This is a genomic window from Aeromicrobium panaciterrae (genome assembly GCF_039537165.1).
Lineage (GTDB): Bacteria > Actinomycetota > Actinomycetes > Propionibacteriales > Nocardioidaceae > Aeromicrobium > Aeromicrobium panaciterrae.
Genome location: NZ_BAAAZZ010000002.1, coordinates 681,769 through 737,400 on the forward strand (window position 1 = coordinate 681,769; position 55,632 = coordinate 737,400).

Consider the following 55,632-nt stretch of genomic DNA (forward strand, 5'->3'; position numbering starts at 1 on the left):
TGTCGAGGATGCAGTTGGCGACGTCCTTGGGCACGCCCTGGGTCGTCATGCCGGTGACGAACGAGTCACGCAGTGCCGGGTCGCTGAAGTCGACGCCCTGGTCGTCGAGGGTGTCGGTCAGATCGCCGACCTCCTCCTCGGACATGTTGGTCGCGCACTTGGATCCGGCGGCGGCGGCGATGGTCTGCTGCTTCTTGGCGGACAGATCCATGTACTTCTCAAGGCTCCCTGCCTGCTTCTTGATGTCGGCGAGGGCGCAGTCGGTCATCGACTTGGAGAGTCCGAGGTCCTTGAGCTCGGCGCGCGCATCAGCCTCGGGATCGCCTCCCCCGCCACAGGCGGTCAGCGTGGCGGTCAGGAACAGGCCGATCACGGCCATCGCGGCAGTCTTCATGCCGGGAACCTAGCAGCCCCCGATGTCACGCGGCGAAGTGGCCAAACACTCTCGACGTCAAGATTCTTGACGCCTACCATGGAGGTATGGGTACGACCGAGGACGACGTCGATCGGCTCATCGCCGCGTGGCGGCGCGAGCGGCCCGACATGGACGTGTCGCCGATGCAGGTGCTCAGTCGTGTCACCCGACTGGCCCTGCACCTCGACCGCGCCCGCAAGCAGGCATTCGCCGACCACGATCTCGAGTCGTCAGAGTTCGACGTGCTGTCGGCGTTGCGACGCGCCGGCAAGCCCTATCAGCTCTCCCCCGGCCAGCTCGTCCAGGAGACGCTGGTGACCAGCGGCACGATGACCAACCGCGTCGACAGGCTGGTCGGCAAGGGCCTCGTCGAACGACTGCCCGACCCCGCTGACCGCCGTGGCGTTCAGGTCCGCCTGACCGGGTCCGGACGCGTGGCGGTCGATGGGGCGATCGACTCGCTGCTCGAGCACGAGCACGAGCTGCTGGCCGGGCTCACGGCGGACGAGGCCAAGGGCCTCGCGGACGCGCTGCGTACGCTCTCCCGCCCCTTCGACCACTGAGGCGCACCCGTAAACTCGTGCGGTGGCACATCTCCTCGGCGTCGAATCGGTTGGCGTGGACTTCCCGACCAAGACCGTCTTCGAGTCGGTGACGCTCGGCATCGACGAGGGTGACCGCATCGGCATCGTCGGCCGCAACGGCGACGGCAAGTCGACCCTGCTGGCGATCCTCGCCGGGCGCCTCGAGCCGCACTCCGGGCGGGTGACGCGTCGCGGCAGTGTGACGATCGGCGTGCTCGACCAGACCGACACCCTCGACCAGGAGCAGACGGTCGGCCACGCCGTCGTCGGAGACATCCCCGAGTACGAGTGGGCCGGCGATGCCAAGGTCCGCGACGTCATCGCGGGCCTCGTCGCCGACATCCCGTGGGACGCCACCGTCGGCACCCTCAGCGGCGGGCAGCGGCGCCGCATCGCGCTGGCCCGGCTGCTGATCGGCGACGACGACGTCCTGTTCCTCGACGAGCCGACCAACCACCTCGACGTCGAGGGCATCACCTGGCTCGCCGGGCACCTCAAGACACGTTGGCCGGGCAGTTCCGGCGGACTGCTGGTCGTGACGCACGACCGGTGGTTCCTCGACGAGGTCTGCAATGCGACGTGGGAGGTGCACGACGGGATCGTCGAGCCGTTCGAAGGCGGCTACGCGGCCTACATCCTTCAACGCGTCGAGCGCGATCGTCATGCATCAGCCACGGAGGCGAAGCGGCAGAACCTCATGCGCAAGGAGCTCGCCTGGCTGCGTCGCGGCGCCCCCGCTCGTACGTCCAAGCCGAAGTTCCGCATCGACGCCGCCAACGCGCTGATCGAGAACGAGCCGCCACCGCGCAACCCCATCGAGCTCAAGCAGATGGCGACCGCCCGGCTCGGCAAGGACGTCGTCGACCTGCACGACGTGTCGGTCTCGTATGGCGACCTCGAGGTGCTCCGTAACGTCGAGTGGCGCATCGGGCCCGGCGAACGTACCGGCATCCTCGGCGCCAACGGTGTCGGCAAGTCGACATTGCTCAACCTCGTCATCGGCAAGACGCAGCCGACGTCCGGTCGGGTCAAGCGCGGCAAGACGGTCCGGGTCGTGTCGCTGACCCAGGAGCTCAACGAGCTCAAGGAGGTCGCCGACGACCGGGTCAGCGACGTCATCGGGCGCCAGCGCACCGCGTACGTCTCCGGCGGCAAGGAGATGACCCCGTCGCAGCTGCTGGAGCGGCTCGGGTTCTCGAACGCCCAGATGGCGACGCCCGTACGCGACCTGTCCGGCGGGCAGAAGCGGCGCCTCCAGCTGCTGCTGATCCTGCTCGACGAGCCCAACGTGCTGGTGCTGGACGAGCCGACCAACGACCTCGACACCGACATGCTGGCGGCGATGGAGGACCTGCTCGACTCGTGGCCCGGAACGCTGCTGGTCGTCTCGCACGACCGCTACCTGCTGGAGCGGATCACCGATCAGCAGTACGCGATCCTCGACGGCCACTTCCGCCACCTGCCCGGCGGGGTCGACCAGTACCTCCGGCTGCGCAAGGAGCAGGATGACCGGCCCGCTGCTTCTTCGGTCGTTGCCGCGCCCTCGGGCCTGTCGAGCGCGGAGCTGCGCAACACCAAGAAGGAGATCGCGTCGATCGACCGCAAGATGGAGAAGCTGACGGCCCGCATCGACGCGCTCCACACCGAGATGGCCCAGCACGATCCCACCGACGTACCAGGCCTCACGGCGATGACTCGTGAAGTCGGCGAGCTCGAGGCCCAGGTGGCCGCGCACGAAGAACGCTGGCTCGAGCTCACCGAGCTCGTCGAGTCCTAAGCCCCCACCGCGATTTGTGACCTTCTAAGCGTCATACCTGGCGCGAAGCGCCTCCAAGGTCACAAATCGCGGGGATGCTAGGCGAGGCGGGCGCCGGGTACGGGTCCGTGCGACTGCACGACGTCGGCGCATGCGGCGGCGCTGGTGAGCGCGAAGGCGATGTCGAGGCTGTGCTGCTCGTCGGAGGCGAGGAACATCGCCGTCGGCCCTGAGCCGGACAGGATCGCGCCGAGCGCGCCGGCCTCGATGCCGACCTCGAGCGTGTCCTGCAGCTCGGGACGGAGCGACAGGGCGGCCTCGGTGAGGTCGTTGGAGAGTGCATCGCCGAGCGCGTCGGCGTCACCCGCTCGGAGCGCGGCGAGCAGTGCGTCGGGTACGTGGGGCTCGGGCACCCTGGCGCCTTCGTTGAGCCGGTCGAACTCGGCGTACACGGCGGCCGTCGACAGTCCTTCGGCCGCGACGGCGAACACCCAGTGGTAGGAACCACGAGCCAGCACGGGACTGATCGTCTCGCCATGGCCACCGCCGACAGCGTTGCCACCGTGCAGGAGGAACGGCACGTCGCTGCCGAGCTTGGCCGCGAGGAACTCGAGGTCCGGCCGGCCGAGCCCGGTGCCCCAAGCGTCGTTGCAGGCGACCAGTGCGGCGGCGGCGTCAGCGGAGCCACCAGCCATGCCCCCGGCGACCGGGATCACCTTGCGGATCGCGAGATCCACACCGCCGACGAATCCGGTGTGATCGCGCAGCAGCTTCGCCGCCTTCACCGCGAGGTTGTCGTCGTCCTCCGGGACGGTCGTCTGCTCGGCGCGTACGTCGAGCTCGGTGTGCATCGCCACGTTGATCTCGTCGTCGGCGCGGCTGACGGCGCGTACCTCGTCGTGCAACCCGACGGCCTGGTAGACGGTGGCGAGCGGGTGATAGCCGTCGTCGCGGACCGGTCCGACGCCCAGGCACAGGTTGATCTTGGCGGGGACCCGAACGGTGGCGATGCTCACCGGAACAACCTAGTGCGTGGTCCCAACGAAGGTCCGAGGTGCCGATCGATGGGTACGCTGCGGTCCACCGCAGATCAGTCCAGGAAGACGAGGATTGCGGTCGCCGGGACCGCGAAGACGATCACGAACGGGATCCAGCTCGCGATGCGTTCATTGCGTCGCCGCTTCTGCTGATCGAACCAGCTGCCCATCGTCCCTCTTCCGCCAAGCCTCCGACAGAGGGTAGACGGTCACCAGGGTCAGCCCGCGCGGCGGCTCATTTGGGCCTAGAACGTCTTGTCGGTGACGACGTCCAGGTTGTAGAACGTCGGCGGACCGTCGACCAGCTCCATCATCTTGGCTGCGAACTCAGTCGTCTCCGGGAGGCTCGAGTTCTCCATCGCCGACTCGAACGAGTCGAAGAAGACAATCGTCATGAACCGCGTCGGATCCTCGCGATCCTGCGTGGTGATGGACCGGCGTGCCGTGAACCGGCCCTTCGTCGCGGCCTCGAGCTCCCCGCTGGCCGCCTCGATCTCGTCCCGGCGAGAGGTGTGCCCCTCGATGATTTGTATGAATGTCATCGCCTGCTCCTTTGCAGAGACCCCCGTGAGCGGAACCGTACTCTCGGCAATATCGCTTGGACAGCCCTCGCGGTGAGCTAGAGATACATGCCGAGACGGGCGAACTCTTCGATGCCGAGCGACTCGCCCCGGGCTTGCGGGGAGATGCCGGCCTTGACCAGAGCTTCCTCCGCGAGCGCGCCGGAGCCGGCGAGCGATGAGAGCGCGGCACGCATGGTCTTGCGGCGTTGCGCGAAGGCGGCATCGATCACGGCGAACGTACGCAGGCGATGCGCCTCGTCGCCGGGCTCGGGGCGACGGCTCCACGCCACCAGCGACGACTCGACGTTGGGCATCGGCCAGAAGACGTTGCGGCCCACCGAACCGGACAGGCGCATGTCGGCATACCACGCGGCCTTGACCGACGGCACCCCGTACGTCTTGGAGCCCGGGCCGGCGGCGAGGCGGTGGGCGACCTCCGCCTGCACCATCACCAGGCCCGTCCGGATCGAGGAGAACCGCTCGAAAAACGTGAGCAGCACGGGCACCGACACGTTGTAGGGCAGGTTGGCCACCATCGCGGTCGGCGCCGGGCCGGGCAGCGAGGTGACCTTCATGGCGTCGGCGACGACGAGGTCGAAGCTGCCGACCTGGTCGGGCGCGTACGACGCGATGGTCGACGGCAGCTGACCTGCCAGGACCTCGTCGACCTCGACAGCCGTGACGTGCCGGGCGACCTCGAGCAGGCCGAGCGTCAATGAGCCGAGGCCCGGCCCGACCTCGACGACGACGTCGTCAGGGCCGACGCCGGACGTCTTGACGATGCGACGAACCGTGTTGGCATCGGTGACGAAGTTCTGCCCCCGCTGCTTGGTCGGACGGATCCCGCACGACTCCGCCAGCTCTCGGATGTCGTTCGAACCGAGGAGCCGTGGCGGCGTCAGCTGAACCTCGCGTCGGCGCAGCCCCACTGTCCCCAGCCCGAGCGGGCCTGCAGGATCTTGGCGTACTTGATCTGCACCTCACGGCTCTGCTGATGCGGGAGCCCGGGACCTCCGACGCTGTGCCACGTCGCGGCGCTGAACTGCAGTCCGCCGTAGTAGCCGTTTCCGGTGTTGATGTGCCAGTTGCCGCCCGACTCGCACTGGGCGATCTTGTCCCAGACGCTGTCGGGCGGAGTCGTGCTCGTGCCGTGCGACTCGACCTGTCCGACCGGCGCGACGAGCACGACCTTGTCGAGGACGATGCGGTCGCGGAGCTTGCCGTCGGCCATCACGAGGGTGACCTTTTCGCGGTTCTTGCCCTTCTTGCCCTTCGAGACGACGGAGACCTCCCCCACGTACGCCTTGGGGTCCTTGCGCACCTCGACCGGGAACTTCACGTCGACCTCTTCGGTCTTGGTGATCTTCTCGATGCGGATGACCTTGAGGCTCTGGGCGGGCTTCACGAAAGCGGCCTTGCCCGGGGCGACCTCGTCGTCCTTGTCGAGGGTGACATGGGCGGCCTCGAGCACCTTGGCCACGGTCGGCGCCTTGGTGGTGACGGTCGATGACGTGCCGTCGGCGACGACGGTGAGCGTCTTCTCGGTGCTGATCACGATCTCGGAGCCCTTGCGCGACAGCGGTGCGGAGTCCTTGTCGGAGACGTACGCGCCGGCGGGCGGCGTCACGCCCAGCTCGTCGAGCGCCTCGCCGACCGTGCGGTCGAAGAGGGTGTGCTTCGTGACGGTGCCGTCGACCGCGAGGGTGACCGGCTTGGCGTACGAGATGTCGATCGTGTCGCCGTCCTCCACCGCGGAGCTCGGCGCCGGGCTGAGCTTGTCGCCGGGGGCGATGGTGATCTCCTTGGCGGCGAGGACATCGGAGACGGTGTCACCGAACGTACGAACTGTGTCCTTCTGGCCGTCGATCGTGACGGTGACGGTCTTGCTGAACGCACCGTAGGCTGCGGTTCCGCCGCCGACAATGAGGACGATCGCAAGGTTGAGGGCGATCAGGGACGTCGACTTGCGCGGCCGACGATGGGCGTGGCGATGAGCGTGGGGCACTGCTTCCTCGTTTTTTCGGGGACGTAGCAGTCTCTCACCATAGCGAGGGCCGCCGCAGGATCAAACTCGATCTGGCCAGGTTCCGCCATACGCCCGGTCGGTGTTGGCGTTGATGTCGCGGCAGAGTTCTTCTTCCGAAATCCCTAGAACGCCAGCCATTAATCGCACCGTGAGCGGGATCAGGTAGGACGCGTTGGGCTGGCCGCGATGCGGAGATGGTGTGAGGAAGGGCGCATCAGTCTCCACCAGGATGCGGTCGCGGGGGGTGACGAGCAGCGCCTCGCGGAGGTTCTCGGCGTTCTTGAACGTCACGGTGCCGGCGAACGACAGGAACGCGCCCCGTTCAACGCACTCGGTGGCGAAGTCGGCGTCGCCGGAGAAGCAGTGCATCACGGTACGGTCGGGCACGCCCTCGTCGTCGAGGATCTCCAGCACGTCGGCGTGGGCATCGCGATCGTGGATCATCAACGCCTTCTCGTGACGCTTGGCCATCCGGATGTGCTCGCGGAAGGAGTGGTGCTGCGCCTCCTTGCCCTCGTCCCCGGTCCTGAAGTAGTCGAGGCCGGTCTCGCCGACCGCGCGTACGTGGTCGCCCGAGCCGGCCAGCGAGTCGATCTCCGCCAACGCGTCCTCGAGCTGGCCGGCCTGGGCCAGGCGCGGCGCCTCGTTGGGGTGCAGCGCGACCGCCGCAACCACCGAGTCGTACGCCGCCGCCGTCTCGACGGCCCAGCGCGCTCCCGGCAAGTCACACCCCACCTGGACGATGCGGGTGATGTTGACGGAGGCGGCCCGGTCGAGCGCCTCGTCGACGGTCATCCCCAGCAGGTCCCTCGGCGGCATGTCCATGTGGCAGTGGTTGTCCACCACGGGGAACGGCAGCCGGTCGGGCGTGTCCGGCCAGGCGGCTGGCTTGCTCACTCGGACGCAGTCTCGATGCGCGGGAACAGCGACGACGGCTTGGTGATCGTCGAGCCGGTCGGCAGCTGGCCCCAGGCCGCGACGCCGGCGATGCGCTGCTCCGACAGTGCGCCGAGTGCCGGCTCAGCTCCGAGCGAGTCCCACAGCACGGCCGCGGCCTTGGGGATCACCGGGTTGAGGACGACCGCGAGCACCCTGAGGCCCTCTGCGGCGGTGGCGAGGATCGTGGCGAGACGGTCACTCTGCGGATCGTCCTTGGCAACCTTCCACGGTGCCTGCTCGGTGATGTAGCCGTTGAGCTCGTCGACGATGCGCCACACGGCGGTCAGCGCGTCCTGCGGTGCGACGGCGTCGATCGCTGCGTCGGCGTCGGCCACGGCCGCCGCGACAAGGTCGATGACCTTCTGCTCGGCGGCGGTGGTCGTACCGGCGGCGGGCAGCGCGCCACCTGCGTACTTGCCGATCATCGCGGCGACGCGGGACGCAAGGTTGCCGAAGCCGTTGGCGAGCTCGGCGTGGTAGCGGGCGTGGATGTCCTCCCACGAGATCGAGCCGTCACTGCCGAACGTCAGCGCACTCGCGAAGTAGTAGCGGTAGGCGTCGGAGCCGAACGTGTCGACGATCTCGTCAGGGCGGATGCCGTTGGCCTTGGACTTCGACATCTTCTGGCCGCCGACCAGGATCCAACCGTGCGCGAACACCTGGTGCGGCACGGGCTGGCCGGCCGCCATCAGCATCGCCGGCCAGATCACGGCGTGGAAGCGGGCGATGTCCTTGCCGACGATGTGGATGTTGGCGGGCCAGAGCTCCTGGTAGCGCTCGTCGTCGACGCCATATCCGGCAGCTGTCACGTAGTTGAGCAGCGCCTCGATCCAGACGTACATCACGTGCTTGTCGTCCCATGGCACGTCGATGCCCCAGTCGAACGTCGAGCGCGAGATGGAGAGGTCGCGCAGGCCGCGGGAGACGAACGAGATCAGCTCGTTGCGTACCGACTCGGGCTGGATGAAGCCGGGGTTGGCGTCATAGAAGTCGAGCAGCTTCTGCTGGTAGTCGCTGAGCCGGAAGAAGTAGTTGTCCTCCGTCATGTGCTCGACCCGGCTGCCGTCGAGCTTGGAGACCTTGAAGCCCTCGTCGTCACCCTCGCCGTCCACCACGTCGTCATCGCCGACGAACTCCTCGGCGCCGACGCTGTAGTAGCCCGAGAAGCTGCCCTTGTAGACGGCGTCACGGTCGAACAGGTCCTGCCAGAACGCCTTCGAGCCGTCCTCGTGGCGCTGCTCGGTCGTACGGATGAAGTCGTCGTTGGCGATGTCGAGCGTCTTGAGGAGCGGCTTCCACTCCTCCTCGACGAGCTTGTCGACCCATTCCTGCGGGCTGACGCCGTTGGCGTCGGCCTTGCGGAGGACCTTCTGGCCGTGCTCGTCGGTGCCGGTCAGGTACCAGACGTTCTCGCCGCGCTGACGGTGCCAGCGCGTGATGATGTCACCCATGACGGTCGTGTAGCCGTGCCCGATGTGCGGGGCGTCGTTGACGTAGTAGATCGGGGTGGTGACGTAGAACGTGGAATCTGACACGCCCTCAATCCTAGTGTTATGTCTACATGGCGATTACGAGTGCGCAGCGTCGTAGACATCCTTCTTGCGGGCACCCGTCTCGCCCGCGACCTGTTCGACCGCGTCCTTGCGCGACAGCCCCTCGGCCTGGCGCTCGGCGACGAGCGCCTTGAGGTCGTCGGCGGTGTACGTACGCGCATCGGCGGGCGCCCCGCCGACCACGATCGTCACCTCGCCGCGGATGCCCTGCTCCTGTCTCGCAGCCCACTCGACGAGCTCGCCGAGTCCGCCACGTGCCACCTCCTCGTACGTCTTGGTGAGCTCGCGGCACACCGCCGCTGGTCTTGATGCGCCGAAGACCTCGGCCATGGCTCGCAGCGTCGCCTCCGTACGGTGTGGCGACTCGAAGAACACCATCGTCCGGCGTTCGGAGATCAGCTCGGTGAACGCCGTCGTACGTTCTCCCGCCTTGCGCGGCGGGAAGCCCTCGAAGCAGAACCGGTCGACCGGCAGGCCCGAGACTGCCAGCGCCGTGAGCACGGCGGACGGCCCCGGGATCGCGGTCACGGCGATGCCGGCCTCGATTGCGGCGACGACCAGCCGGTAGCCCGGGTCGGAGACGCTGGGCATGCCCGCGTCGGTCACCAGCACGACGGTCAGCCCGTCCCGGAGCATCGCGGCCAGCTCGGGCGTACGACGCTCCTCGTTGCCCTCGAAGTACGAGACGACGCGGCCCGTGATCTCGATGCCGAGCTCGGAGGTGAGCCGCTTGAGCCGACGGGTGTCCTCGGCAGCGACGACATCGGCAGTCGCCAGCGCCTCGCCGAGCCGGCTGCTCGCATCAGCAACCTGGCCGATGGGTGTCGCAGCGAGGATCAGCATGCGTCCATCCTCCCAGCCAGGAGCGGTGGATCCTCAACCGAATACGGCCACAACGCATCGATCGGTGCCCGTTCAACCGTATGGCAGCCGATTGGGTTGAGGATCCACCGCCTCTCTACGCAGCGATGATGCCCCGGATCGCTCGACCCGATCTGGCGAAAAGGCTGTGCCACTGGGCACCGAACACAGGTGCGACGCCGTCATAGCCGCGATTGACGAGCACGCGGTGAACCTGTTGGACGAGGGTACGCGGCGTGTGCAGCCGCGCCTGGACGACTTGTACGTACTCCCAGCCGTCCGCCCTCCACCGCGCATAGCGATCCATGTCGCTGGCGAATTGGGCGGGATCGTCCGCATGCTGGCGCCCTTCGTACTCGATCAACACCTTCCACCGGCGATAGACCAGGTCGCCGCAGCCCAGGAACACGCCGTGCTGGCCGAACACATCCAGGTTGAGCTCCGGCACGGGCAACCCGGAGAAGACCAGGATGCAGCGAGTCTCAGACTCCTTGAGCGACCTCGAACGTCGATCGATCCACCTGAGCGCCTCACGGGCGACCGCTGTCCCGGGTCTCCAGGAGTCTCGCTCGATGAAGGCAGCCAGCGATGCCTTCGTCATGTATTCGCGATGGAGCAGCCAGTCTCCCGCGGCGATCACGTCGATGAGCCGCATCGACACGGCGGCGCCGACGAACGCGGCCTCGACCGAGACGCGCCGGTCGTCCGACGGCGGCATGACCTCGGTCCGGTGCAGGAAGACGTCGTCGATGGCAAGGTGCAGGTCGCGTGCAACCGTGAAGTGCATCGGCTTGAAGCCACCCAGCTCGAGTCCCAGCTCCCAGAGCACCGTCGCATGGCTCAGCCGCGCATCGGCCGGCAACGCCTGGTGGGCGGCGGCAATCCATTGGCGTGGCGTCAGCTCGACACCGCGCAACCGATAGACCGAAGGGAGGACCAGCTCGAATCGCGGGTGCTGGAGCATCCGCGGGGTGATCCCGGCCTCGAGCGCCTCGGAGCGGGCGAAGGCTCGATGGCGGAGATGCGCAGGGACGGGGCTCGGGGTTCGCATCGAGCCAGTGCAATCTCGTCCGCCCGGTAGCGGCAACGACCATCCGCGGGACTGTGGACGTACGGCGCAGCTCCTCGCCATGTGGGCGGCGATGGGCGGTGGATCTTCAACCCAAAGACGACGGTTTCGGTTGTGTGGGCACCGATCGTTGCCGAGAGGTCCCTATCGGTTGAGGATCCACCGCTCTTGGGGCTCGCTTACGATCGACCCGTGCTCGTCTATCGCGTCTCCGATCGTGCGTGGGGATGGATCGGGCCCGTCGGAGTCGCGCTGCTCGCGTTCGTCCTGAGGGTGTGGAACGTCGGCTACCCCAACCGGCTGATGTTCGACGAGACCTACTACGCCAAGGACGCCTACTCGCTGCTGCAGCACGGCTACGTCCAGGACTTCGTGGAGAAGGCCAACGACAAGGTCGTGGCCGGCGACCTCGACGGGATCATGACGGGACAACCGTCACAGATCACCCACCCCGACGGCGGCAAGTGGCTCATCGCGATCGGCGAGCACTTCTTCGGGCTCGACTCGTTCGGCTGGCGCATCTCGGCCGTCGTCGTCGGAGCGCTGACGGTGCTGGTGCTGGCTCGCCTCGTGCGGCGACTCACCGGCTCGACGATCATCGGTTGCTTCGCCGGACTGCTCCTGTGCTTCGACGGTCTGCACTTCGTGATGTCACGCATTGCCCTGCTCGACGGGTTCCTCGCGTTCTGGCTGGTCAGCGCCGTGGCCTGCCTCGTAGCCGACCGCGACTGGGTGCGTGAGCGCATCCACGGCTACCGGGTGCTGCGCCCGTGGCAGCTGCTCGCCGGCGTCTGCTTCGGCATGGCATGCGGCACCAAGTGGAGCGGTGTGTACGTCCTCGCGGTGTTCGGCGTGCTCGTCGTCGTGTGGGAGGTGCTGGCTCGCCGCCAGCACTCGCACGAGCGTGGGCTGAAGCACCACTGGGTGCGTACGTCGTTGGCGGTCGGCCTGCCGGCGTTCGTGTCGATCGTCGGGGTCGCATTCGTCGTCTACCTCGCCACCTGGACGGGCTGGCTGATCCACCACGACCTGTATGAGCAGCGCTTCGGCCTCGGCTTCGGCGAGGAGCCCGGCTGGGGCTCGTACGTGACCGACCCGACCGGAGGCCCGTTCGGACCCACGCTCGATGCGTTCAGGTCGCTGTGGCACTACCACGTGATCACGTGGGACTTCCACACCGGCGACTACCTCGCGCACAAGACGCATCCCTACCAGTCCGACCCGCTCGGATGGCTCGTGATGGAGCGGCCGGTCGGCGTCGACGCCCAGAACAATCTGCCCGCCGAGTCGTGCGGTGCGGCGGCGACGTCGAGCTGCATGCGCGAGGTGCTGCTCCTCGGCAACCCCATCCTGTGGTGGACCGGCGCTCTCGCCCTGATCGCGTCGGTTGTCGCGTGGGTGACCACCAAGGACTGGCGCTGGGCCATCCCCGTCCTGGGCGTCGCGGCAACCTGGCTGCCGTGGTTCATCTCGTCGGGCCGGCCGATCTTCTCGTTCTACGCCGTCGTCACGATCCCGTTCACGATCATCGCGATCTCGCTGGTCGTCGACAGCCTGGCGAAGGCCGCCGAGAACGCCCGCCAGCGGTACGCGCTGTGGCTCGTCGCGGGTGTCCTGCTGACGGCAGTAATCGTGACGTTCTGGTACTTCCACCCGATCTACACCGACGACCTGATCAGCTACGACGGCTGGCGCGACCGCATGTGGTTCAACCGCTGGATCTAGCGCGTGGAACGATGGCGCAATGTCTTCCCCTTGGACCGCGCCTTCGTTCAAACCCGTGGACGGGCCGCTGACCGGACCCGATCGCCCCATCCTCGAGACCTTCCTGCAGTGGGAGCGCGTGACCCTGCTCAACATCTGTGCGGGCCTGACCGCCGAGCAGCTGGTGCTGCAGCCGGTCGCACCGTCCAACCTGTCGCTGCTGGGTCTCGTACGCCACATGGCGAAGGTCGAGCGCATCTGGTTCCGCATCCGGGCGGGGGCGACCGGCGTCGACCCGCTCTACGACCTGGCACTGGGCAAGGACCACGACTTCGAGCACCTCGATCCCGGCGAGGCACCTGAAGCGTTCGAGCAGATCCAGGAGGAGTGGCGCCTCGGCGACGAGGCGGTCGCCGGCCTGTCGTTCGACCACACCTTCCAAAACCATGGCGAGGACATGTCGCTGCGCATGATGTACGTGCACATGATCGGCGAGTACGCCCGCCACAACGGTCACGCCGACATCCTGCGTCAGGCGATCGACGGGGTCACTGGTCGCTGATCGCAGCTCCCCTGAGCGCGAGGCCGACGACCCACGCGATGTCGCCGGCCGCCTCGTGCGGCGGCTTCGACGGTCGGGTGATCGCCGACAGCACGAGGCGTACGACGACCTCGACGGCGACCTCGAGCTCGGGGTCGGTCAGAGGCACCGGGGGGTAGAGATCGAGGACCGACTGCTTGACGACCGCCACGGCCGCCTCGACGATCTCGCCCGATTCCGTGGTCAGGATCTGCAGGAAGTCTGCGTCCTGCTCCTCGGGCAACGACGTCACGATCGTGCGGACCAGCAGGCTCTGCTCCCCCATGAGCAGCGCACCTTCACAGGCGGCGCGGATCCCGTCGACGAGCGTCGTCTCCGCCCCCATACGTTGGCGCACGACGTCAAGGAATCGCCCCAGCTCGCGCATGGCAAGCTGCTCGGCGAGTCCGTGCTTGTTGCCGAACTCGTTGTAGACCGTCTGCCGGCTGACACCGGCCACATCGGCGATGCCCGCCATGGTGAGGCTCGACCAACCCGATCGCTCGATGACGTCCTGTGCGGCGTCGAGCAGTCGCTCTCGTACGGGCGCTCGCACCTCGACCGTCACTGAAGGACATCCTCGAGGCGGGCGTGCTCGGCGATCCATGTGCGTGCGGTGCGGATGTCGCGGGGGCGGGCCATCGCGACGGCGCCGCGTACGATTCCGTCCTCGAGCAGGTAGGCGGTGAAGTCGTGGTCGCTCAACGATCCGCGGACCACCAGCTCGTGGGTCGCGAGGGGCCAGCCGACGACCTGCAACGTGTGTCCGTACTGGTCAGACCAGCACCACGGGACCTCGTCGAACGCCAGGTCGCCTCCCGCCATGACCTTGCCGACAGCGGTGCCGTGGTTCTGGGCGCCCTGCCAGTGCTCGACGCGGTGGCGGCCGCCGAGCACCAGGTTGGGCTGGTTGGCGACATCGCCCGCGGCGAAGATTCCGGCGACCGATGTGTGGCCGAACTCGTCGACCACGATGCCGCCGCCGTCCTCGGGCGGGGCGATCGTGAGACCTGCCTGCTCGGCGAGATCGGTGCTGGGCTGCATGCCGACCGCGACCACGACGACGGGTCCGGACCACGAACGCCCGTCGTCGGCGCGTACGACAGTCTCGCCTTCATCCGTGATCGACTCGACCGTGACGCCGGTGTGGAGGTCGGTGCCCTCGGCCTTGTGCAGGTCGACGTACATCTGCGACAGCTCCGCCGGCAGCAGGTGCGGCAGCGGCAGCGGCGCCGTCTCGAGCAGGGTCACCTCGCAGCCCAGGCCACGGGCGCTGGCGGCGATCTCGGAACCGATCAGACCTGCGCCCACGACGATGAGGTGCTTGCCGGCTGCCATCTCGGCCTGCAGCTGCGGGACGTCGGCGACCGAGCGGAGCGTACGGATGCCGAGCGCGTCCCACGGGTTGCGGGCGCGACCCCCTGTCGCGAGCAGCAGCTGGTCGTACGTGAGCTCGTCGCCGTCAACAAGAGTCGCCGTGCCGTCGTTGATCGAGGTGACGGTCGTGCCGGTACGGAGGGTGATCTCCTGGGCGGAGTACCACTCGGCCTTCTTGATGCGGATCTCGTCCACGATCTTCTCTCCGCGGACGACCTCCTTGGAGACGGGCGGCCGGCGGTAGGGCAGCTCGGGCTCGTCGCCGATCAGGACGATCTCGCCCTCGTATCCCCCTGCACGAAGACCGCCGGCGGCGCTCACCCCGGCGACGCCCGCGCCCACGATCACCGTGCGGCTCGTCATGGTCAGACCAGCTCGACCATCGTGAAGTCAGCCTTGGCCGCGCCGCAGTCGGGGCAGCTCCAGTCGTCGGGGATGTCCTCCCACTTGGTGCCGGGCGGGATGTTCTCCTCTTCCCAACCCTCGGCCTCGTCGTAGATGAACCCGCACTGCTGGCATTCCCAACGCTTCATTTCTGTTCCTTCAGGTTGCGGGTCTCGGCGGCACTGCCTTCTTGGGCAGTTGCCCGTGTCTCGGCGGCGATGACATTGCCGTCCTGGTCGTTGTGCTCGAACTCCTCGATCGGCACGAAGTCGACCTGCTCACGCACGCCGCAGTCGGGGCACGTCCAGTCGGCGTCGACCTCGGCGAACGGAGTTCCGGCCGGCCAGCCCTCGCGAGGATCACCCTTGTCCTCGTCGTAGACGTACTCGCAGTTGGGGCAGATGAACTGGCTCACGCGGCCACCTTCTCCCCCGAGCCGGCGCCGTACTTCCTCGCGTACTTGGCTGCTGTCCGCGGGTGGACGTTGGCGAGGCTGAGGTCGCCCTCGTAGTGGCGCATGACGCGCTTGTCCATGACCGAGCGCCAGATCTGCGGCACCCAGGACAGGACGATCATGCCGGCATAACCCGTCGGCAGGACCGGCGCTTCCTTGAAGTCACGCAGGGCCTGGTAGCGGCGGGTGGGGTTGGCGTGGTGGTCGCTGTGGCGCTGCAGGTGGTAGAGCAGCACGTTCGTACCGATGTTGTTGCTGTTCCAGCTGTGGCTCGGGTTGACCCGCTCGTAGCGGCCGGACTCGAGCTTCTGGCGCTTCATGCCGTAGTGCTCGAGGTAGTTGACCGACTCGAGCAGCCAGATGCCGGTGATGGCTTGGAGCACGAGGTACGGCAGGATCTCCGGACCGAAGGCGATCGTCAGACCGCCCCACAGCACGACGGAGAACATCCAGGCGTTGAACAGGTCGTTCTTGAGCGACCAGTGGCTCTTCTTCTGGCGCTCGAAGCGCTTCTTCTCAAGGCCCCAGGCGCTCGTGAGGCTGCCCCACATGGTGCGCGGCATGAACTCCCACACCGTCTCACCGAGTCGGCCGCTGGCCGGGTCCTCCGGGGTGGCGACGCGTACGTGATGGCCGCGGTTGTGCTCGATGAAGAAGTGGCCGTAGAACGTCTGGGCGAGGGCGACGCGGGCGAACCAGCGCTCGTACTCCTCCTTCTTGTGGCCCAGCTCGTGCGCGGTGTTGATGCCGATGCCGGCGACCATGCCGAGGCCGAGGGCCAGGCCGATCTTCTGCACGACTGTCAGGGGATCATCGATCCCAGGGAGCGTGCCGCCACCCAGGAGGTAGGCGCCCCAGATGAGTCCGGCGATCTGCACGGGGATGAACGCGTACGTGACCCAGCGGTAGTAACGGTCCTCCTCCAGTGCCTCGATGACCTCGTCCGGAGGGTTGTCGGGGTCGATGCCGGCGAGCAGGTCGGCGATCGGGATCAGCACGAACACGAAGAACGGGCCGAAGTACCACGCGAGGTCAGAACCGGTCCATGCGTAGAGACCCCACATGCCGACCGGGATCAGGGGTACGAGTGCACCCACGATCCACAGATATCTCTTGCGGTCGCGCCACTGGATGTCGACGCCGTCGACGTGTGCCTGGATCGTCATGGTGGTCCTCCTTGCGCACCCTGGGAGTCCCCGTTTCGGGAGGTGCTTTACAAGAAGGTAACAAATGTAAAGTACGGTGGCAAGGCTTACAGGACCTTGCCCAGCGAGAGGATCGCCGGCGTCAGGATCACGATGAACAGCACCGGCATGATGCACGTCAGCATCGGGAACAGCAGCTTGACCGGCACCTTCATGGCTGTCTCTCGCGCGCGCTGGCGGCGCTTGTCGCGCATCTCGTCCGCCTGGATCCGTACGACGCGCGAGATCGGAACGCCGAATTCTTCGGCCTGCACGATGCTCTTGGTGAATCGCTTGAGATCCTCCACGTCGTTGCGACTCGCCAGCGCAAGGTAGGAGTCGCGACGCGACATGCCGAGACTCATGTCCTGCACGGTCCTGACGATCTCCTCCCCGAGCGGACCATGGTTGTTGGCTCCAACACGTGCGAGAGCAGACTCGAATCCCATTCCCGCCTCGATCGAGATGACGATCTGGTCGAGGATGTCGGGCAGGTCGTACGTCATCTTGGTCTGCCGTTCCACGGCGCGGCCGTGCACGATGATGTCGGGTGCGAAGTACGAGACGCCGATCGCGACGACGTAGATCAACCACGCCAGGGGAGATCCCACTGACGGCACGACGATCGCGCCGAACACCAGGATGATGGCGGGGGCCGCGACCTTGGCGAGGAGCACGACCGGAAGCCGGTCCGGATTGCGACCCGCGAGAGAGAGGTGGCGCTCCAGGCGGGCAATGCCACTCGGGGTTGAGACGAGCCGCAGGGCTCCGAGCGCAGCGTTGGTCGACGAGAGCTGACGCTTCTTGACCGCTGTCACACCCTTCTCGGGGCGTGCCTGCAGCTCACGGATCCGGGCCTTCATCTTCTTCTTGTTGGAGGGCTCGAGCTCCAGAGCGGGCACGAGGAGCGCCACGGCCAGCACCAGGCACAGCACGCCCAGAAGGAGTGGAAGCACCGCGATCACACCCTCACGTTGACGACGGCACGCATCCACAGTCCGCCGATCGTGAACAGGAAGAGCCCGAAGCCGAGAACGATGAACCCCGTTGCCCCGTCGAACAGGGGCGCCATGTATCCGGGGTTGACGACCGTCATGCCGCCACCGACCAGGACCGGCAGGATCATCAGGACGACCGCCGACATACGTCCCTCCGCGGACAGGGTCTGCACCTCACGCAGGATGCGGTTGCGCTCCCTGATCGTGTCTCCGACTCCGTCAAGCACTTCGTTGAGGTTGCCACCGGTGTCGCGTTGCACCGCAACAGCCTCGGCGACCCATCGGAAGTCCTGGCTGTCCATGCGATCGGCGGTCACGTTCATCGCCTCGACCAGGTCGCGACCAATCCGGTTCTCGTTCACGATCCGGGCGAACTCCTCTGAGGTGGGAGCCGGGGCCTCGCGCGATGCGGTGTCGAGCGCGCGCACAAGGCTGTGTCCTGCCCGGAGAGCCGACGCGATCATCTGCAGCGACTCGTCGAGCTGGTCGGCGAAGGCCTGCCGCCGCTTGCCACCACGCTTGCGCAGCACGACCTTGGCGATGACTGGTACGAGGACGGCGCACACGATCCCCACGAGGAGATGGCCGCTGGCTGCGCTGACGAGCACGAGCACCACCAGCGCGAACGACGAGACCATCACGACCAGCGAGCCTGGTGTCATGCGAACCGATGCCATCTCGATCTCGGCCGCAGGGAACGGGACCCAGCCACGAGTCTTGAGCACTGAGTCCACCAGGCTCACCAGCCCGTCGGCGACGGCTGTGAGCTGCGACCTCGGCGCCGTACCGGTGGGCCGACGTCGCGACAGCTCGAGCTTGCCCACACTGGGCGCGAACAAGGCGTAGGAGGTCAGCCCGAGCGCGGCGCACGTGGCGAAGAGACCCAGTACCAGCATCAGTGACTCCCACCGGCAAGGGCCGACATGAATGCCTCGGGCGAGTACGGGATTCCGTACTCCTCGAACTTGTCCATGAACCGTGGGCGGATTCCGGTGAACTTCGGCACCCCGAGGAAGCGACCTTCCACATCGGTGCCGGCGGCGAAGTCGAACAGGAAGATGTCCTGGAGCACGACGGTGTCCTGCTCCATGCCGAGCACCTCGGTGACGTGGGTGACGCGGCGCGTTCCGTCCCGCAACCTGGTCAGCTGGACGATCACGTCCACGGCCGACGCGATCTGCTCGCGTACGGCACGCAGCGGCAGGTCCATGCCCGCCATCAGCACCAGGGTCTCCAGGCGAGCCACGGAGTCTCTCGGTGAGTTGGCGTGGACCGTCGACAGCGAGCCGTCGTGACCGGTGTTCATCGCCTGGAGCATGTCGAGGCTCTCGCCACCTCGGACCTCGCCCACCACGATGCGGTCCGGACGCATGCGCAGCGAGTTGCGCACGAGGTCACGGATCGAGATCGCGCCCTGGCCCTCGATGTTCGGCGGCCTGCTCTCGAGGCTCACCACGTGATCCTGCTGGAGCTTCAGCTCGATGGCGTCCTCGATCGTCACGATCCGCTCGTCGGACGGGATGAACGACGAGAGCACGTTCAGCAGTGTCGTCTTGCCCGTACCCGTGCCGCCCGAGACGATGATGTTGAGTCGGGCCTGCACGCACGCGTTGAGCAGCTCGGCCATCGGCTCGGTGATCGACTTGAAACGCACGAGGTCCGACACCTGGAACGGGGTCGCGGAGAACTTGCGGATCGTCAGTGACGAGCCCCTGACCGCCAAGGGCGGGATGACCGCATTGACACGAGAGCCATCTGCCAGTCGCGCATCCACGAGCGGGGACGACTCGTCGATGCGTCGACCGACGTTGGCGACGATCCGCTCGATGACCCGACGCAGGTGCTCCTCGGAGGCGAAGCGCATTCCGCTGTCGATGAGGCGTCCGCCACGTTCGACATAGATCTTCTCGTGACCGTTCACCATGATCTCGGAGACGGTGTCGTCCTCCAGCAACCGCTGCAGCGGCCCGAGACCGAGCGCGTCGTCCTCAATGTCCTGGATCAGCCTGCTGCGCTCGTCTGCCGTGAGAAGCAGCTGCTCGGATGCGACGATGCGCGCGAGCTCCTCGCGCACGAAGTCCTGCAGCTGTTCCTCCGTCAGGCTGGCGTCGCTGATGCGCGAGCCGATCGTGTCGAACAGCGCCCCGATGGCTCGCGCCTTGACCGCGGCGAAGGCATCGACCTTCGCAGGCTCGACCTCCTCGACAGCGCGCTTCTGCACAGACCGTGGGCGCGCGTAGGCCTCCACCGGCTCGGTGTTGAGCCGGGCCGACTCCAGCCGCTCGCTGAGACTGCTCATGTCAGCGCCACGCCCTTGTGCGCGAACGCCGGCTTCGCGCTCTCGCCGTCACTCTCGAGTCGCTTGACGACGTTGTTCATGGCCTTGGCGGCGGGGCCGCCCTTCTTCGCCATCAGGACGGGCACTCCACGATTGGACGACAGCGACACCTCGACGGCTCGGGGTACGACGACGTTCACCGGCAGCCCGACGACCGCCTCGACGTCGCGAACCGTCAGACCGGAGTCACGATCGGCGAAGTTGAGCACCAGGTGCCGGGCCCCCGGCAGGATGCTGAGCGTCGCAAGCACCTCGATCTCCTTGCGCACGTTGCGCACGCTGGCCACGTCCATGCTCGAGACGAACACGGCGTCGTTCGCCTCCTCGAGCGCGGCCAGGGTGGGCTCGTCGAGACCGGCACCCGTGTCGACGATGACGTAGCGGAACTGCGCCGCCAACGAGCTCAGAAGGGCCCTGACCTGCTTGGGCCCGACCTTGTCGGCCGCAGCGGGCGACTCCGACCCGCACAGTGCGTAGAAGTTGGCCGGATGCGCCGTGAGGAAGGTCTTGAGCAGCAGCGTGTCCACTCCGCCCTGGCTCGCGAAGACATCCGCGAGGGAGTGTGCCGGCTTGAGGTCGAGGTGCGTGGCGATGTCTCCGAACTGCAGGTCGAGGTCGACCAGCACCACGTCCATGGGTGCCTGGCGGGCCAGTCCCACTGCGAGGTTCACGGCGATCGTGGACTTGCCCACCCCACCCTTCGGCGAGGCCACCACGACGACGCGACTCTCCACCACACGCTCGACCTCGGTGTCGGTCGACCTCCGACGCAGGTCGCGGCGCGACGAGTGGTCATGGGCCTTGAGGAGCATGATGCGGTACTCCTCGTCGCTTGCCTCCGGCGACAGCACGTCGCGGATACCGGAACGCATGGCCTCGAGCATCACGTCGGTCGTGGGATCGGCGACCAGGACCACGGTGATCTGCGGATGCATCGCGTCCAGCAGGCTGGCGAGTGACATCGCCGTGTGCCGGGTCACCTGCGGCCCGAAGACCACGATGTCCGGGAGGTGGTCCTCGACCATGAGACTTCTCAGATCGAACTCCGGCCGCTCGACCACGCTGGCCGCAATCGGCACCAGGAGGTTGCCGGGGAACTGTCCCAATCGGTACTCCAAGCCGCCATCGCCGCCCAAGAGGAGAATCCTGCTCACTTGATCACGTCCTTCGACTCGATCAGCTTCGAGCCACCGGTATCGGTCTGAGGGTTCTGCAGCGTCAGCCAGACCTTTCCGAACTCAGCTGCGTTGATGATCTTCTCGGCGTCCATGGGGAAGACGGCGAGCGTCACCAATGACGGAACTCCGGCTTCCTCGGCGCCGACCTTGCTCACGACGGAGGTGGACACCCGGGTGACGAGCACGTCGTTCTTCACGACGTTGGTGTAGCCGCCATCGTTGTCCTTCTTGACGTAGCTCACGACCACCCCCACGCGATCCCCCGCCTTGATGCCCCCGGTCGGCAGGCGCGGCGCCGACAGGGTGATGCTGAGCTCCTGCATGCCCGCCGGCAGCGCGGACGACTTGCCCTTGCCCGGCACGCCGCCGAACCGCGCCTTGAGGACCTGCTCCCCCGGCTTCAGGTCGACGTTGGTGGACAGCGCCCTGACCGAGTCGAGGTTGGTCAAGGCTCCCTCCGCGCGGACGCTTGCCGGCACCTTCTTGACCTCCACCGCCGTCGTGATGCGAGTCGCGGGGGTGCCCGTCGGGATCTCCGTCTTCACCACCAGCACCTCGACCAGCTTGGCGTCGGCGAACGCCCGCTCATCGGCTCCTTGGGCGTAGCTGACCAGCGAGATCACGCCGATGATCGCGAGGACCACCGCGCTGATGAGTGCGACCAGCTTCTTCTTCACGAGTCTGTTTCCCTTCTCATGGCTAGTTGGTCAATCGAGTGGCGAGCTTCACGCCGCCGAGGTCCGGTGCAGCGCTGTCGTACGCGAAGACCTGGTCGGGGTCCTGGACAACAGATCGCACGAAATGCCCTTGGATGCCCTGGCAGGTCAACGTGAGGATGTTCAGGCAGCCCGGCGTGGCACTTGCGTCGTTCTTGGCATTGCCGGGCTCGATCCAGCCCGTGATCTTGAACGGGGCGAATCCGACAATCCGCAGGGTGATCGACGACGAGAGCACCGTGAGCGGCGACAACGACTCGTAGATCGGGATCATCGCGATCGTTCCGAGCTTGAGCTTGTTGACACAAGCTGTCGGAGCGATGACCGGCGTCACGGTGGTGACGAGCATCGTGGTGAAGATCTTGACCTTCATGTTGCACATCGACATGTCGCTGATGTCGAAGAGGTCCAACGCGTCGACCAGCGCGGTGAGCCACACGGCGCCGTTGCTCATGTTCAGGGTGTTGCCGGCGCTGCCGGTGCACGTCGAGTTGGGGAACCAGTTGGTCAGCGGAAGCCCCAACAGGTTCAGCGTCGCGATGAGGCCCTTGAGGGTCGCGCTCAAGAGGTCGGTCCGGATCAGGATGTTCTGTGTGGCCGGGAACGCGTTCGCCTTCCACTGGCAGTAGCCGACCGCCAGCGGAAGCAGCGGATAGCCTTCGGCGGGCGCCTTGTCCCAGGTGGCCGTCGCACTGACGGACGCGGTCTTCGACCCAACGCCGACGAGCTTGGCGAACGAGAACGGCATGACCTTCGTCGACGTGACCGTGACGGACGTGGACGCGGGCGTGATGGTGCCCTGGACTCCCGTCGTCGCCCCGCTGATGTTCTGCTCGACGACGAAGTTCGCGGTGGACCTTGGCGCATTGCCATTGGCGGAGTAGCACGTGGGCCTGTACAGGGCACAGTCCTGCGCGATCGCCAGAGCGGCATTGTCAGCGGCGGTCTGCAGCTTGTCTCGCTGCACGTAGGCGTTGCCCACGTCGACGCTCATCCCCACGGCACCGATGAGTGCGGTGGCGAGGATGCCCACGAGCAGCGCGGTCACCCCCCGCTCGCCGTGGCGTTCCCGACGACTCATGTTCCACTGCATCGCGCCACCGCCTTTCCGGTCACTGAGTAGGTGCTGCCGAAGAACTTGGTGGCGGTCGCCTTGGACGAGTTGGTGATCGTCACCGTCACGTTCCCGAACGAGCCGTCGCCTGCCTGGCTGCACGAGCTGTAGCCGGACGTGAACGTGATGACCGGCGTGAGCGTGCTCGGCATACCGGCATTGATCGCGGCGGCCTTGGCCTTCGCAGCACTGTTCTCGATGGTCATGGAGCGCGCCGCGACGAACGCCGCGTTGTTGTACTGGGCAGCGGTCTTGTAACGCTCACCGAAGTCGATGACGCCACAGATCAGCAGCAGAAGAAAGGGGACGATCAACGCGAACTCGACAGTCGCGACTCCGCGTTCGCCCCGAGCATGACGAGTCATGATCTCGGCCGAAACCACGCCGCGCCGTGAACCCGGGGATTCACGACGCGACACCAGCGCCCCGAGAGCGCCGAGTGGTGTTCGACTTACAGGCTGATGCCGTTGAAGAGGCCGTTGATCTTCGGACCCAGGACGAGCAGGGCCGCGGCGATGATCAAGGCGATTCCGCCGGCCATGAGCGCGTACTCGATCGCGGTGACGCCCTCCTCGTCCTTGCGCTCGACACGAGCCTGGAACGTCGAAAGAACTGCGAACAGCTTGTTGAATGCAGACATCTGAGTTACTCCCTCTAACTTTTGTAAACCACTCGACTGAGTGACTCTCCCAAGCCAGAACCTAGAGCCGAAAAACCGGTCTGTGACGGCTTTCGAGGATCATTCTTGGTAGTCACTTCTGACTATGGACGCGCATCGGCTCGGGGTGCACGATCGCGCGCGCCGCGTGCCGTTCCGGAGCTAGATTGCCTGGAACAGCGCCAGGACCTTGGGTCCGAGACCGAACACTCCGGCCGCCACGAGGAGGGCGATCGTGGTCGCGATCAGTCCGTACTCGATCGATGTCACACCGCGCTCACCGCGACGTGCGAGGTCCCTGACTCGCTTCTTCATGTCCGCTCCCATCGGCTCATGACGTGCACAGGGCACGCATCCTCACGCTAGGGCGAGACGCGCGGGATGGGTATGGCCCGAACGGGTCAGGGCCTGTTCAGGCTTCGTAGCGCTCGAGGCCGGCGAGGACGAGCTTGGTCTTCGTGACGCACGTCTGGAGCACCGCGTCGGCGTCGGGAAGGTCGCCGACCCTGACCTCGTGGCGGGTCTCGTACGTCAGGCTGGTCACCACGAAGATGCCGTCGTCGACGCCGTCGCCGTCGATCCTGACCGCATCGCCGACCTTGACCTTCGACATCCACGACGATCCGCCGCAGTAGTCGTGCTCGGCGATCAGGGTGGGCCGGTTGGTCCCGACGAACACCGCGATCGGGCCCTTGCACACGTCGAGGAGTGCCGTGGCGCCGTCGAGGTCGGTGGCGGCGTACGTCGTACGGGTGAACCGTGGCTCCGGCGCCGGGCGTGGGATCTCGGCGAGCGAGGTCTGCTCGAGCTGCGAACGCGGCGTGCTGGCGGGCGACTGGGCCATCACGCCCACCGCGATGAGCGCGACGGCGATGAGCGCGACGAGACCGGCCATCAGCACGATCATCCGTCTCATCCGCCACCTCCGGGCGCCTCGTTTCTTCTACTCTACTGAGACGTTCTGGACCGTCTCGACATCAGTGAATGAGACGTCCGGACAGATCGGAGCCGACGGTGACCCCACCGACGACGATGGATGACGCACCTCCCCACGGAGATGCCGAGCTGTTGGCACGCGCCGCGGCAGGCGATCGTGCGGCCTTCGGCGAGCTGTACGACCGCCACGTGCGACCGGTCTACTGGCAGGCGTACGCCGTGGTCCGCGACGCCAACGAGGCCGAGGACATCACTCAGGACGTCTTCATCACGACCTGGAACAAGATCCGCTCGATCAACCTGGTCGACGAGTCGGCACTGCCGTGGCTTCTCGTCACGGCGAGGTTCACGGCGCTCAACGCCCGCCGCCGCACGCTCAAGGCACGCCACAGCGAGCTCGATCACGACCTCGATGACGGGGGGCCGTCTGTCGAGGAGGAGGTCGAGGGCGCGCAGATCCGCGCCGAGATCGACAAGGCCGTCGCAGCACTGTCGCCGACGGACCAGCAGCTGTACGACCTCTGCGTCGTCGGCGACCACACGTACGAGCTGGCAGCGCGCGAGCTCGGCGTCTCGCACGCCGTCGTACGCAACCGGTTGTCCCGACTTCGATCCCGGCTCCGCGCCGACCTCCGCTCCATGAGGGAGACAGCATGAACGCCACACTCACCGACGACCGCATCGAGACGATGCGCTCGACCGTCATGTATGCCGTCGACACCGACATCCAACGCCGCGGCACCCGTGCCCGCCGCACCATCGGGTTGGCCGCCGCCAGCGTCCTGGTCGCCGGCATCGGCACGTTCGGCGTCGCCACGATCGACAACTCCAGCAATGACAGCGGGAACGACACGTTCCTGAGCCAGGAGTCGTCGGCAGCCGACCAGCCGAAGGCGTACGCCGGCGACGACGCCGCAGGCGGAGCAACGGCCGACCAGGCCGCACCCGAGGCAGCCAAGCGCGACGCCGACCGCGAGGTCATCACGACGGGCTCGGTCAGCGTGACGGTCAGCGACCCGCGCGGCGCGGCCCAGAAGGTCAGTACGTACGTCGACTCGATCGGCGGACGCGTCGACTCGCGCGGCGAGGACACCGAGAAGAGCTTCGAGGCGGCCCGCCTCGAGGTGCGCGTACCGAGCACCAAGGTCACCGAGACGATAGCCAGGCTCAAGACGTACGGCGACGTCACCAACGTTTCGCTGCAGAACCAGGACGTGACGACGCAGGCGCAAGACCTCGACGCCCGCATCGACGCCTTGAACGTGTCGATCACCCGGCTCGAGAGGATCATGGCCGAGGCGGGCTCGAGCGACGAGCTGATCAAGGCGGAGACCGCCCTGACCCAGCGACAGGAGCAGCTCGAGAGTCTCTCGACGCAGCGCATCGCGATCAAGGACCAGGTGCAGCTGTCGACGCTGTCGATCGAGCTGGCCGAGAAGTCCAAGGCCGGCAAGGTCGAGCCCGGCGGCTTCAAGGGAGGCCTGATCGACGGCTGGAACGCGCTCGTCGACACACTCAACGCAATCGTCCAGGCCGTCGGCGTGATCCTGCCCTGGGCCGCGATCGCCGTGGTGCTCTACGGCGCCTACCGGCTCATCGCCCGCCGCAAGGACTGGAACTAGTGCAGGTCGTCGCCCAGTGCGCCGCCACGGTCGATCGAGGTCGCCTCGGCGCACCGCAGCGGCGCCCTCACAGCTGCTCGAGATAGTCGCGGGCGACGAACTTCGGTACGCACATCCGCCACGCATCGATCACCAGCTCGTGAAGCTCGTCGACGTCGAGCGCGCTCGTCCGGGCGACGACCCACTGATAGCGCATGTCGCTCTCGGACGGCATGAGGAACGTGTCGGGGCGGCTCGCGACCAGGTCGGCGCGCTCCTCCTTGGGAAAGCCGAAGCCCATGAGCTCCTCGTCGCGGGAGAACGCCACGAACACCAGGCTGCCGACCCGGAACTTGATGCGGTCACGTACCAGCACCTCGTAGGCGCGCGGCAACGTAGCCGCCAGCCGGCGGACGTCCTCAACGGTCACAGCCATGTCGTGAGCCTACGAGCCACCGGCGACAGTTGAGCGGTGGATTTTCAACCGTATGACGGCCCATTCAGTTGATACGGCACCGATCGCGGCGGTTTCGCCGCAAACGGTTGAGGATCCACCGCTCACCGGGATGAGGTCAGGGCTGCGAGCCGAGGATGTTGACCATCCAGCCGACGCCGAACTTGTCGGTGAACATGCCGAACGTGTCGCCCCAGGGCGCCTTCTCGAGAGGTACGCCGGGTGTGCCGCCGGCCGAGAGCCCGTCCCAGTAGCCGCGCAGCTCGTCCTCGTCCTCACCGCTGAGTGAGATCTGGATGTTGTCGCCGGGGTGGTGCTCCAGGTGCGCCGGGGTGTCGGCGAGGAACAGCGTCAGGCCCTTCGGCGTGACGATCGACGCGTGCATCACCAGGTCGGCCTCGCTCGCATCGGCCATGCCCGGGGTGTCGCCGAACGTGTTGATCTCGAGCTCGCCGCCAAAGACCGAGTGATAGAACTCCGCGGCCTCCTTCGCGTTGTCGCGAAAGCTGATGTAGGGGTTGAGCTTGGTTGTCATGTCGCCTCCCTCACAGTCTGTTCAACCAGTCTGCGCGATGTCGCCTGCGGGCGCCAGCAGAGAGATGCCCACCAGCTTGGTACGGATCGCACTCCACCAGGTTGCCGGCTTCGGTTCCCTGGTCTTCGCCGGGCGCAGGTCCTCCGCACCGGCCGCGTCCGGTGTCACGGTGCAGGTGTTGGCGCGGCTCTGCTCGTCGGCATACACGACCCACGCCTGGCCGATCGCCGGCACCGGTTCAGGCCAGAGCTCGTCGAACCTGATCCATGTCCGCTCGGTCAGGTCGGGACCCGACCACACCTCACGTACGACGAACAGGTAGGCGTCACCGCGCTGCTCCACGAGGGTCCCGGCGAAGCTCGAGTGAGGCTTCTGCTCGTCGATCGGCACACAGCTCAAGGCCGACGCCGGCGCCGGAACGAGCAGCGGCGCGAGGACCAGCAACGGCGCAAACCAGCGAGCTCTCATGCCTGAGTGTGTCGCCCGCAGCGCAATCGTCTCAACCCTCCGACAGCGCCTCGGTGAGGAGGGCGACCAGCGCCTCGAGCTGCAGGTCGGTGGAGTCGGACAGCTCCTCGTCGGATCCGTCAAGCGCACGGGCGGCGAGACCCGCCTTGCTGTCGATCAGCTCGGCGATCTTGGGGTCGAGCGTCTGCGAAGCGATGATGCGCCATGCCGTGACGGGCTCTGCCTGGCCGATACGGTGCACGCGGTCGATCGCCTGCGTCTGCTCGGCGTCGGTCCACGACAGCTCGGCGAGCACGACGTTGGACGCGGCCTGCAGGTTGAGGCCGACGCCTGCGGCGGTCAGCGAGCAGACGGCTATCGCGACCTCGGGGTCGTTGGTGAACGCGTCGATCGCCTTCTGTCGGGCGGCGGTGCCCTGATTGCCGCGGATCGAGATGTACTTGATGCCACGCTTGTCGAATGTCGCCTCGGCGGTGTCCATCACGTCGATGTGCTTGGCGAAGAAGACGACCTTGCCGACGCTGTGCGCGAGCTGGGCCGTGTAGTCGGCGGCGAGACCGGCTTTGGCCTGGCCGATGCGGCGCATCATGCTGAAGACGTTCTCGTCGGTCTTGCCCGACGAGTCCTCGCGCTCCCAGCCTGCGACGCGGCGTACGAGCTCGTGATCGATGCCCTCGACCGTGATGCCTTCCTTGCGTGTCGCGAGTGCGCTCTCGTAGCGGGCGACCATCCGGCGAGCCAGCTGGCGCTCGGCTTCCTTGATCGAGCGGCCTGCCTCGTCGTCGAGCTCGACCGGTATGTCGGCGATGCGGCGAGCAGGTATGTCGGCGGCGACATCGATCTTGCGGCGACGCACGATACCGAGGTTGATCACGGCATTGCGGGCCGCGGGATAGAAGCCGGGGTCGACCGGGGTCAGCCCGGTCTCCTCGAGCGCCTTCATCAGCTCGGCGCGGGGCTTCTTGCTGTCGATCCAGCCGAGGTACTCCCAGATCGCCAGGAAGTCGTCGATGTCGTTGATCAGCGGCGTGCCGGTCAGCGCCATCAGGAGCGGCCGTGCCGTACGGGCGCGGATGCGGTCGGACAGCTCCAGCACGTGCTGCGAGCGCTGCGATGACTTGTTCTTGATGAAGTGCGCCTCGTCGAGCACCATGCCGCGGAAACCGAGGTCGCCGAGCCAGCCGACGTGACGGTCGAGCACCTCGTAGTTGACGATCACGATGTCGGCGAAGCCGTCGATGTTGTCGCCGTCGCCGTGGATCACGGTGGCCTTGTGGCGCGGGGTCCAGGTCTCCGCCTCGCGGGCCCAGTTGGTCTTGACGACGTTGGGGACGACGACGAGCAGCGGGTAGGCCTTGGCGGCCTGCGCGGCGAGCAGCGCCTGCGCGGTCTTGCCGAGGCCGGGCTCGTCGGCGAGCAGGAACGTACGGTGCCCGTCGGCTGCTGCGTCGACGAGCTGGGCCTGGTGCCGCATCAGCTCGAGGCCCTCGGGCACGTAGGTCGAGTCTTCGTACGGCGCGGGGAGTTCCATGCACGCCGAGGCTCCGCCGGCGGCGCGCTCGAACGCATTGAGCAGCGGTTGGAGGAGCTCCCACGTGCCGAGCCTGCGGGCCTGGACCTTTTGCGACTCGGCGGCCGAGAAGTCGGGGACGACGAACGGGTTGGCCAGCTGGCGGGTGATGACGGACTGGGGCACGACCTGGCGCTCGGCGGACTTGGAGGTCGGCGTCGGCTCGGCCACGACGGCCGGCTCCTCCTCGACCTCGGCTCCGGTGGCGCTCATCATCTTGCGCTTGAGCTCGAGTGCCCCCTCGGAGATGACGGCGTCCTCACCGAGCAACGACATCAGCGAGGTGTCGCTGGCTGCCGTACGGGCGAGGATCGTGCCGATGCCGTCGAGGCGCTTGATGCGTTCGGCGCGCTGCGCCTCGCTGATCGACTTGTCGCTGCGTACGCGGGCACGCTCTTCGCGCGCGAGAAGGGCGACGGCCTGGAACTTGGTGCGCAGCGTCGGTGACACGCGGCCGGACTGCGCGCCGGCCTCGACCTCGCGCACGCCGCGGGCGAGCACGGACATGATGTCCTGGGGGCCGCGGGCGCGCCGCTGTCCCTGGTTGCTCCCGCCGCCCTGACGGCGTTGGCGTGGTGCTGCCACGTTCCTCCTCTGTGCTCCGGCAACGAGCCGACGCACTTCTGCGCTTCGAGACACCGATGTGCCTGACGAGCGTTGGCCGGCTCATCCCTGATCGGGTCTGGAGCTGACCTGCGTTGCGGGTGGTTCACCCGGTGTTCGACGCCTCGTGAACACGAGGCCCAACGGCCCAGCCGCTGGTGTTGATTCTCGCAGTCACCTTACTGCCGTGGGGCAGCAGGTACCACCATCGTCCCACACTGCGGTCGCGGCGATTCGTGGAGCACGACGCTAGTCCGGTTGCACCCGGTCGAGGAGCGCGTCGAGTCCGTGGCGCAGGTCGGTCCAGGTGCCGGCCTCGCCCATGCGGCGGTTGAGCTCCTCGTTGAGCCCTCCGGGCGTCGAGAACTCATCGATCAGCTCGTCGAACGTCGCCGACAAGCCCACGCCGGACACGTCGGGCTGGATCGCCGCGACGTACCTCTCGGCGGCGGCCTGGCTCATCCCGCGGTCCTGCAACCAGGCCGCAACCGTCTGGGTGAAGTGGAGGGTGGCGGCCATGGTCCCGGACGCGGCACTCAGGGCGTTGAGGGCGTCTTCCGTCTCCACCTGCACCACCTCGCCGAGCAGCTCGAACAGCGAACGGACGTCCGAGTCGGTGCTCCACACCGCGGTCATGCCGGTGCGCTCCGCGACACCGGGCAACGGGATGGCGCGGGAGAGCGACCGCACCGGGCTGATGGCTCCCGCCAGCTCGGCGTGGCTCACACCGGCCAGGACACTCACCGCGGCCTGCGTGGCGCGCCACGGCAGGGACTCGACGACCGGCACCCAGTCGACCGGACGTACGGCCACGATCACCAGGTCCGACCCGCGAACGACATCCTCGTTGCTCGCGCTCACCTCGACGTTGGCGAACCGTGCGGCCAGCTTCTGGGCGACATCGGCGTTGCGCGGCGAGAGCTGGATCGTGGGTGGCCGGTCCAGGCCGCTCAGCCCCGTGACCATGCTGCTGGCGATCGCGCCGACCCCGATCAGGCCGACACGTCCTGACGTGGATGTCTGGGTCATGTGACGACTCCAAGCTTGGTGACGAACCGCGGCGACACTGCCGATCCCGGGGTGACGACTTTCGTCACCGGTTGGTGGTTGAGGAGCCGGTCGAACCCCCGAGCCATCTTGATCTGTGGAACACAGGAGACTCCGTCGCGGCCCTCGCGCCAATCCGTCGGCCAGCGCGATGATGCCGCTCCTCCCCGAATCACTCGCCTCGATACAGATGACCAAGAGCCCGGGACACTTTTCGAGATGCCGAGTGCCCGGAGACGCGCCCCGGGGCCCTCGGTCATCTGTGGAGCATAGGAGATTCGAACTCCTGACCTCTTCGATGCGAACGAAGCGCGCTACCAACTGCGCCAATGCCCCTACGGCGGGCAACTTTATCACCGGCGCCACACTGTCCCGGCGGCGCTCACCCACGGAGTCGGCGGTGTTGCGCCATGTCGCGTACCCGCCAGACGAACGAACCTCTCCAGTACCCGTGGCGGCCTACATTCTCGGTATGAAGCGTGTCTCGGCCGCCGCCACGATCCTCCTGCTCGTCCTGACTGCATCCGCCTGCGGTGACGAGGACGACCCCGCTGCCGCCGCGACGGGCGAACCCACCTCGAGCGCGAGCGCGTCAGATGCCGCAGACGCCCCGACGGGGCAGGTCGGCTGCCTGGTGTCCGGCAGTCCATGGAGGCTCTCGAACGGCGACCTGGAGTCACAGATACCCGCCACGATGTCCGGCATCAACGTGACCGACACCAAGGTCGAGGGCACCCAGACGCTCACCGTGACCGACGACCTGGTCGCGACGTTCGTCGCCGACGCCACGATCACGATCGCCGCCCAGTCGAGCCAGGACATCGAGATACGGATCGTGCAGACCCAGCGAGGGACCGCCAGTGGCACCTGGTCGTTGGCCGGGGATGTCCTCACCCCTGCAGAGCACTGGACCGGCGGAATCAACGGCACCACCAAGTCGTACGTGAACGGAACCGCGGGCGCCGCAACGCCGTTCAGCGGGCCGGCCGCTGACTACGACGAGATCCCAATGACGTTCTCGTGCGACGAGGGCGCGCTGATGATGCACACGCCGAAGTCACCGTTCAACTACCTGTGGCTGCCCTCACGCTGATCGGCCTGCCACGCCATGCCCAGCTCGAACCGCGACGCCACGTCGTAGTGCGTCATCGCATCGGCGATTCGACGCTGCACGGTGCGCAACGAGGTCGACTGGGCATGGGCGATCGCGCCGTCGGACATGCCCAGCTCGAGCAGGCGCATGACATCACGCCACGACTCCGAGGCCGAGTCGTACGGCCTGGCACGCTCCCACTCACGTTCGACGAGGGCCGACAGTGCGGCCGTGATCGACTCGTTGCGGATGATCAGGATGCTGGTCGGCGGGTGCTCACCCCAGATCAGCGGTACGGCAGACAGCACACCCGCATCGACGTAGATCCAGCTGTCGACCCGCTTGGCGAGACGTACATCCATGCCGGCCGACGTCATCAGGGCCAGCGTCTCCCGATCACCGTCGGTCCGCACGCTCTCGGCTGCCACGACGGCTCGCGGAACGAGCTCACCCGGCAGGTCCGCGACGGCCCGAGCGGCGTCGGGCGCCACGATGTCGCGAAGCACGTCGAGGTCGGGGTAGAGGTTGAGCGGTGACCGAGGAGGGCTGATCGCCGCATGGCGTGCCCAGGCTCGCCACTGCTCCTCGTGCCCGTGCACGATCTCGGCGACGAGCGGATGATCGTCCCCGCGCTCGCCGCGCTCCCACTCGCGGACCAGTCCGGGCAGCATCGACACGAACGATCCGAGGTTGTTGAGCTCCGCGGCCCGGTCTGCCAGCTGCGCTCCGATCCGTCTGCTCCAGGCGGCATCCGGCGCGGACACCGTCAGTCGACCCTCTGACACCTCCACGAGCCCCAGGCCCTCGAACGTCGCGAGCAGCTCATCGAGCCGGTCGGCGGGCAGCGTACGGATGGCCCGAAGCTCCTCGACGGTGCCGGGACGGGTGCGATAGATCGCCGCCAGCACACGGGCAGCATCGGCATCACCCGTGAGCGGATCGGATGTCGCGTCCATGACAGCCGACCCTAGGCTCTGGCGGGGTCACGTCGCAGGCGAAGTCAGCTGCCGGTGGCGCGGTGCTGGTCGTTCGCGCGTTCGCGACCGGGCAGCTCGACGTCCTCGCCCTCGATGTGGCCGGAGGTCCAGGCACCGGCGGCACCGAAGTCGATCGTGCGGACGGTACGGCCCGCGCGCGGCTTGGTGACGTAGGTCGGCAGCGTGACGGGGAGCGGGTCCCACAGCGCCTCACCGGTCGTCGCGACGCTCGGGACTGCAATGACGATCTGGTCGTCGAGTGCGTTGGCCTCCAGCGGGATGTCTTCCATCACGTGCTTGCGGCCGGGGTCGATGTCCTCGAGCTGTCCCGAGACGATGATCGTGTCCTCGGTGTCGACGACGGCCTGCCGGGCGCTGCGGCTGATGCCGAGCTCGCTGCGGACCTGGATGCGGCAGGCGACCAGCCATGCCACGATCAGCGCGGTCGGACCGGCGATCGAGTAGAGCGGGATCGTGCCGATGCCGGCCACGACGCCGACGACCACAGCGAGGGCCAGCAGCGTCAGCAGGGTGCGGCGGCGACGCGCGGCCGCGACGCGCGCGGCCTTGCTGGTGATCTTGGGGGTGGCGGGAGCCGCAGCAGCGGGCTCGACGACGACGTCCTCGACCTCGGGCTCGGCGGACGTGGGACGGTTGATGACGCGGCTCAGGAATCCGGTGGACTCGACCGAGGCGTTCTTGGTGGCTTCGTCGTAGCGGCGCAGGGCGAGCGGCACGAAGTACGCCGCCCACACGAGGACGACGAACGCGATGATCAGCCCACTACTTGAACCCACGTCAAAACGGTAGGCGCTGGGCGGTCCGATACGGGGCAGCCGTGGCCGTGTGTCGGCTGAGAACTTGTGTGACTGGTGTGACTCAGCCGGGCGGGACGGGTCCGAGGCGGGACACGAGACCGTCCATCACGTCCTCGGCGACGACCTGGAACACCCGGTGGTCGCGCCAGTCGCCCGCGATGTGCAGGAACCGTGGCGCCGTGCCGATCTCCGTGAAACCCAGCTTCTCGACGACCCGCAGGCTGGCTGCGTTCTCCGGGCGTATGGCGATCTCGACGCGGTGCAGCCCCGTCGTCGTCAGCAGGTGGTCCGTCACCAGCGCCACGGCGGTCGGCGTCACACCGCGACCCGCGTGCGACCTGGCGACCCAGTAACCCATGCTCGCCCAGCGGGCTGAGCCCCACGTGATGCCGTTGACGGTCAGCAGCCCGACCATCTCGCCGTTCCACGTCACGACGAACGGCATCGCCTGACCATGGCGAGCCCGCCGACGGAGCGTGCTGATCATCCCGACGTACGACGTGGCGGGCTGGCCGGCCTCACGGGGCAAGGTGGCCTCCCACGGACCCAGCCACTCGGCGTTCTCGCCGCGGAGCCTCGCCCAGGTGCGGGCATCGCGCCGACGGAGGGGCCGTACGCCGACTGCTCCGTGCCTGAGCTCGACGGGCCATCCGGGGCTCAGGAGCTGCTCCCGGGGTGATCGCCCCCGCGCAGCTGGTCGACGGCGTGCGGCAGGACGTCGGCGAGCACGGTGAGACCGTCCCTGACTCCCCCGCGCGATCCGGGGAGGTTGACGATGACGGCGTTGCCGGTGACGCCGGCGAGCCCGCGCGAGAGCATCGCGGTCGGCACGCCCTGGGCTACGCCGTACGCACGTATCGCCTCGGCGATTCCGGGCAGCTCCCGGTCGAGCAGGCCTCGGGTCGCCTCGGGAGTGCGGTCAGTCGGGTTGATGCCGGTGCCGCCTGTCGTCAGCACGACATCAGCGCCATCGGCGAGTGCGGCGCGAATCGCGTCCGTCACCGGCGGGCCATCGCCGACGACGACGGGATCGCCGACCTCGAAGCCCCACCCCTGCAGGGCGTCGACGATCAACGGTCCGGTGGCGTCTTCGTACACGCCCGACGATGCACGGTTGGACGCGACGACGACTGCAGCCTTCATGGACGCTGCCAGTCGCCGGACTTGCCGCCGGACTTGGCGACGACCTCGATCCCGGTGATCCTGGCGAGCTTGTCGACGGCCTTGATCATGTCGACGACGGTCAGCGCGGCGACCGAGACCGCCGTCAGCGCCTCCATCTCGACGCCGGTGCGGTCAGCGGTGCGTATGGTCGCCGTGATCGCGACGCCGTCGGCCTCCACGACGAGGTCGACCTCGACGCCACCGATCGCCAGGGGGTGGCACAGCGGGATCAGGTCGGGCGTGCGCTTGGTGGCCATGATCCCGGCGATCCGGGCGACCGCGAGAGCATCGCCCTTGGGTAAGCCCTCGCCCCGGAGCAGCTCGATCACGGCGGCACTCACCTCGACCCGACCTCGTGCGGTCGCCGTACGCGCGGTGACCTCCTTGCCCGTGACGTCGACCATGCGGGCCGCGCCGGACTCGTCGACGTGGGTCAGCTTGTCGGCCACTAATAGGGCCGATCGAGGACGAGGGTGCGGACGGTGTCACCGAGGTTGAGCGCGGTCTGGTCCTCGCCCACGATGATCAGCGCGTTGGCCTGCGCCAACGAACCGACCAGGTGCGAACCGGCGCCGGGTACGGGCGTGACCTTGGCGCCGCGGTGCGTGACCTCGAAGACACCGCGTACGTACTGGCGAATGCCGGGTGGCGACTGCAGGTCGGAGGCGAGCACCGCGTGCACCATCGGCCGGCGGTAGGGCGTGCGGCCCATCATCCGGCGGATCGCGGGGAGGACGAACACCTCGAACGAGACGTAGGCCGAGACCGCATTGCCGGGCAGCGTGATGATCGGCGTCTGCTCGTCGAAGACGCGGCCGAAGCCCTGCGGCTTGCCGGGCTGCATCGCCACCTCGACGAAGTCGACCGTGCCGAGCGCCGACAACGTCTCCTTGACGACATCGTGGTCACCCTTGCTGATGCCGCCGCTGGTGACGACGAGGTCGGCACGTACGAGCTGCTCGGAGAGCACCTTGCGGAACGCCTTGGGGCTGTCGTCGACCGCACCCACCCTGTAACAGATCGCCCCGGCGGCGCGGACCGCCGCGGCGAGCATGTAGCTGTTGCCGTCGTTGATCGAGTCGTAGTCGAGGTGCGTGCCGGGCTCGCGCAGCTCGCTGCCGGTCGAGATCACCACGACGCGCGGGCGCGGACGGGCCTTGACGCGTGCAGCTCCCAGCGAGGCGAGGAGCCCGATCTCACGGGGACCGAGAACCGCTCCCTCGTCGAGGACCTTCTCGCCGGTCTTGACATCGGCTCCCTCGCGCCGGATGCAGGCACCCGGAGCAGCCGGGGCGTGGATCTCGACGCGGGCGTTGCCGCGGTCGGTCTGCTCGTACGGGATGACGGCATCGGCGCCGCGCGGGATCGGCGCGCCCGTCATGATCTTGACGGCGGTGCCGGCACTGATCGCGAACGGCTTCGCCGACCCGGCAGCGATCTCGCCGACCACGGGCAGCACGATCGGCGTCTCACGACTGGCCCCGGCGACGTCCTCGGCGCGCACGGCGTAACCGTCCATCGCGGAGTTGTCGAACCGCGGCAGGTTGGTCGGGCTGATGAACGCCTCGAACAACGGCAGCCCCAGCGACTCGACCAGCGGCTGGTCATAGGCACCCAATGGACCGATGCCGCGCAGGATCTTCTCGAGGTGCTCCTCGACCGTCAGCAAGCCCTCGCGGATGCTGGCGGGGCGCGGTCGCGCCGTCGCGACACGCTCTGCGGGCGCACCGGCGGCCGGCGGCTCGGGCTCGGCAGCCTGGGGCGGCACGCCACCCGTACGGGCCAGGTCAGCGGCAGTCGGCGGGCGTACGCCCAGCGACGGCGTGGGCACGGGCGGAGCAGTCTCGGGTGCAGCAGGTTCGGGTGCAGCAGCCTCGGGCTCGGCGACGGTCTCGTCGGTCGACGCCACCTCGTCGGGCACGGTGGCCTCGGGCTCGTCCGGCGGCGGCTCATCCTCCGGCGGTTCGTCGGGGATGGGCGCGTCGGACGGCGGGACGTAGACCGACACCTGCTCAGTCCGTTCGACGTCGTCGGGCGGCACCTGCGACTCGTCCTCTTCGGGATGGGGCGGACCGAGTGGAAGCATGTTCTGCTCCGACCCGCCGTCGGTCTCCTCTGGGGACATGCCTGTCAGCCTAACCGCCTGCGAGGCGTGAGGACGGAGCCACGGTCTCGGCGGCGCCGGTGTCATCCAGGACCACATCACCGTGAACCGTGACACCGGGCCCGAACGTCCAGTCGCCACGTACCGTCAACGACCGCGCGTCGACCAGTGACGGCGGTTCGGGCAGACGCGCCGTGAAGTCGGTGATCGAGGTGTAGAAGCGACGATCGAGATCGACCAGCGGCACCGGATCGGCGGCGGCGCGCAGCCGGAAGTCGTCGCCGATGTCATACACGTCGGACTGCAGCAGCAGGAGGTCGTTCGTCGTCTTGACCGGCAGGAACCGCGACCGGTTGACCTCGATCGCCGTCGCTCCGTCGAACACCTCGACGGCGGCTCCCATCGCCGACTCGATCTGGATGACCCGGGGCGACGACGGATCGGTCGGGTCGACCGTCTTGTGGTTGCGGATCAGCGGGAGCCCGAGGATGCCGTCGCGGGCGTCGAGCGTCGCACGCACCACGCCAAGGTCGAACCACAGGTTGTTGGTGTGGAAGTATGGGTGCCGCGCCGGGTCGTCGGCGAGCGGTGCGTCGTCGGCCGGAACCTGCGCCGTCTCACGGAGCACCAGACGCCCGTCGCTCTTGCGCACCACGAGGTGGCCGCCCTTGACGTCGGCCGGAGTACGACGGCAGACCTCGGCGGCGTACGGCGCACCCGACGCGACGAACCACGCCATCATCGCGGGGTCCGGCGCTGCGCCGAGGTTGTCGGCATTGGAGACCGTGGCGTACCGGAAGCCGCGCTCGAGCAGGGAGTCGAGGATGCCCGAGACGTCGAGCGCGGTGTAGAGGTCGCCGTGACCGGGCGGGCACCACTCCAGGCTCGGATCGGCGGGCCAGTCGACGGGTGCCAGGTCGTCGGCGCGGAGCTTGGGCTCGCGGTTCTGCAGGAAGTCGGCGGGCAGGCCACCGACCGTGAGGTCACCGTACGGAGCCAACGCCATGATCGTGTCGTCGCGTGTCCGGAAGCTGTTCATGAACAGCAGCGGTAGCGGCGCTCCGGTGGACTCGCGTACGGCGCGGACCTGGCCCACGATGACGTCGAGGAACGTCAGCTCGCCGTGTGCCGGGAGCAACGTCTTGGCCCGGTCGAGGCCCATCGAGGTGCCCAGTCCGCCGTTGAGCTTGATGATCGCCGTGGCCGACGCGGCTTCGCGCCGCGCGTCGGCATCGAGCTCGATCTCGCCGGCATGCGCGATGTCGACCAGCGGGTCGACATCCGCCTCGGCGACCATACCGGTCGCGCCGTCGACGAGCTGGGCATAGAAGTCGGAGAACACATCGATCGCGCGTTGCGCCACGCCGGCATCCGCCATCCGCTGCTGCGCCTGCTCGAGTCCGTTCATCGCGTCATACGCTAGCGGGATGTCGAAGGACGAGCTGCGTGGCGAGCTCCTGCGGCGTCGCCGCGACATGACGGAGGCCGTACGTACCGAGGCCGCCGAGGCCATAGCGCTGCATCTGCTCGCCGCTCCCGTGATCTCGACGGCACGACGGGTCGCCTGCTACGTGTCGATGGCGACCGAGCCCGGCACCGCTCCTCTGATCGCCGGCCTGATGGCGCGCGGCGTCGAGGTCGTCGTTCCGCTGAGCCTGGCCGATGGGACGCTCGACTGGGTCACGTACGACCCCGCGGCACCGACGACCGTGACACCGCTCGGCATCGCCGAGCCCGACGGCGAACCGCTCGGCGCCAGCGCCCTCGACGACTGCGCATTGATCGTCGTCCCGGCACTCGCAGTCGACCATGCGGGTCATCGGCTCGGGCGAGGCGCCGGCTACTACGACCGCGCCCTGGCCGAGACGACGCGACCGCTGTGTGCCCTCGTCTTCACCCATGAGCTGCTGGAGTCGGTCCCGCACGAGCCCCACGACATACCTGTCTCGATGGCCGCCACCCCGAACGGCTTGTTCCGCGTTCCGTGACCGCGATTTGTGACCTTAAGGGCGCTACGCGCCGTCCGTAACGCCTTAAGGGTCACACATCGCGAACGTTAGCCGGGGCGGCTGGCGAGGTCGGGCTTGATCCAGTAGCTGAGCGAGACGATCTCGACGCTGCGGCCGGGTCGCGGTGCGTGGATCATCATGTTGTCGCCGAGGTAGAGAGCCTCGTGGTAGATCGAGCCCGGGCCACCGTCGCTCCAGTAGAGGAGGTCACCGCGGACGATCTTCTTGATGGGTACGGGATCGGTGTTGGCGTACTGCGCACCGGCGTAGTGCGGCAGGCTGATGCCGGCGGCCTGCCAGGCGCGCATCGTCAGACCCGAGCAGTCCCACGAGTCGGGTCCGGCCCCTCCCCATTTGTACGGCTCCCCGAGCTGGGCCTTGGCGAACGCGATCGCCTTCTCGACCTTGCTGGTCGACGGCGGCGGCGGGTTGACCGGCGGTGGGGGCGGTGGCGTCGTCCTGGTCGGAGTCGGTGTCGGCTTCGGGTCCGGGCCCGGTGCGGGCGGCGTGCTGGGTCCCGACTCGTCGATCAGGTCATCGATCGCGTCCTGCTCGTTCGTCACCTGGTCGACCGACCTGCCGGTCGCCTCGGCCAGCTGGACCAGCAGGTCGTGGCGCTGCTGGTCGACCGTCGAGGCCATCTGCTCGGCACGCGAGATCGCCTGGTCGATCGCGGCCTTGGCGGACTTCTGCCTGGCGATCGCCCGGCGCTGGTCGTCGAGCGCGTCCTGCGCCTGACGTGCCGCCGAATCGAGCACGACCTTGCGTGCCTTGAACGCAGCGACCCGTGAGGCGAGCGCCTCGTTGGTGCTCGAATAGGCCGATGCGCGATCGAGCAGCTGCTGAGGGCCGTCACTGGTGAACAACGTGGTCAGTCTCGACGCGGTCGACCCGGACTGCAGCTGCTCGACCGTCATGGCAGCCACGATCGACTGCTGGACCTCGAGCTTGCGGCGGGCCTTGTCGACCTCGGCGGCATGGCGGGCGACAGCCTTGCGGGCCTGGGCGAGCTCGTACGCGGCACCGTTGAGCCGCTCGGAGGCCGCAGCCGACTGCGCGTACAGGTCGTTGAGGTCCTGGCGAAGGGTCACCAGCCGGATCTGCAGCTCGCTGACCGTCGGCTTGTCCGCGTGCGCGCTCGTCGTGCTCGCAACAGCGAGGACGACGGAGATGGCGGCAGTGCGCCATGCGAGGGGGAAGGCACGCATGGGTTCAACGGTAAACCCGATGTACGGATATCGGCACTGAAACGCACGATCAGCCCCGCGGGACGCTGGGCCTCATCGTGAGTGTGTCGTCGGTGGCCTGGGTGATGGCCCGGGGCGAGAACGCCCACGGCAGCGTCTTGCCCTCGGCCCACAGCGGCGCCTGGTCGAGGTAGTGCTTCTGGAACGCGTGACCCGAGTTGCCGGTCAGCTGGATCCAGCGAGACCTGTCGAGGTCGGCAAGGTCGACGACCATCCGCATCGACGGTACGGCGGTGACGTCGTAGCCCTCGGTCGCATCCCAGCTCGTCGCATCGACGATGCCACCGCCGCCGCCGACGTTGAACGGTCCGCGGTTGAACAACGCGTTGACCATGCCGACGCCCGAGTCGCCCAGCGTCGGGTTGACCAGCTCGAGCCGGTGCAGCTGGCCCCAGCTCCAGTCGCCGGGATCGCGCGACTGGCGCATCGTCAGCTCGTCGCGCGCCATCCGCATCGCCTCGGCGAGGATGTCGTCGCGCGACTCACGGCGTCCGATCGTCGAGACGTCGTCCCACCAGTGGTTGGTGGGGCTGTCGAGGATCGAGCCCACGACGGTGAACCACCGCTCTCCCCCTTCAGGACCCTGCCCCTTGGGCAGGTCGTCGTCGAACGTCAGCTTGAGCAGGTTGCGCCACACGACGTTGAAGTACGCCGCGGCGGACGAGTCGGCCGCTTGCTTGTAGTCCCAGTCCTTCAGCGTCGCCTGGCCCTGGCGGTAGTAACGGGTGTCGAGCGTGACGTCGAGGAGCTTGGGAACGAGCTGTGCGGCGTTGGCGCTGTAGGTGTCCATCTGGATCTTCGCCATGTCGTCGACCGAGAGCTTCGGCTGTGCCGTGATCAGGTCGCGGATGCGCTGCGAGCGGTAGCCGTCGGCGGTGTCGGCACCCAGGTTGAGGGGGTACTGGTCGCCGATGACCTGGTTGTTGGCCGTGACGATGAATCCCTCGTCCGGGTTGTAGACGCTGGGCAGTGCGTCGAACGGGATCGCGTCGATCCACTCGTAGTCCGAGGTCCAGCCCGGCGCCGGCCAGCGACCGTCGCCCTTGTTGCGGATCGGGATCGCACCGGGCGACTGGTAGCCGATGTTGCCGTCGACGTCGGCGTACACGAGATTCTGCGACGGCACCGTGAAGAGCTTGGCGGCGGCACGGAAGTCGTCCCAGTTCTGCGCCGTGTCGAGCGCGAACACCGCGCTGATCGTCGGCCGCGGTGTCAGCGCACTCCAACGCAGCGCCACCTCGTACGTGCCCTGCGGCACGCCCTTGGTCTTGCTCGTGCCGACGTCCTCGATGTCGTCGTCGAGGTCGGACAGGATCGGTCCGTGCCGGGTCGAGCGGACCGTGATGTGCTCGGTCGCGCCGCCGGCGACCTTGAACGTCTCCGTGCGTGTCTCGATCGGGAGCGCCTTGCCGTCATATTGGTACGTGTCGCCGGTGACCTTCTCGAGGTAGAGGTCGGCCACATCGGCGTACATCGTCGTCACGCCCCATGCGACCCGGGCGTTGTGGCCGACCACGACACCCGGCATGCCGGAGAACGAGAACCCCGCAACGTCGTACGGGCACGCCTCGGTGAGGGTCCGGCAGTGCAGGCCGACCTGGTACCAGATGCCCGGCATCGAGGGCGCGAGGTGCGGGTCGTTGGCGAGGATCGGCTTGCCCGTCACGGAGTGCGCGCCGTCGACGACCCAGGAGTTGGAGCCGATGCCCTCGCCGATGCCGAGCAACGCGGGCAGTGCCTCGGCGCCGGTCTGCGCAGCCTTGAGCGAGGCGACCGCCGCGCGGGCGAGACCCACCTCGGTCTGCACGGGACAGAACGCGCCCTCCGGACACGGGCTCTTCTCCTGGAACGTGCCGCCATAGACGTTGGCGTCGTCACCTGTGACGATCGGGTCGTGGTTCTTGGGGACGTCGGGGTAGAGCTCCTCGACCTGCCCGACCGTGAGGTCCTTGGTCGACAGGGCACGGGTGATCTCATCGTCCATGTTGGAGCGCAGGTCCCATGCCATCGCCTTGATCCACGACAGTGAGTCGACCGCGGTCCACTTCTCGGGCTGGTAGTCCGGGCCGGTCAGCGCGAGGACCGAGTATTCCAGCGAGAGCTCCGAGCCCGACTTGTCGCTGATGTAGGAGTTGACGCCACGGCTGTAGGCGTCGACCAGCGCCCTGGTCTTCGGGTCGAGCAGCGCGACCTCCTTCTGGGCCACGCGGCGCCAGCCGAGCGTACGAACGTACTTGTCGGTGTCGAGGGCGCCGTCACCCACCAGCTCGGCGAGGCGTCCGGCCGTCACGTGGCGGCGGAAGTCCATCTCGTAGAAGCGGTCCTGCGCATGCACGTAGCCCTGCGCGAAGAACAGGTCCTCGGCGTTGTCGGCGTAGATCTGCGGGATGCCCTTGTCGTCACGCTTGACCGTCACGTCGCTCTTGAGCGCATTCACCCGCACCTCTCCCGAGGTGTCCGGGAACGACTTGCGGACCGTGACGAATGCGAACACCGAGCCCGCGATCAGCGCTGCTGAGACGAGAACCGCCAGGACGATGAGGAAGCGACGCACCGGGCCATTGTGCCCTGCGGTGGTGTCGACCCCGCCTACGCCTGCGCGCTGCTGCGGATCTCGCCGACCAGCTCTTCGAGCACGTCCTCGAGCATGATGACGCCGAGCACGCTGCCGCTCGCGTCGGCGACTCGCGCCATGTGCGAGCCGCGGGACTGCATCGTACGAAGCGCGTCGTAGAGACCCGATCCGGCGACCACGGTGGCCAGTGGACGGACCCACTTGTCGGCGATCGGCGTCAGCCGCGAGGCCTCGTCGGTCTCGAGGACGTCCTTGATGTGGAGGTAGCCCGTCACGTCGCCGTCGGCGTCGCAGACCGGGAAGCGGGAGAAGCCGGTGTCGGCGCAGGCCTTCTCGATGTCGACAGGTGTGGCGCTGGGTTTGATCGTCACCAGGCCCTCGCGCGGCAGGAGCACCTGATCGATCGTGCCGCCGGAGAACTCCAGGGCACCCGACACCAGGCCGTACTCGTGCTCGTCGAGCAGGCCCTCACGCCGGGACTCCTCGACCAGCCCGGCCACCTCGTCATGCGTGTAGGTCGTGGCGACCTCGTCGACCGGCTCGATGCGGAACAGCCGTACGGAGTGGTTGGCGATCCAGTTGAGCGCCACCACGAACGGCTTGAGCACCGCAACGACGGCCAGCATGAACGGGCCGAGGATCAACGACGCACGTTCGGGTGACACCAGGGCGAGGTTCTTGGGCACCATCTCGCCGAGCACGACGTGCAGGAACACCACGATCGACATCGCGATGACGAACGAGATCGGATGCACCAGGTTGTCCGGGACGTGCAGAGCCTCGAACGCCGGCTCCATGAGGTGGGCCAGGGCGGGCTCGCTGATCGCGCCGAGGCCGAGCGAGCAGATCGTGATGCCGAGCTGCGCTGCGGCCATGGCCAAGGTGACGTTGCTCAGCGCACGCAGTGCGAGCCTGGCCGTACGCGAACCGTTCTGCGCAAGCGGCTCCAGCTGTGTACGCCGCACCGAGATCAGGGCGAACTCGGCGGCGACGAACAGCGCGTTGAGGGCGAGCAGGACCACGGTGAATCCCACGCCGAGGTAGTTGTTCATGCGCCACCGTCCTGGTCGGCGTCGACCGTGAGCGAGACCCGATCGATCCGCCGGCCCTCCATGCGCTCGATCGTCAACGAGACGACCAGCGGTTCGGGGTCCTCCTCGTCATCGTCGGGCGTGCGGTCGAGTCGCAGCGTCACGGTGTCACCGCGGGCGCCGATGCGACCGAGCTCGACCTGGATCAGGCCCGCGATCGTCTCGTAGTCCTCGGCCTCGGGCAGCGCGACACCGGTCTGCTCCTCGACCTCGTCGGGTCGCAGCAGTCCCGACAACGACCAGGTGCCGTCACGACGGTGCCGGCTGCGGGACGAGAGCCGGTCGTGCTCGTCGGCGATGTCACCGACGATCTCCTCGACGAGGTCCTCCAGCGTGACGACGCCGTCGGTGCCGCCGTACTCGTCGACCACGACCGCCATCTGCATCCCCTGCTCACGCAGCAGCGTCAGCAGCGGGTCGAGCTCGATGCTGTCGGGCACGGTGGTCGCCGGGTCGGCGATGTCGGCGAGGCGTACGTTGCGGCGTCGGTCCGGCTCGACGCCGACGGCCTGCTTGACGTGGACGATGCCGAGGATGTCATCGGGACTTCGGCCGATCACCGGGAACCGGGAGTGACCGGTCTGCCGCGCCGCCTCGATGACGTCGAGTGCGGTGTCGCGTCCCTCGAGGAAGTGCACGCGTACGCGCGGGGTGCGTACGTCGGCGGCGGTACGACCACCGAATGCGATGCTGCGGGCCACCAGGTCGGCGGTCTCGTCGTCGATCGCGCCCTGCATCGCCGAGCGAAGCACGAGCGATCGCAGCTCGACCGGCGACCGCGCGGAGCGCAGCTCCTCCTGCGGCTCGACCCCGAGCAGTCGGAGGATCGCGTTGGCCTGGCCGTTGAGCAGCTTGATCGGCCACGCCATGACCTTGGTGAACATGCGCTGCGGCAGCTGCGTCAGCGCGGCGATGCGTTGGGGCAGCGCCAGGGCGAGGTTCTTGGGGATCAGCTCGCCGACCAGCATCGTCACGACGGTGCTCAGAGTGATCGCGATGGCGTACGACGCGACACTGAGTCCCGAGCCCTCCAGCCCGAGGTCGGAGAGCGGAGCACGTATGAGCGTGCCGATGGCGGGCTCGGCCAGGAAACCGATCACGAGGTTGGTGATCGTGATGCCGAGCTGCGCACCGCTGAGCTGGGTCGACAGCGACCTGAGGGCGATCAGCGTGCCCTGGGCGCCGGAGTCACCCGCCTCGGCCGCCCGTTCGACGGTTGCACGATCGACCGTGACGAACGAGAACTCGGCGGCGACGAACACTCCGCAGGCCAGCATCAGCAGCAAGGACGTGGCCAGGAGCAGCCATTCGGTCATCGCCGGGCTCCGGGAGTGATGGAATCGGTCACGGTGCGGCAACTGTACCCTTGTGTGGCAGTCCAGAACCCAGGAGAACACCCGTGCCGACCTACCAATACCAGTGCACCGAGTGCGGCGAGCCGCTGGAGATCCAGCAGAGCTTCACCGACGATGCGCTGACCGAGTGCCCCGTGTGCGGCGGCCGCCTGCGCAAGGTGTTCAACGCCGTGGGTGTCGTGTTCAAGGGCTCGGGCTTCTACGTCAACGACAGCAAGTCGACGTCGTCCACGACGTCGGCCGCATCGACGTCCGACAGCTCGGCCTCGACGGCCAAGAGTGAGCCCGCCCCCAAGGCTGCGCCGGCCACGAAGTCCGGATCCGACTCGGCCGCCTGACACCTGTGGATCGTCGGATGCACCCTGGGCCGCATCCTTCCTAGAGTCCGGCGATGGACACCCTTCGCCGACTCACGTTCCAGCACCACCGCCTGCTCGCCGCGATCTTCGCCGGCCTCGCCGTGCTCACCGCGCTCAGCGCCCTGCAGGAGTCGCCCGATGGCGTACGCGTCGTGGTCGCGCGCCACGACCTGGCCAGCGGCCACGTGATCGAGGAGTCCGACCTACGCGTCGTGACCCTCACGTCGGCGCCCGACCATGCGCTCAGAACTGCCCAGGCGGTCGGGCGACGCGTCGCCGGGCCGATGCGTACCGGCGAGCCGCTGACCGACCATCGGGTGCTGCAGGCCGACGCGCTCGACGGCTACGGCGACGACGCCGTGCTGACGAGCGTCACGGTGCCCGACGTCAGCAGCCTCGCAGGCGTACGTGTCGGCGACCGGGTCGACGTCATCGCCGTCGACCCGCAGGGCGAGTCGAGGGCCGAGGTGGTGGCCAGAGACGTCGAGGTCGTCACGGCGCCGCCACAGGATGAGCGCGACGCCGTGGCACTCGGCCTCGTGACGACCGAGGAGGTCGCACTGGACCTGGCCTCGGCGGCGCTCGAGTCGAGATTCACCATCATGCAGTCGGCCTGATGCCGATCGGCATCTGAATCGCTATGGTCAAGGTGGCACACACCTACAACCGTTGGGGGAACCATGATCAAGGGATTCAAAGACTTCTTGATGCGCGGCAACGTCGTCGACCTCGCCGTCGGCATCGCGATCGGCGTTGCGTTCACCACGCTCGTCTCTTCGTTCGGTGACAACTTCATCAAGCCGCTCGTGGCAGCAGTCGGAGGCGACAAGCAGGAAGGCTTCGGCTTCAAGATCACCGACAGTGGCGCGACGTTCGTCAACATCGGTGGCATCATCAACGCCCTCATCGTCTTCGTCGTGACGATGGCCGTGATCTACTTCGCGATCGTCGTCCCGATGCAGAAGCTGCAGGCGCTGCGCAACCGCGGCGACGAGCCCGAGCCGGAGGGCGTGCCCGAGGACATCGCCCTGCTCCGCGAGATCCGCGACTCGCTGCGGTCGCGAGGGTAGCTCACCAAAGCGTCGCAGGCTGGCGGCTTCGCCGCGGCACGCTCCCGCTTCCCGATCTCGTGGTTCCTAGCGATGAAGTCGCGGGAACGAGCTCTGCGAGCGAAGGGCGGCCGCGGGCGGCCGCTGTCGATCAACCGTGGTGGGGCGGGACGTCCCTGAGGTAGTCGTCGTCACTGGTGGGGGTGGGGCGCTCGCCCCAACCCCGGTCACTGTCGTCAGTCGACGCATCAGCGTCGCCGAGCAGCTCAGCCGCGCGGCGACGACGCTCGAGCTCTGCCTTGGACAGCTCAGGCGAGGGCATCGAACCAGTCCGGGGTGAGCTTCGGGTAGGTCGGGTGCCACCCCGTACGGTCGCTGAACCGTTGCGAGCTCACCCGCTGTGATCGGGCCAGGATCTCCAGCTTGTCGGCGCCGATGCGCATGACCCAGGACGGCAGGAAGCGACCCTGCTTCCTGCCGGCGGCCTTCGCGATCGTGTCGACGTAGTCGCGACGCTGGACCGGCTCGGCACCCACGTTGTAGGTGCCGCCGGGAGCGGCCAGTGCGTGCACGACCGCCGAACCGACATCGTCCGGGTGGATGACGTGCATCCAGCCTCGCTCCGCGCCCATGCCGATCGCCTTGCCGGCACGGGCACGGCGAAACAGCCACGCCGTGTTGCGGTCGTTGCCGGTGACGAGTCCGAAGCGGAGGCTGACGGCCGTACCGCCGAACTCCGCGAAGCGGGCCATGCGGTGCTCGGCCACAACGACAGGCTCGGTGGCTCCGGTGACGTCGATGGGGCTCTGCTCGTCGATCCACTCGTCGCTCATGTCGGCGTAGATGAAGCTGAGGCTCTGCTGGACGATCCGCTCGACACCGGCCTGGCGCGCGGCGATCGCGACGACCTTGGAACCGACGACCCGGAGGCGGTCGACTTCCTTGAGCGAGCCGGGGCGAAGTGCCGACAGGCCGACCGGGACCTTGGTGGCGAGGTTGGCGACCGCGTCACATCCCTGCATGCCTTCGGTGAGGGCCGCGCCGTCGTAGAGGTCGGAAAAGAATGCCTCGGCGCCGGCGGCCTCGATCTCGGCGACCGCGGCCGAGGTGCGGGCAAGACCGACCACGGTGTGACCCGCTTGGTGCAGCGCTTCGATGGACGATCGGCCCATCACTCCGCTTGCACCTGTGACGAAAACCTTCACGTCACTCCCTTGTGAGTGGATGGTGCCTCCGGCTGTCCCGGAGAAGTCGAGCCGACAATGGTGTCGTCGGTCCGAACGGTTACAAAAGGATAACAACGCGCCCCGCGCGCGTAAAACTCGCTGAGATTTCAGCCCTCGACGAGTGGCGTCACGTCGGCGATCGAGTCGAAGACGTGCGTCGGCCTGAACGGGAAGCGGTCGACCGATCCGGCAGCGGTGGAGCCGGTGAGGACAAGGATCGTCCTCAGGCCGGCCTCGAGCCCGGAGAGCACGTCAGTGTCCATGCGATCGCCGATCATGACCGTGGTCTCGGAGTGCGCCTCGATCTGGTTGAGCGCGCTGCGCATCATCAACGGGTTGGGCTTGCCAACGAAGTAGGGATCGACGCCGGTCGCCTTGGTGATCAGGGCCGCGACGGATCCGGTCGCCGGCAGCGAGCCCTGCGGCGAGGGACCGGTGGCGTCGGGATTGGTCGCGATGAAGCGTGCACCGTTCTCGATCAGCTGGATCGCGCGGGTGATGGCCTCGAAGGAGTAGGTGCGGGTCTCACCCAGCACGACATACTCGGGGTCCTGGCTGGTCATGACGTAGCCGACGTTGTGCAGCGCTGTCGTCATGCCCGCTTCGCCGATGACGTACGCGGTGCCTTCGGGGCGCTGCTCGCTGAGGAACTTCGCCGTGGCGAGTGCCGAGGTCCAGATGGCCTCTTCGGGGACATCGATGCCAGCCCGGCTGAGGCGAGCGCGGAGGTCGCGCGGAGTGAAGATCGAGTTGTTGGTCAGCACCAGGAACTTGCGCCCGGTCGACTTGAGCCGCTCGATGAACTCGGATGCTCCCGGGATCGCCTTCTCCTCGTGGACGAGCACGCCGTCCATGTCAGTGAGCCAGGATTCGATCGGCTTGGTCATGCCTCCATTGTCCACCCGCAGCCGGGGTTCGATGAAATCGCGACGGGTCGCTAACGTAGGTCCGCGCCCTCGTAGCTCAGTTGGATAGAGCGACCGCCTCCTAAGCGGTAGGTCACAGGTTCGATTCCTGTCGAGGGCACCAACGATCTGCACCGGATCCGGCTGTGATGTCAGCGAAAATCTGGTCCCTTCGGGCTATGTCTGATGGTCACAACGAGTCAACTTTGGGTTGGCCCGTTCGCGCCCCGTAACCATCGTCTGCATCACCGAGTTGTCACTGCCACTACGTGCAGTGTGCAGTCGCTCAACCACTCCGGCCGCGGGTACGAGGTCGGAGCAGAGTGTCGATCCTAGGAGTTTCACCGTGACCAAATTTCTTGAGTTCTACATCGCGCTGACCAGCCCGACGAAGAGGGACGAACGTGGCGCCACCGCCACGGAGTATGGCCTTCTGGTCGCCTTCATCGCCCTGGCCATCATCGTCGGTGTCACCGCTTTTGGCGGGGCACTGAACACCTTCTTCAACAACCTTGCCACCGAGGTTGGCACGTGGGTGGTCCCGTGATCCTTCAGGCTGGGGAGCGAATCCCCTCCTGATGGTCCTCTCCCGAAGAGAGGGTGAAGGTCACCGTCCTTCATCCTCTCCTCGGGGAACCAGCATCACCTCTCATCAACGTCTGCGTCATTTCTGGAGGTTCACGTGGCACATCTCAAGCTCGACCTCACCGCCTCGGCACCGAAGGATGAACGTGGCGCGACCGCCACCGAATACGGCCTGCTGGTCGGCTTCATCGCCCTGGCCATTGTCCTCGGCGTGACCGCCTTCGGCACGGCGCTGAACGGCTTCTTCAACGACCTTGCCGGCGCCGTAGCCGCCTTGGTTTTTTAGCCCTGTCAGGCCAACACGTCATCACCATGCAGACCCGCCGAGGCAGACAAGACGACCGCGGCGCCCAAGCCGTGGAGTTCGCGCTGCTGTTCACCTTCGTGCTGGGTCCGCTGCTCTACGGAATCATCGCCTTCGGGTTCATCATGAATCAGCAGATCACCTCGTCCCAGCTGGCCCGCGAAGCCGCCCGCACCGCCGCCATCTGCAGCACCCAGGCAGGCGCCAACGCCGGCACGTGCAACGCGGCCGGCGTGGCGAGGTTCAACGCCAACCGTCCGGCCGGGTTCGGTTCGGGTGTCGCAGCCGTCAGCTCGGCTGCGTGTTTCAGCGGCGCGCCGGCCTCGGCCACGGCCACCGTCAGCATCTCGCCAGCGCTTCCCGTTCCCGGCCTGCCCACCATCCGAGGAAAGTCGACGACACCATGCGGCGGATAGGCCCTCGGGACGACCCGTCCCGTGACGAACGCGGCGCCACCGCGCTGATGATCGCGATCCTCCTCCCCACCGTCCTCCTGGGCCTTGGTGCCATCGTCGTCAATGTCGGCGGTTGGTACGTCGCGCGCGGCATGGACCAGAACGCGGCGGATGCTGCCGTGATCGCGGTGGCAGAAACCTGCGCCGACGGCACCTGTGACGCGTCAGCGGCCAATCAGTATGCCGACACCCTGTCCAACGGCCAGCTTGCCGGACAAGCCATGTTTGTCTGCGGAACGGCACCCGGCCTGGCCGGGTGCGCCGCAGGAGTGGAGAACGGGCACGTGTGCCCCCCGCCCCATGCGGCGCCCTACGTCGACGTGCTCGTGACGCCTGAAGGCGGCTCCATGGACAACCTGACCACCGGCACACAAGAAGTCGGCGCCTGCGCGCAGGCGATCCTCGACGCGCCGGCGTCATGTGCCGACTGCGCGGCCCTCACCATTTCCAAGTGCGAATGGGACGTGAACACCGCCGGAGGCACGAAGTTTGCCCAACAGCAGACGGACAATTCCTACTCGAACGGCGATCCGCCGAGCTACATCGACACGCTCACAGCTCGCCGCGCTGACCCCAGATTCCGAACCAATCCAGCGCTCCAAAGCTCAAACATCTACGAGAATATCGACGATCCACAGACTCCCAAGGGAACGGCATCCATCGGAGGGTCGGAGACCGTCTTGTTCACCCACGGAGCCGCTGGCGGCTGCGGCGGTGCGGGCAATGGCGCCAACGCGCCGGGCCAATTCGGCTGGCTGACAGACACGGGCGGCTGTTCGGCGAAAATCAACGGATCCACGTTCCCGGGCAATACCGGAAACAATCCGGTGAAATCGTGCGAGAACCTGTTCAAGGAGTCACGCAACAACGCGACCCCGATTTACCTGCCGGTGTACTCCAACGCGAGCGCCAACGGCAACAACGCGACCTACACACTGACTGGATTCGCCGCGTTCGTCGTCACGGGGTGGGACGTCCAAGGCAACTTTGGCGCAGCAGACTCGCGTGTCGCCATGGCGGACACGACGAGTGGGTTCCCGCACTCCAAGCAGACCTACTGCGGCAAGCCGAACAAGGGCTTCACCACGTCGAACTCTGACATCTGCATTTCCGGGTACTTCACCAAAGCCTTGGTGACGGGCGGGCAGCTGTCCGGTGGTGGCGGAACCAATCTCGGACTCACCAGCGCATCCCTCGCCGGCTGAACTCATCTTCTCGGAACACCAACCTGAAAGTGACACATGAACAGACGTCTCGGACTGACCGCACTCGCCGTCGTGCTCGCCCTCATCGGGACGTTCGCCGTGTTCGCCTATGCGAAGTCCGCCGATCGACGGGCAGTCGACGGCATCCAGGCCGAATCGGTCCTCATCGTCGAGAAGACCATCCCGTTGGGCACCTCGTGGAACGAGGTCGTCGAAGGTGGGTTCGTCAGCGAGGAGAAGCTCCCTGCACGCGCCACTCCGTCGAGTGCCCTGCGCAGCCTGAAGGCTGACGTTCCCGATAGTGAAGTGGCGACCGCCGAAGTCAAGCCCGGCCAGGTCATCGTCCGAGCCATGTTCGGCAAGCGAGCACCAGCCACCGGAGCGCTCGCCATCCCGGCACGAAAGCAGGCGATCACGATCGCAGTGCCCTCCAACGCCGAGGTGTCAGGATTCGTCCGAAATGGATCTGAGGTCGCCATCTACGCCACCTTCAAGGTCAAGCAAGCCCAGAACGCTGCCGGGAAGGCCATCGCCGGCGATGACGCGTTCGCCTCGAAGCTCCTGCTTCCACGAGTTTCCGTGATCGCCGTGAACCAGGCCCCTCCCAGCAATGTCTCCGGGACCGGCGACGACGAGTCAGATGGGCTCGCCGGCTCCAGGAATGTGGACGACAAGGTCCTTGTCACCCTGGCAGTCGATCAGGCAGACGCCGAACGCATCGTCCTCGCCCAGGAGATCGGCAAGCTCTACCTGACGCTTCTGACCGACTCATCGGTGTCAAAGGACAGCGGCGGCCGCATCAACCTCGGCAACTTCAGACCGACCCCCCTCTTCGTCAAGTGAGCACCATGTCGACCGAAGGCGATCCACCCACGGACGCACCAGCTGCGGATCAGCCGGCTGGGGTCGGCAAGATCGTGGTGATCGCGGCGGTCAAGGGCGGGGTCGGACGTACGACGATTGCCTCGAACATTGCCGCGGCACTGCATCACCACGGGCAACGGGTCTGCCTCGTCGATCTCGACCTCGAGTTCGGTGACATCGCCCTGTCGCTGAAGCTCGATCCCGTGCGTACGCTGATCGACGCCGTGGAGGCCGACATCCCCGAGGACACCGAGGATCCGCTGGACTTGCTGAAGACGGAGTTCCTGCCCGGTTTCACCTGCATCCTTGCGCCCGTCGATCCCCGTTCCGCGCTGGCACTCCCCCAGAACCTGATCGGCGATCTTCTGCCAGCGCTGGCCGAGACGTACGACCACGTCGTCGTCGACACGAGTGCTCACCAGACAGCGCAGGTGTCGGCCGCCCTGCGTGCCGCCGACAGGATCTTGTTGGTCGCCACACCCGACGTTCTCAACGCCAAGGCACTTCGACAGCAGAACGACCTGCTGGACCTGATCGCCACCACGGCTGAACGCGGAGTGATCATCAACCGAGAGCCGGGGCGCAAGGTGGCGGCATCGGGCGCCAGCGCCTCCGACCTGACCTCGGTCATCGGCGTCCCGCTCGCTGCCACGCTTCCCGACACCGTCGATGTGCCCCGCTCGATTCTCCAAGGACGGCCGCTGGTGCTCGACGATCTCGACCATCCGTTCAGCGTGAAGCTCCGGGAGCTCGTCGCGGGCTGGGTGCCACCAGCGCACAGCGACGGTGCGGATCCCCGACGCAAGCGATCCGGACTACGGAAGAAGAAGAAATGAACCTCGCAGATCGACTCTCCGCCCGCTCCAGGCGTCCGGACGACAATTCCGCTGACCCCCAGGCGCCTGTTGCCCCTCCAGTCGAACCAACAGCTCCGCCGGCGCCTCGTACCTTCCAGTCGCGCGTGACCACGCCGTCGCCCACTGTTCGCCGCCGCGCAGCGGCCGATCCGTTCCTCGAGATCAAGCGCCGCGTCCACGACGCGCTTCTCGAGCTCCTGGGCCCCAGCCTGTATGACGCCAAGATGGACGAGGCAGAGCTCGACTCCCGCGTGCGGCAGACACTGGGGCAGGTCATCTCGGCCCAGGACACGATGCTGAGCACGGCAGAACGACAGCAGATCCAAAAGGAGATCTCCGACGACATCCTCGGCTATGGTCCGCTCGAGCCGCTGCTGCAGGATCCTGAGGTCACCGAGATCATGGTCGTCGGGCCAGACCGGGTGTTCGTCGAGAGGTCCGGTCAGATCCACGACACCAATGTCACATTTGCCGACGAGAGGCACCTGCGCCGCACTCTCGACAAGATCGTCGGGCGAGTTGGTCGTCGCATCGACGAGTCGAGCCCGATGGTCGACGCGCGGTTGACCGACGGCAGTCGTGTCAACGCCGTCATCGCGCCGATCGCGCTCGACGGCTCGATGCTCACGATCCGAAAGTTCGCCGCCGACCCGTTCGGGGTCCAGGACCTCATCAGCTTCGGCACGATGTCAGAAGACGTCGCCGTGCTGCTCGAGGCCTGCGTCCAGGGCCGCCTGAACATCCTCATCAGTGGCGGCACCGGCTCCGGCAAGACCACGACGCTCAACGTCGTGTCGTCCTTTTTGTCGAGCGATGAACGGATCGTCACGATCGAGGACGCAGCCGAGCTCCAGCTCTTTCAGGACCACGTGGCTCGCATGGAGACGCGGCCCAGCAACATCGAGGGGCGCGGCGAGGTCACGGCCCGCGACTTGGTACGCAACGCCCTGCGCATGCGCCCCGACCGCATCATCGTCGGCGAGGTCCGCGACGGAGCGGCCCTCGACATGCTGCAGGCCATGAACACCGGACACGACGGTTCGCTGACAACGCTGCATGCCAACTCGCCTCGCGATGCCCTGTCGAGGATCGAGACCATGGTGCTCATGGCTGGGGTCGAGCTCCCCACCCGTGCCATCCGCGAGCAAGTCGCCTCGGCGATCGATCTCATCGTCCACCAGGCGCGCCTCCGGGACGGGTCACGTCGCATCACCCACATCACCGAGGTCACGCACATGGAGGGTGAGATCGTCACGCTCCAGGACATCTTCCTGTTCGACTATCACGCCGGCGTCGATGAGCACGGCCGCTTCCTGGGGTCACTCAAGTCGACCGGGATCCGGCCCACCTTCCTCAACAAGCTTGAGGACCAGGGGATCCACCCCTCGCCCACGCTGTTCGACGGCCAGGGCTGACCGACCATGCGGATCGTGCTCACTGCCTGCATCGCGGCCCTGCTTTCGGGGGTGATGGGGGTGAACCCCGCGAGTGCCGCCGACCCGTGGACGGTCAGCGCTGTCGAGGTCGCCGACGGCACAGTGTCGCTCACCGTGACCGGCCCGCCCGGTGCCGCCGTCACGGCCCCGGAGTCGATCGTCGTCACGGCCGACGGCCAAACACTCAGCGCCTCGGTCGATGCGGAGTCTCCTCCGCCGGGCGCCACGACCGGTCGGCGTATCGCCTATCTGGTGGTCGACGTGAGCGGCTCGATGGCGGGCCCCGGCATCACGGCTGCACGCCGGGCGGCGTCTGACTACGCCAAAGCCATTCCCGACGATGTGGAGCTGGGGCTGATCACGTTTTCGGAGACGGTGAAGGTGGCCGTCGTGGCATCGACCAACCATGACCTGGCTCCCAATGCGCTCAACGACGTCACTCCTGAAGGCGACACCGCTCTCTATGACGCCGTGGGCTCTGCCGTGGCTCAAGCACAGAAAGTGTCCGGCGCCGACGAGCAACGGCTGCTCATCCTGAGCGACGGCTCGGACACCAGCAGCGCCACAACCCTCGATGAGGCAGCGGCTGCCCTTCAGCGCAGCTCGGTGCAGGCTGACGTGGTGTCGTTCGGAGTCCCGGGCGACACGGCAGCGCTCGAGCGCCTTTCCGGAGTCTCACACGGGCAGGTGCTGTCTGCCGACAACGCCGAGAAGCTCGCCGGCGCCTTCCGGTCTGCGGCCGCCACCTTCGCGCCCCGCCTTCGGATTGAGGCTGACGTCCCCGAGGAGCTCGCCGGCAAGGCCTCGACCATCGTGGTCAGCGGCGGAGCGGGGGATGCATCGTGGCAGGCGGAGGCCCCGGTGACATTCGCCGCTCTGAAGAAGGGTTCCCCCACGAGCTCGGACTCGACGACATCACCTCAATCGGGGCTCCTGTTGCCAGCACTGCTTGCCGCCATCTTCGTTGTCCTGCTGTTCGTGTTTGCCGGCCTTCTGGCGATCCCCCAGAGGGCTCGCGATCGGTTCACCTCCGCCGCGCGGCTCGCCGAGGCCAGTCGCTATCGCGTCGGTGCGGCGACGCTCACCCAGCGAGCGCGAGACGGTGATCCGACCGCTGACGCTTCTGCTGGTTCGGCCGTCAGCCAACGCGCGCTCACACTCATGGATCGCCGGCTCCGGTCGGCCGGATCCCGTCAGAAGGTTGTGGCGGATCTCGAAGGCGCGGGCCTGCGCATGCGGCCCGAGGAATGGG

At 67.3% G+C, this 55,632-nt stretch carries 62 protein-coding genes and 2 tRNA genes (2 of these 64 cut by a window edge); 20 read left to right on the plus strand and 44 right to left on the minus strand.

The genetic code is table 11. The annotated features are described in order from the left end of the window. Positions 1–394, minus strand: partial view of a hypothetical protein gene (locus ABD683_RS03890; RefSeq protein WP_344767473.1) — the 5' portion only. Its footprint begins 80 nt before the window's first position; 394 of the gene's 474 nt are visible here — the first part of the coding sequence; it begins with the start codon at positions 392–394; its stop codon lies beyond the left edge, outside the window. 86 nt (positions 395–480) lie between these two features. Here ABD683_RS03890 and ABD683_RS03895 point away from each other — a divergent pair, with 86 nt between their 5' ends. Beyond that, entirely contained in the window at positions 481–978 is a 498-nt protein-coding gene (locus tag ABD683_RS03895; RefSeq protein WP_344767475.1) for a MarR family winged helix-turn-helix transcriptional regulator, read from the plus strand. 22 nt (positions 979–1,000) lie between these two features. Then, positions 1,001–2,776 carry an ABC-F family ATP-binding cassette domain-containing protein gene (locus ABD683_RS03900; protein WP_344767477.1) on the plus strand — a complete coding sequence of 592 codons (1,776 nt, stop codon included), beginning with the start codon at positions 1,001–1,003 and terminating at the stop codon, positions 2,774–2,776. A gap of 77 nt (positions 2,777–2,853) precedes the next feature. Here the strand turns inward: ABD683_RS03900 and ABD683_RS03905 are convergent, their stop codons facing one another. From ABD683_RS03905 to ABD683_RS03940, 8 genes are all read right to left on the minus strand, one after another. Beyond that, positions 2,854–3,771, minus strand: a complete 918-nt coding sequence (locus tag ABD683_RS03905) for a 4-(cytidine 5'-diphospho)-2-C-methyl-D-erythritol kinase (protein ID WP_344767479.1) — start codon at positions 3,769–3,771, stop codon at positions 2,854–2,856. Between the two features lie 266 nt (positions 3,772–4,037). Further along, positions 4,038–4,334 (minus strand): hypothetical protein, encoded by a 297-nt coding sequence (locus ABD683_RS03910; protein ID WP_344767481.1) that lies wholly within the window; start codon positions 4,332–4,334, stop codon positions 4,038–4,040. Between the two features lie 77 nt (positions 4,335–4,411). Further along, positions 4,412–5,284, minus strand: coding sequence for a 16S rRNA (adenine(1518)-N(6)/adenine(1519)-N(6))-dimethyltransferase RsmA (gene rsmA, locus ABD683_RS03915; protein ID WP_344767483.1), 873 nt, complete (start codon positions 5,282–5,284; stop codon positions 4,412–4,414). Continuing rightward, entirely contained in the window at positions 5,254–6,360 is a 1,107-nt protein-coding gene (locus ABD683_RS03920) for a resuscitation-promoting factor (protein ID WP_344767485.1), read from the minus strand. Before ABD683_RS03920 ends, rsmA begins: the two co-directional genes overlap by 31 nt. 60 nt (positions 6,361–6,420) lie before the next feature. Next, positions 6,421–7,278 (minus strand): TatD family hydrolase, encoded by an 858-nt coding sequence (locus ABD683_RS03925; RefSeq protein WP_344767487.1) that lies wholly within the window; start codon positions 7,276–7,278, stop codon positions 6,421–6,423. After that, a complete protein-coding gene (gene metG / locus ABD683_RS03930) occupies positions 7,275–8,855 on the minus strand; it encodes a methionine--tRNA ligase (protein WP_344767489.1) in 1,581 nt (526 codons plus the stop codon). The genes ABD683_RS03925 and metG overlap by 4 nt, the downstream gene beginning before the upstream one ends. Positions 8,856–8,888: 33 nt before the next feature. Further along, complete coding sequence (gene rsmI / locus ABD683_RS03935) at positions 8,889–9,716, minus strand: 16S rRNA (cytidine(1402)-2'-O)-methyltransferase (protein WP_344767491.1); 828 nt, start codon at positions 9,714–9,716, stop codon at positions 8,889–8,891. A gap of 115 nt (positions 9,717–9,831) precedes the next feature. Then, positions 9,832–10,785, minus strand: a complete 954-nt coding sequence (locus ABD683_RS03940; RefSeq protein WP_344767493.1) for a hypothetical protein — start codon at positions 10,783–10,785, stop codon at positions 9,832–9,834. Positions 10,786–10,995: 210 nt separating this feature from the next. Between ABD683_RS03940 and ABD683_RS03945 the strand changes: the two genes are divergently transcribed. After that, positions 10,996–12,528, plus strand: a complete 1,533-nt coding sequence (locus ABD683_RS03945) for a dolichyl-phosphate-mannose--protein mannosyltransferase (protein WP_344767495.1) — start codon at positions 10,996–10,998, stop codon at positions 12,526–12,528. A 55-nt stretch (positions 12,529–12,583) separates the two neighbouring features. Beyond that, positions 12,584–13,069 (plus strand): DinB family protein, encoded by a 486-nt coding sequence (locus ABD683_RS03950; protein WP_344767497.1) that lies wholly within the window; start codon positions 12,584–12,586, stop codon positions 13,067–13,069. Here ABD683_RS03950 and ABD683_RS03955 read toward each other — a convergent pair. The 15 genes from ABD683_RS03955 to ABD683_RS04025 all read right to left on the minus strand — a co-directional run bounded on the left by ABD683_RS03955 (position 13,056) and on the right by ABD683_RS04025 (position 24,404). Next, on the minus strand, positions 13,056–13,655 hold the full coding sequence (locus tag ABD683_RS03955; RefSeq protein WP_344767499.1) for a TetR/AcrR family transcriptional regulator: 600 nt from the start codon (positions 13,653–13,655) through the stop codon (positions 13,056–13,058). The two genes, ABD683_RS03950 and ABD683_RS03955, sit on opposite strands and share 14 nt — an antisense overlap. Further along, a complete protein-coding gene (locus ABD683_RS03960) occupies positions 13,652–14,827 on the minus strand; it encodes an NAD(P)/FAD-dependent oxidoreductase (RefSeq protein WP_344767501.1) in 1,176 nt (391 codons plus the stop codon). The genes ABD683_RS03955 and ABD683_RS03960 overlap by 4 nt, the downstream gene beginning before the upstream one ends. A gap of 2 nt (positions 14,828–14,829) precedes the next feature. Continuing rightward, the gene (locus ABD683_RS03965; RefSeq protein WP_344767503.1) at positions 14,830–14,997 is read right to left on the minus strand and encodes a rubredoxin; all 168 of its coding nucleotides are present in this window, start codon (positions 14,995–14,997) and stop codon (positions 14,830–14,832) included. Then, a complete protein-coding gene (locus ABD683_RS03970; protein ID WP_344767505.1) occupies positions 14,994–15,263 on the minus strand; it encodes a rubredoxin in 270 nt (89 codons plus the stop codon). The genes ABD683_RS03965 and ABD683_RS03970 overlap by 4 nt, the downstream gene beginning before the upstream one ends. Next, entirely contained in the window at positions 15,260–16,468 is a 1,209-nt protein-coding gene (locus ABD683_RS03975; protein WP_344767507.1) for an alkane 1-monooxygenase, read from the minus strand. The genes ABD683_RS03970 and ABD683_RS03975 overlap by 4 nt, the downstream gene beginning before the upstream one ends. Before the next feature lie 86 nt (positions 16,469–16,554). Beyond that, the gene (locus ABD683_RS03980) at positions 16,555–17,451 is read right to left on the minus strand and encodes a type II secretion system F family protein (RefSeq protein WP_344767509.1); all 897 of its coding nucleotides are present in this window, start codon (positions 17,449–17,451) and stop codon (positions 16,555–16,557) included. Then, on the minus strand, positions 17,448–18,380 hold the full coding sequence (locus ABD683_RS03985) for a type II secretion system F family protein (RefSeq protein WP_344767512.1): 933 nt from the start codon (positions 18,378–18,380) through the stop codon (positions 17,448–17,450). The genes ABD683_RS03980 and ABD683_RS03985 overlap by 4 nt, the downstream gene beginning before the upstream one ends. Further along, on the minus strand, positions 18,380–19,783 hold the full coding sequence (locus ABD683_RS03990) for a TadA family conjugal transfer-associated ATPase (RefSeq protein ID WP_344767515.1): 1,404 nt from the start codon (positions 19,781–19,783) through the stop codon (positions 18,380–18,382). Before ABD683_RS03990 ends, ABD683_RS03985 begins: the two co-directional genes overlap by 1 nt. After that, on the minus strand, positions 19,780–20,976 hold the full coding sequence (locus ABD683_RS03995) for a CpaE/TadZ family protein (protein ID WP_344767517.1): 1,197 nt from the start codon (positions 20,974–20,976) through the stop codon (positions 19,780–19,782). Before ABD683_RS03995 ends, ABD683_RS03990 begins: the two co-directional genes overlap by 4 nt. Beyond that, positions 20,973–21,677: a Flp pilus assembly protein CpaB gene (gene cpaB / locus ABD683_RS04000; RefSeq protein ID WP_344767519.1), complete on the minus strand. Its 705-nt coding sequence runs from the start codon at positions 21,675–21,677 to the stop codon at positions 20,973–20,975. Before cpaB (ABD683_RS04000) ends, ABD683_RS03995 begins: the two co-directional genes overlap by 4 nt. Positions 21,678–21,699: 22 nt before the next feature. Further along, complete coding sequence (locus ABD683_RS04005; RefSeq protein WP_344767521.1) at positions 21,700–22,797, minus strand: pilus assembly protein TadG-related protein; 1,098 nt, start codon at positions 22,795–22,797, stop codon at positions 21,700–21,702. After that, positions 22,794–23,195, minus strand: a complete 402-nt coding sequence (locus ABD683_RS04010; protein ID WP_344767522.1) for a TadE/TadG family type IV pilus assembly protein — start codon at positions 23,193–23,195, stop codon at positions 22,794–22,796. The genes ABD683_RS04005 and ABD683_RS04010 overlap by 4 nt, the downstream gene beginning before the upstream one ends. Positions 23,196–23,281: 86 nt before the next feature. After that, the gene (locus tag ABD683_RS04015; protein WP_344767524.1) at positions 23,282–23,470 is read right to left on the minus strand and encodes a Flp family type IVb pilin; all 189 of its coding nucleotides are present in this window, start codon (positions 23,468–23,470) and stop codon (positions 23,282–23,284) included. Positions 23,471–23,650: 180 nt separating this feature from the next. Next, the gene (locus ABD683_RS04020) at positions 23,651–23,803 is read right to left on the minus strand and encodes a Flp family type IVb pilin (protein ID WP_344767526.1); all 153 of its coding nucleotides are present in this window, start codon (positions 23,801–23,803) and stop codon (positions 23,651–23,653) included. 97 nt (positions 23,804–23,900) lie between these two features. Beyond that, positions 23,901–24,404 carry a hypothetical protein gene (locus tag ABD683_RS04025; RefSeq protein WP_344767528.1) on the minus strand — a complete coding sequence of 168 codons (504 nt, stop codon included), beginning with the start codon at positions 24,402–24,404 and terminating at the stop codon, positions 23,901–23,903. Positions 24,405–24,502: 98 nt separating this feature from the next. Here ABD683_RS04025 and ABD683_RS04030 point away from each other — a divergent pair, with 98 nt between their 5' ends. Both ABD683_RS04030 and ABD683_RS04035 read left to right on the plus strand, forming a co-directional pair. After that, positions 24,503–25,081, plus strand: coding sequence for an RNA polymerase sigma factor (locus ABD683_RS04030; RefSeq protein ID WP_344767529.1), 579 nt, complete (start codon positions 24,503–24,505; stop codon positions 25,079–25,081). Beyond that, complete coding sequence (locus ABD683_RS04035) at positions 25,078–26,046, plus strand: DUF4349 domain-containing protein (protein WP_344767530.1); 969 nt, start codon at positions 25,078–25,080, stop codon at positions 26,044–26,046. Before ABD683_RS04030 ends, ABD683_RS04035 begins: the two co-directional genes overlap by 4 nt. A 67-nt stretch (positions 26,047–26,113) precedes the next feature. Here ABD683_RS04035 and ABD683_RS04040 read toward each other — a convergent pair whose 3' ends face one another. The 6 genes from ABD683_RS04040 to ABD683_RS04065 all read right to left on the minus strand — a co-directional run bounded on the left by ABD683_RS04040 (position 26,114) and on the right by ABD683_RS04065 (position 31,038). Further along, complete coding sequence (locus ABD683_RS04040; RefSeq protein WP_344767532.1) at positions 26,114–26,461, minus strand: MmcQ/YjbR family DNA-binding protein; 348 nt, start codon at positions 26,459–26,461, stop codon at positions 26,114–26,116. A 136-nt stretch (positions 26,462–26,597) separates the two neighbouring features. Further along, the gene (locus ABD683_RS04045; protein WP_344767534.1) at positions 26,598–27,014 is read right to left on the minus strand and encodes a VOC family protein; all 417 of its coding nucleotides are present in this window, start codon (positions 27,012–27,014) and stop codon (positions 26,598–26,600) included. Positions 27,015–27,035: 21 nt separating this feature from the next. Next, the gene (locus ABD683_RS04050; RefSeq protein ID WP_344767536.1) at positions 27,036–27,482 is read right to left on the minus strand and encodes a hypothetical protein; all 447 of its coding nucleotides are present in this window, start codon (positions 27,480–27,482) and stop codon (positions 27,036–27,038) included. A 31-nt stretch (positions 27,483–27,513) separates the two neighbouring features. Continuing rightward, positions 27,514–29,559 carry a DEAD/DEAH box helicase gene (locus ABD683_RS04055; RefSeq protein ID WP_425548528.1) on the minus strand — a complete coding sequence of 682 codons (2,046 nt, stop codon included), beginning with the start codon at positions 29,557–29,559 and terminating at the stop codon, positions 27,514–27,516. A 345-nt stretch (positions 29,560–29,904) separates the two neighbouring features. Beyond that, complete coding sequence (locus ABD683_RS04060; protein ID WP_344767540.1) at positions 29,905–30,684, minus strand: NAD(P)-binding domain-containing protein; 780 nt, start codon at positions 30,682–30,684, stop codon at positions 29,905–29,907. 281 nt (positions 30,685–30,965) lie between these two features. After that, positions 30,966–31,038 (minus strand) — tRNA-Ala (locus tag ABD683_RS04065). A gap of 136 nt (positions 31,039–31,174) precedes the next feature. Between ABD683_RS04065 and ABD683_RS04070 the strand changes: the two genes are divergently transcribed. Continuing rightward, the gene (locus ABD683_RS04070; protein ID WP_344767542.1) at positions 31,175–31,795 is read left to right on the plus strand and encodes a hypothetical protein; all 621 of its coding nucleotides are present in this window, start codon (positions 31,175–31,177) and stop codon (positions 31,793–31,795) included. Here the strand turns inward: ABD683_RS04070 and ABD683_RS04075 are convergent. The 7 genes from ABD683_RS04075 to ABD683_RS04105 all read right to left on the minus strand — a co-directional run bounded on the left by ABD683_RS04075 (position 31,771) and on the right by ABD683_RS04105 (position 38,266). Beyond that, a complete protein-coding gene (locus tag ABD683_RS04075; RefSeq protein ID WP_344767544.1) occupies positions 31,771–32,751 on the minus strand; it encodes a hypothetical protein in 981 nt (326 codons plus the stop codon). The two genes, ABD683_RS04070 and ABD683_RS04075, sit on opposite strands and share 25 nt — an antisense overlap. Before the next feature lie 44 nt (positions 32,752–32,795). Continuing rightward, positions 32,796–33,569, minus strand: coding sequence for a divisome protein SepX/GlpR (gene sepX / locus ABD683_RS04080; RefSeq protein WP_344767545.1), 774 nt, complete (start codon positions 33,567–33,569; stop codon positions 32,796–32,798). An 82-nt stretch (positions 33,570–33,651) separates the two neighbouring features. Beyond that, positions 33,652–34,350 carry a GNAT family N-acetyltransferase gene (locus ABD683_RS04085; protein WP_344771564.1) on the minus strand — a complete coding sequence of 233 codons (699 nt, stop codon included), beginning with the start codon at positions 34,348–34,350 and terminating at the stop codon, positions 33,652–33,654. Further along, positions 34,248–34,733, minus strand: a complete 486-nt coding sequence (locus ABD683_RS04090; RefSeq protein WP_344767547.1) for a MogA/MoaB family molybdenum cofactor biosynthesis protein — start codon at positions 34,731–34,733, stop codon at positions 34,248–34,250. Before ABD683_RS04090 ends, ABD683_RS04085 begins: the two co-directional genes overlap by 103 nt. Then, positions 34,730–35,203: a cyclic pyranopterin monophosphate synthase MoaC gene (gene moaC / locus ABD683_RS04095; protein WP_344767548.1), complete on the minus strand. Its 474-nt coding sequence runs from the start codon at positions 35,201–35,203 to the stop codon at positions 34,730–34,732. Before moaC ends, ABD683_RS04090 begins: the two co-directional genes overlap by 4 nt. Next, entirely contained in the window at positions 35,203–36,879 is a 1,677-nt protein-coding gene (gene glp / locus ABD683_RS04100) for a molybdotransferase-like divisome protein Glp (RefSeq protein ID WP_344767549.1), read from the minus strand. The genes moaC and glp overlap by 1 nt, the downstream gene beginning before the upstream one ends. Positions 36,880–36,889: 10 nt before the next feature. Beyond that, on the minus strand, positions 36,890–38,266 hold the full coding sequence (locus ABD683_RS04105) for a UTP--glucose-1-phosphate uridylyltransferase (RefSeq protein ID WP_344767551.1): 1,377 nt from the start codon (positions 38,264–38,266) through the stop codon (positions 36,890–36,892). Between the two features lie 19 nt (positions 38,267–38,285). Here ABD683_RS04105 and ABD683_RS04110 point away from each other — a divergent pair, with 19 nt between their 5' ends. Then, positions 38,286–38,846, plus strand: coding sequence for a 5-formyltetrahydrofolate cyclo-ligase (locus ABD683_RS04110; protein WP_344767553.1), 561 nt, complete (start codon positions 38,286–38,288; stop codon positions 38,844–38,846). 68 nt (positions 38,847–38,914) lie between these two features. Here the strand turns inward: ABD683_RS04110 and ABD683_RS04115 are convergent, their stop codons facing one another. From ABD683_RS04115 to ABD683_RS04130, 4 genes are read right to left on the minus strand one after another with little or no spacing between them, the layout of a single operon-like run. Further along, positions 38,915–40,075 (minus strand): C40 family peptidase, encoded by a 1,161-nt coding sequence (locus ABD683_RS04115; RefSeq protein ID WP_344767554.1) that lies wholly within the window; start codon positions 40,073–40,075, stop codon positions 38,915–38,917. Positions 40,076–40,124: 49 nt separating this feature from the next. Beyond that, the gene (locus ABD683_RS04120; protein ID WP_344767555.1) at positions 40,125–42,668 is read right to left on the minus strand and encodes a penicillin acylase family protein; all 2,544 of its coding nucleotides are present in this window, start codon (positions 42,666–42,668) and stop codon (positions 40,125–40,127) included. 35 nt (positions 42,669–42,703) lie between these two features. After that, positions 42,704–43,741, minus strand: a complete 1,038-nt coding sequence (locus ABD683_RS04125; protein WP_344767556.1) for a hemolysin family protein — start codon at positions 43,739–43,741, stop codon at positions 42,704–42,706. After that, positions 43,738–45,096 carry a hemolysin family protein gene (locus ABD683_RS04130; protein ID WP_344767557.1) on the minus strand — a complete coding sequence of 453 codons (1,359 nt, stop codon included), beginning with the start codon at positions 45,094–45,096 and terminating at the stop codon, positions 43,738–43,740. The genes ABD683_RS04125 and ABD683_RS04130 overlap by 4 nt, the downstream gene beginning before the upstream one ends. 83 nt (positions 45,097–45,179) lie before the next feature. On the opposite strand from ABD683_RS04130, the gene ABD683_RS04135 reads away from it, so the two are divergent. From ABD683_RS04135 to mscL, 3 genes are all read left to right on the plus strand, one after another. After that, positions 45,180–45,473: an FmdB family zinc ribbon protein gene (locus tag ABD683_RS04135; RefSeq protein WP_344767558.1), complete on the plus strand. Its 294-nt coding sequence runs from the start codon at positions 45,180–45,182 to the stop codon at positions 45,471–45,473. A 53-nt stretch (positions 45,474–45,526) separates the two neighbouring features. Further along, positions 45,527–46,111 carry an SAF domain-containing protein gene (locus ABD683_RS04140; protein WP_344767559.1) on the plus strand — a complete coding sequence of 195 codons (585 nt, stop codon included), beginning with the start codon at positions 45,527–45,529 and terminating at the stop codon, positions 46,109–46,111. Between the two features lie 63 nt (positions 46,112–46,174). Next, positions 46,175–46,564, plus strand: a complete 390-nt coding sequence (gene mscL / locus ABD683_RS04145) for a large conductance mechanosensitive channel protein MscL (protein WP_344767561.1) — start codon at positions 46,175–46,177, stop codon at positions 46,562–46,564. A gap of 130 nt (positions 46,565–46,694) precedes the next feature. Here mscL and ABD683_RS04150 read toward each other — a convergent pair whose 3' ends face one another. From ABD683_RS04150 to ABD683_RS04160, 3 genes are all read right to left on the minus strand, one after another. Beyond that, the gene (locus tag ABD683_RS04150) at positions 46,695–46,865 is read right to left on the minus strand and encodes a hypothetical protein (protein ID WP_344767563.1); all 171 of its coding nucleotides are present in this window, start codon (positions 46,863–46,865) and stop codon (positions 46,695–46,697) included. Next, positions 46,852–47,748: an NAD-dependent epimerase/dehydratase family protein gene (locus tag ABD683_RS04155; RefSeq protein ID WP_344767565.1), complete on the minus strand. Its 897-nt coding sequence runs from the start codon at positions 47,746–47,748 to the stop codon at positions 46,852–46,854. Before ABD683_RS04155 ends, ABD683_RS04150 begins: the two co-directional genes overlap by 14 nt. Before the next feature lie 128 nt (positions 47,749–47,876). Then, complete coding sequence (locus ABD683_RS04160) at positions 47,877–48,656, minus strand: HAD-IIA family hydrolase (RefSeq protein ID WP_344767567.1); 780 nt, start codon at positions 48,654–48,656, stop codon at positions 47,877–47,879. A gap of 65 nt (positions 48,657–48,721) precedes the next feature. On the opposite strand from ABD683_RS04160, the gene ABD683_RS04165 reads away from it, so the two are divergent. The 9 genes from ABD683_RS04165 to ABD683_RS04205 form a co-directional block, all read left to right on the plus strand. Then, a tRNA-Arg gene (locus ABD683_RS04165) sits at positions 48,722–48,798 on the plus strand. 222 nt (positions 48,799–49,020) lie between these two features. After that, positions 49,021–49,221 (plus strand): Flp family type IVb pilin, encoded by a 201-nt coding sequence (locus ABD683_RS04170; RefSeq protein WP_344767569.1) that lies wholly within the window; start codon positions 49,021–49,023, stop codon positions 49,219–49,221. Between the two features lie 135 nt (positions 49,222–49,356). Continuing rightward, on the plus strand, positions 49,357–49,545 hold the full coding sequence (locus ABD683_RS04175) for a Flp family type IVb pilin (RefSeq protein WP_344767571.1): 189 nt from the start codon (positions 49,357–49,359) through the stop codon (positions 49,543–49,545). Positions 49,546–49,571: 26 nt separating this feature from the next. Further along, positions 49,572–49,979, plus strand: coding sequence for a TadE/TadG family type IV pilus assembly protein (locus tag ABD683_RS04180; RefSeq protein ID WP_344767573.1), 408 nt, complete (start codon positions 49,572–49,574; stop codon positions 49,977–49,979). Beyond that, positions 49,967–51,223 carry a pilus assembly protein TadG-related protein gene (locus ABD683_RS04185; RefSeq protein WP_344771565.1) on the plus strand — a complete coding sequence of 419 codons (1,257 nt, stop codon included), beginning with the start codon at positions 49,967–49,969 and terminating at the stop codon, positions 51,221–51,223. The genes ABD683_RS04180 and ABD683_RS04185 overlap by 13 nt, the downstream gene beginning before the upstream one ends. 36 nt (positions 51,224–51,259) lie before the next feature. Beyond that, positions 51,260–52,066 carry a Flp pilus assembly protein CpaB gene (gene cpaB, locus ABD683_RS04190; protein WP_344767575.1) on the plus strand — a complete coding sequence of 269 codons (807 nt, stop codon included), beginning with the start codon at positions 51,260–51,262 and terminating at the stop codon, positions 52,064–52,066. Positions 52,067–52,071: 5 nt separating this feature from the next. Further along, entirely contained in the window at positions 52,072–52,923 is an 852-nt protein-coding gene (locus ABD683_RS04195; protein WP_344767577.1) for a CpaE/TadZ family protein, read from the plus strand. A 125-nt stretch (positions 52,924–53,048) separates the two neighbouring features. Further along, positions 53,049–54,359: a TadA family conjugal transfer-associated ATPase gene (locus ABD683_RS04200; protein WP_344767579.1), complete on the plus strand. Its 1,311-nt coding sequence runs from the start codon at positions 53,049–53,051 to the stop codon at positions 54,357–54,359. Positions 54,360–54,365: 6 nt separating this feature from the next. Next, positions 54,366–55,632: the 5' portion of a type II secretion system F family protein gene (locus ABD683_RS04205; RefSeq protein ID WP_344767581.1), read on the plus strand. The gene runs 677 nt beyond the window's last position; 1,267 of the gene's 1,944 nt are visible here — the first part of the coding sequence; it begins with the start codon at positions 54,366–54,368; its stop codon lies beyond the right edge, outside the window.

Coding starts and splice junctions, on each gene's coding strand:
- ABD683_RS03895 (WP_344767475.1), top strand. CDS start 481: ATGGGTACGACCGAGGACGACGTCGATCGGCTCATCGCCGCGTGGCGG.
- ABD683_RS03910 (WP_344767481.1), bottom strand. CDS start 4,334: ATGACATTCATACAAATCATCGAGGGGCACACCTCTCGCCGGGACGAG.
- rsmI (WP_344767491.1), bottom strand. CDS start 9,716: ATGCTGATCCTCGCTGCGACACCCATCGGCCAGGTTGCTGATGCGAGC.
- ABD683_RS03940 (WP_344767493.1), bottom strand. CDS start 10,785: ATGCGAACCCCGAGCCCCGTCCCTGCGCATCTCCGCCATCGAGCCTTC.
- ABD683_RS03960 (WP_344767501.1), bottom strand. CDS start 14,827: ATGACGAGCCGCACGGTGATCGTGGGCGCGGGCGTCGCCGGGGTGAGC.
- ABD683_RS03965 (WP_344767503.1), bottom strand. CDS start 14,997: ATGAAGCGTTGGGAATGCCAGCAGTGCGGGTTCATCTACGACGAGGCC.
- ABD683_RS03975 (WP_344767507.1), bottom strand. CDS start 16,468: ATGACGATCCAGGCACACGTCGACGGCGTCGACATCCAGTGGCGCGAC.
- ABD683_RS03985 (WP_344767512.1), bottom strand. CDS start 18,380: ATGCTGGTACTGGGTCTCTTCGCCACGTGCGCCGCGCTCGGGCTGACC.
- ABD683_RS03990 (WP_344767515.1), bottom strand. CDS start 19,783: ATGAGCAGTCTCAGCGAGCGGCTGGAGTCGGCCCGGCTCAACACCGAG.
- ABD683_RS04005 (WP_344767521.1), bottom strand. CDS start 22,797: ATGAGTCGTCGGGAACGCCACGGCGAGCGGGGGGTGACCGCGCTGCTC.
- ABD683_RS04010 (WP_344767522.1), bottom strand. CDS start 23,195: ATGACTCGTCATGCTCGGGGCGAACGCGGAGTCGCGACTGTCGAGTTC.
- ABD683_RS04015 (WP_344767524.1), bottom strand. CDS start 23,470: ATGTCTGCATTCAACAAGCTGTTCGCAGTTCTTTCGACGTTCCAGGCT.
- ABD683_RS04020 (WP_344767526.1), bottom strand. CDS start 23,803: ATGAAGAAGCGAGTCAGGGACCTCGCACGTCGCGGTGAGCGCGGTGTG.
- ABD683_RS04025 (WP_344767528.1), bottom strand. CDS start 24,404: ATGAGACGGATGATCGTGCTGATGGCCGGTCTCGTCGCGCTCATCGCC.
- ABD683_RS04035 (WP_344767530.1), top strand. CDS start 25,078: ATGAACGCCACACTCACCGACGACCGCATCGAGACGATGCGCTCGACC.
- ABD683_RS04040 (WP_344767532.1), bottom strand. CDS start 26,461: ATGGCTGTGACCGTTGAGGACGTCCGCCGGCTGGCGGCTACGTTGCCG.
- ABD683_RS04045 (WP_344767534.1), bottom strand. CDS start 27,014: ATGACAACCAAGCTCAACCCCTACATCAGCTTTCGCGACAACGCGAAG.
- ABD683_RS04050 (WP_344767536.1), bottom strand. CDS start 27,482: ATGAGAGCTCGCTGGTTTGCGCCGTTGCTGGTCCTCGCGCCGCTGCTC.
- ABD683_RS04055 (WP_425548528.1), bottom strand. CDS start 29,559: ATGTCCGTGCTCGCCCGCGGCGTGCGCGAGGTCGAGGCCGGCGCGCAG.
- ABD683_RS04060 (WP_344767540.1), bottom strand. CDS start 30,684: ATGACCCAGACATCCACGTCAGGACGTGTCGGCCTGATCGGGGTCGGC.
- ABD683_RS04070 (WP_344767542.1), top strand. CDS start 31,175: ATGAAGCGTGTCTCGGCCGCCGCCACGATCCTCCTGCTCGTCCTGACT.
- ABD683_RS04075 (WP_344767544.1), bottom strand. CDS start 32,751: ATGGACGCGACATCCGATCCGCTCACGGGTGATGCCGATGCTGCCCGT.
- ABD683_RS04090 (WP_344767547.1), bottom strand. CDS start 34,733: ATGAAGGCTGCAGTCGTCGTCGCGTCCAACCGTGCATCGTCGGGCGTG.
- glp (WP_344767549.1), bottom strand. CDS start 36,879: ATGTCCCCAGAGGAGACCGACGGCGGGTCGGAGCAGAACATGCTTCCA.
- ABD683_RS04105 (WP_344767551.1), bottom strand. CDS start 38,266: ATGAACGGACTCGAGCAGGCGCAGCAGCGGATGGCGGATGCCGGCGTG.
- ABD683_RS04110 (WP_344767553.1), top strand. CDS start 38,286: ATGTCGAAGGACGAGCTGCGTGGCGAGCTCCTGCGGCGTCGCCGCGAC.
- ABD683_RS04115 (WP_344767554.1), bottom strand. CDS start 40,075: ATGCGTGCCTTCCCCCTCGCATGGCGCACTGCCGCCATCTCCGTCGTC.
- ABD683_RS04125 (WP_344767556.1), bottom strand. CDS start 43,741: ATGAACAACTACCTCGGCGTGGGATTCACCGTGGTCCTGCTCGCCCTC.
- ABD683_RS04130 (WP_344767557.1), bottom strand. CDS start 45,096: ATGACCGAATGGCTGCTCCTGGCCACGTCCTTGCTGCTGATGCTGGCC.
- ABD683_RS04140 (WP_344767559.1), top strand. CDS start 45,527: ATGGACACCCTTCGCCGACTCACGTTCCAGCACCACCGCCTGCTCGCC.
- mscL (WP_344767561.1), top strand. CDS start 46,175: ATGATCAAGGGATTCAAAGACTTCTTGATGCGCGGCAACGTCGTCGAC.
- ABD683_RS04150 (WP_344767563.1), bottom strand. CDS start 46,865: ATGCCCTCGCCTGAGCTGTCCAAGGCAGAGCTCGAGCGTCGTCGCCGC.
- ABD683_RS04160 (WP_344767567.1), bottom strand. CDS start 48,656: ATGACCAAGCCGATCGAATCCTGGCTCACTGACATGGACGGCGTGCTC.
- ABD683_RS04180 (WP_344767573.1), top strand. CDS start 49,572: ATGCAGACCCGCCGAGGCAGACAAGACGACCGCGGCGCCCAAGCCGTG.
- ABD683_RS04185 (WP_344771565.1), top strand. CDS start 49,967: ATGCGGCGGATAGGCCCTCGGGACGACCCGTCCCGTGACGAACGCGGC.
- cpaB (WP_344767575.1), top strand. CDS start 51,260: ATGAACAGACGTCTCGGACTGACCGCACTCGCCGTCGTGCTCGCCCTC.
- ABD683_RS04195 (WP_344767577.1), top strand. CDS start 52,072: ATGTCGACCGAAGGCGATCCACCCACGGACGCACCAGCTGCGGATCAG.